At 63.0% G+C, this 56,219-nt stretch carries 52 protein-coding genes and 1 riboswitch (2 of these 53 only partly in view); of the genes, 27 read left to right on the top strand and 25 right to left on the bottom strand.

Annotated elements, in window-relative coordinates; all coding sequences use genetic code 11:
- From ACLGL5_RS25280 to folE, 4 genes are all read right to left on the bottom strand, one after another.
- Nucleotides 1-335 carry the 5' portion of a dihydrofolate reductase family protein gene (locus ACLGL5_RS25280; protein ID WP_069092277.1) on the bottom strand. 232 nt of this gene lie to the left of the window's left edge, so the window shows 335 of its 567 coding nt (coding positions 1-335); its start codon is at nucleotides 333-335; the stop codon falls past the left edge of the window.
- A 160-nt stretch (nucleotides 336-495) separates the two neighbouring features.
- A complete protein-coding gene (locus ACLGL5_RS25275) occupies nucleotides 496-1,467 on the bottom strand; it encodes a patatin family protein (protein ID WP_069093433.1) in 972 nt (323 codons plus the stop codon).
- 84 nt (nucleotides 1,468-1,551) lie between these two features.
- The gene (hisI, locus tag ACLGL5_RS25270; protein ID WP_069093432.1) at nucleotides 1,552-2,010 is read right to left on the bottom strand and encodes a phosphoribosyl-AMP cyclohydrolase; all 459 of its coding nucleotides are present in this window, start codon (nucleotides 2,008-2,010) and stop codon (nucleotides 1,552-1,554) included.
- Nucleotides 2,011-2,121: 111 nt separating this feature from the next.
- Nucleotides 2,122-2,757 carry a GTP cyclohydrolase I FolE gene (gene folE, locus ACLGL5_RS25265; protein ID WP_019858459.1) on the bottom strand — a complete coding sequence of 212 codons (636 nt, stop codon included), beginning with the start codon at nucleotides 2,755-2,757 and terminating at the stop codon, nucleotides 2,122-2,124.
- Between the two features lie 240 nt (nucleotides 2,758-2,997).
- Between folE and ACLGL5_RS25260 the strand changes: the two genes are divergently transcribed.
- Nucleotides 2,998-3,444 (top strand): iron-sulfur cluster assembly scaffold protein, encoded by a 447-nt coding sequence (locus ACLGL5_RS25260; RefSeq protein ID WP_019858458.1) that lies wholly within the window; start codon nucleotides 2,998-3,000, stop codon nucleotides 3,442-3,444.
- A gap of 305 nt (nucleotides 3,445-3,749) precedes the next feature.
- Here the strand turns inward: ACLGL5_RS25260 and ACLGL5_RS25255 are convergent, their stop codons facing one another.
- Nucleotides 3,750-4,667, bottom strand: a complete 918-nt coding sequence (locus ACLGL5_RS25255; RefSeq protein WP_019858456.1) for a LysR substrate-binding domain-containing protein — start codon at nucleotides 4,665-4,667, stop codon at nucleotides 3,750-3,752.
- A 334-nt stretch (nucleotides 4,668-5,001) separates the two neighbouring features.
- Between ACLGL5_RS25255 and yidD the strand changes: the two genes are divergently transcribed.
- Nucleotides 5,002-5,376, top strand: a complete 375-nt coding sequence (gene yidD / locus ACLGL5_RS25250) for a membrane protein insertion efficiency factor YidD (RefSeq protein WP_069092276.1) — start codon at nucleotides 5,002-5,004, stop codon at nucleotides 5,374-5,376.
- A gap of 129 nt (nucleotides 5,377-5,505) precedes the next feature.
- Here the strand turns inward: yidD and ACLGL5_RS25245 are convergent, their stop codons facing one another.
- Nucleotides 5,506-5,832: a hypothetical protein gene (locus tag ACLGL5_RS25245; protein ID WP_019858455.1), complete on the bottom strand. Its 327-nt coding sequence runs from the start codon at nucleotides 5,830-5,832 to the stop codon at nucleotides 5,506-5,508.
- 254 nt (nucleotides 5,833-6,086) lie between these two features.
- Between ACLGL5_RS25245 and blaOXA the strand changes: the two genes are divergently transcribed.
- Entirely contained in the window at nucleotides 6,087-6,914 is an 828-nt protein-coding gene (gene blaOXA, locus ACLGL5_RS25240; RefSeq protein ID WP_038647092.1) for a class D beta-lactamase, read from the top strand.
- 4 nt (nucleotides 6,915-6,918) lie between these two features.
- Here the strand turns inward: blaOXA and ACLGL5_RS25235 are convergent, their stop codons facing one another.
- Nucleotides 6,919-7,755, bottom strand: a complete 837-nt coding sequence (locus ACLGL5_RS25235) for an SAM-dependent methyltransferase (protein WP_069092275.1) — start codon at nucleotides 7,753-7,755, stop codon at nucleotides 6,919-6,921.
- Between the two features lie 267 nt (nucleotides 7,756-8,022).
- Between ACLGL5_RS25235 and thrS the strand changes: the two genes are divergently transcribed.
- Both thrS and ACLGL5_RS25225 read left to right on the top strand, forming a co-directional pair.
- A complete protein-coding gene (gene thrS / locus ACLGL5_RS25230; RefSeq protein WP_069092274.1) occupies nucleotides 8,023-9,999 on the top strand; it encodes a threonine--tRNA ligase in 1,977 nt (658 codons plus the stop codon).
- Nucleotides 10,000-10,081: 82 nt separating this feature from the next.
- The gene (locus ACLGL5_RS25225; RefSeq protein WP_019858450.1) at nucleotides 10,082-11,020 is read left to right on the top strand and encodes a lysophospholipid acyltransferase family protein; all 939 of its coding nucleotides are present in this window, start codon (nucleotides 10,082-10,084) and stop codon (nucleotides 11,018-11,020) included.
- Between the two features lie 2 nt (nucleotides 11,021-11,022).
- Here the strand turns inward: ACLGL5_RS25225 and ACLGL5_RS25220 are convergent, their stop codons facing one another.
- Nucleotides 11,023-11,985, bottom strand: a complete 963-nt coding sequence (locus ACLGL5_RS25220; RefSeq protein ID WP_019858448.1) for an RgsD C-terminal domain-containing protein — start codon at nucleotides 11,983-11,985, stop codon at nucleotides 11,023-11,025.
- Between the two features lie 155 nt (nucleotides 11,986-12,140).
- Here ACLGL5_RS25220 and ACLGL5_RS25215 point away from each other — a divergent pair, with 155 nt between their 5' ends.
- Together ACLGL5_RS25215 and ACLGL5_RS25210 are read left to right on the top strand one after the other, a co-directional pair.
- A complete protein-coding gene (locus ACLGL5_RS25215; protein ID WP_069092273.1) occupies nucleotides 12,141-12,725 on the top strand; it encodes a nitroreductase family protein in 585 nt (194 codons plus the stop codon).
- Complete coding sequence (locus tag ACLGL5_RS25210) at nucleotides 12,726-13,334, top strand: flavin reductase family protein (RefSeq protein WP_069092272.1); 609 nt, start codon at nucleotides 12,726-12,728, stop codon at nucleotides 13,332-13,334.
- Between the two features lie 17 nt (nucleotides 13,335-13,351).
- On the opposite strand, the gene ACLGL5_RS25205 is transcribed toward ACLGL5_RS25210, so the two are convergent.
- Complete coding sequence (locus ACLGL5_RS25205; RefSeq protein WP_064984222.1) at nucleotides 13,352-14,062, bottom strand: TetR/AcrR family transcriptional regulator; 711 nt, start codon at nucleotides 14,060-14,062, stop codon at nucleotides 13,352-13,354.
- 145 nt (nucleotides 14,063-14,207) lie between these two features.
- Here ACLGL5_RS25205 and ACLGL5_RS25200 point away from each other — a divergent pair, with 145 nt between their 5' ends.
- Nucleotides 14,208-14,882, top strand: coding sequence for a methyltransferase family protein (locus ACLGL5_RS25200; RefSeq protein ID WP_069092271.1), 675 nt, complete (start codon nucleotides 14,208-14,210; stop codon nucleotides 14,880-14,882).
- A gap of 168 nt (nucleotides 14,883-15,050) precedes the next feature.
- Nucleotides 15,051-16,952, top strand: a complete 1,902-nt coding sequence (locus ACLGL5_RS25195; protein WP_069092270.1) for a CASTOR/POLLUX-related putative ion channel — start codon at nucleotides 15,051-15,053, stop codon at nucleotides 16,950-16,952.
- A 19-nt stretch (nucleotides 16,953-16,971) separates the two neighbouring features.
- On the opposite strand, the gene ACLGL5_RS25190 is transcribed toward ACLGL5_RS25195, so the two are convergent.
- Entirely contained in the window at nucleotides 16,972-17,853 is an 882-nt protein-coding gene (locus ACLGL5_RS25190) for an HpcH/HpaI aldolase/citrate lyase family protein (protein WP_064984226.1), read from the bottom strand.
- A complete protein-coding gene (locus ACLGL5_RS25185; RefSeq protein WP_019858440.1) occupies nucleotides 17,853-18,305 on the bottom strand; it encodes a MaoC family dehydratase in 453 nt (150 codons plus the stop codon). Before ACLGL5_RS25185 ends, ACLGL5_RS25190 begins: the two co-directional genes overlap by 1 nt.
- Before the next feature lie 153 nt (nucleotides 18,306-18,458).
- On the opposite strand from ACLGL5_RS25185, the gene ACLGL5_RS25180 reads away from it, so the two are divergent.
- A complete protein-coding gene (locus ACLGL5_RS25180; RefSeq protein ID WP_069092269.1) occupies nucleotides 18,459-19,583 on the top strand; it encodes a DUF2336 domain-containing protein in 1,125 nt (374 codons plus the stop codon).
- Here the strand turns inward: ACLGL5_RS25180 and ACLGL5_RS25175 are convergent.
- Nucleotides 19,580-21,646 (bottom strand): FUSC family protein, encoded by a 2,067-nt coding sequence (locus ACLGL5_RS25175; protein WP_069092268.1) that lies wholly within the window; start codon nucleotides 21,644-21,646, stop codon nucleotides 19,580-19,582. The genes ACLGL5_RS25180 and ACLGL5_RS25175 overlap by 4 nt on opposite strands.
- Before the next feature lie 44 nt (nucleotides 21,647-21,690).
- A complete protein-coding gene (parE, locus tag ACLGL5_RS25170) occupies nucleotides 21,691-23,748 on the bottom strand; it encodes a DNA topoisomerase IV subunit B (RefSeq protein WP_064984353.1) in 2,058 nt (685 codons plus the stop codon).
- Nucleotides 23,749-23,985: 237 nt separating this feature from the next.
- Between parE and cpaB the strand changes: the two genes are divergently transcribed.
- The 10 genes from cpaB to ACLGL5_RS25120 all read left to right on the top strand — a co-directional run bounded on the left by cpaB (nucleotide 23,986) and on the right by ACLGL5_RS25120 (nucleotide 34,190).
- Nucleotides 23,986-24,912, top strand: a complete 927-nt coding sequence (cpaB, locus tag ACLGL5_RS25165) for a Flp pilus assembly protein CpaB (RefSeq protein WP_019858434.1) — start codon at nucleotides 23,986-23,988, stop codon at nucleotides 24,910-24,912.
- Nucleotides 24,913-24,969: 57 nt separating this feature from the next.
- Nucleotides 24,970-26,388 carry a type II and III secretion system protein family protein gene (locus ACLGL5_RS25160; RefSeq protein WP_394811855.1) on the top strand — a complete coding sequence of 473 codons (1,419 nt, stop codon included), beginning with the start codon at nucleotides 24,970-24,972 and terminating at the stop codon, nucleotides 26,386-26,388.
- A 4-nt stretch (nucleotides 26,389-26,392) separates the two neighbouring features.
- Nucleotides 26,393-26,662 carry a hypothetical protein gene (locus ACLGL5_RS25155; RefSeq protein ID WP_019858432.1) on the top strand — a complete coding sequence of 90 codons (270 nt, stop codon included), beginning with the start codon at nucleotides 26,393-26,395 and terminating at the stop codon, nucleotides 26,660-26,662.
- Nucleotides 26,663-26,697: 35 nt separating this feature from the next.
- The gene (locus tag ACLGL5_RS25150) at nucleotides 26,698-27,912 is read left to right on the top strand and encodes a CpaE/TadZ family protein (RefSeq protein WP_019858430.1); all 1,215 of its coding nucleotides are present in this window, start codon (nucleotides 26,698-26,700) and stop codon (nucleotides 27,910-27,912) included.
- Nucleotides 27,909-29,330: a TadA family conjugal transfer-associated ATPase gene (locus tag ACLGL5_RS25145; RefSeq protein ID WP_038647072.1), complete on the top strand. Its 1,422-nt coding sequence runs from the start codon at nucleotides 27,909-27,911 to the stop codon at nucleotides 29,328-29,330. Before ACLGL5_RS25150 ends, ACLGL5_RS25145 begins: the two co-directional genes overlap by 4 nt.
- 4 nt (nucleotides 29,331-29,334) lie before the next feature.
- Nucleotides 29,335-30,300: a type II secretion system F family protein gene (locus ACLGL5_RS25140; protein WP_032930462.1), complete on the top strand. Its 966-nt coding sequence runs from the start codon at nucleotides 29,335-29,337 to the stop codon at nucleotides 30,298-30,300.
- A gap of 1 nt (nucleotide 30,301) precedes the next feature.
- Nucleotides 30,302-31,267 carry a type II secretion system F family protein gene (locus ACLGL5_RS25135; RefSeq protein ID WP_069092267.1) on the top strand — a complete coding sequence of 322 codons (966 nt, stop codon included), beginning with the start codon at nucleotides 30,302-30,304 and terminating at the stop codon, nucleotides 31,265-31,267.
- 110 nt (nucleotides 31,268-31,377) lie between these two features.
- Nucleotides 31,378-32,205, top strand: a complete 828-nt coding sequence (locus ACLGL5_RS25130; RefSeq protein WP_069092266.1) for a PA3715 family protein — start codon at nucleotides 31,378-31,380, stop codon at nucleotides 32,203-32,205.
- A 162-nt stretch (nucleotides 32,206-32,367) separates the two neighbouring features.
- Nucleotides 32,368-32,841, top strand: coding sequence for a tetratricopeptide repeat protein (locus ACLGL5_RS25125; RefSeq protein ID WP_019858425.1), 474 nt, complete (start codon nucleotides 32,368-32,370; stop codon nucleotides 32,839-32,841).
- A gap of 173 nt (nucleotides 32,842-33,014) precedes the next feature.
- Nucleotides 33,015-34,190, top strand: coding sequence for a GGDEF domain-containing protein (locus tag ACLGL5_RS25120; protein WP_069092265.1), 1,176 nt, complete (start codon nucleotides 33,015-33,017; stop codon nucleotides 34,188-34,190).
- Here the strand turns inward: ACLGL5_RS25120 and gcvP are convergent, their stop codons facing one another.
- Genes gcvP through gcvT form a run of 3 tightly spaced genes read right to left on the bottom strand, consistent with a single transcriptional unit; the run spans nucleotide 34,191 to nucleotide 38,494 of the window.
- On the bottom strand, nucleotides 34,191-37,004 hold the full coding sequence (gene gcvP / locus ACLGL5_RS25115; protein ID WP_069092264.1) for an aminomethyl-transferring glycine dehydrogenase: 2,814 nt from the start codon (nucleotides 37,002-37,004) through the stop codon (nucleotides 34,191-34,193).
- A 15-nt stretch (nucleotides 37,005-37,019) separates the two neighbouring features.
- Nucleotides 37,020-37,388, bottom strand: coding sequence for a glycine cleavage system protein GcvH (gene gcvH / locus ACLGL5_RS25110; RefSeq protein ID WP_027046888.1), 369 nt, complete (start codon nucleotides 37,386-37,388; stop codon nucleotides 37,020-37,022).
- A gap of 5 nt (nucleotides 37,389-37,393) precedes the next feature.
- Entirely contained in the window at nucleotides 37,394-38,494 is a 1,101-nt protein-coding gene (gene gcvT / locus ACLGL5_RS25105) for a glycine cleavage system aminomethyltransferase GcvT (RefSeq protein WP_038647063.1), read from the bottom strand.
- A 149-nt stretch (nucleotides 38,495-38,643) separates the two neighbouring features.
- Nucleotides 38,644-38,730, bottom strand: a riboswitch (glycine riboswitch).
- 277 nt (nucleotides 38,731-39,007) lie between these two features.
- Between gcvT and ACLGL5_RS25100 the strand changes: the two genes are divergently transcribed.
- Nucleotides 39,008-40,009, top strand: a complete 1,002-nt coding sequence (locus tag ACLGL5_RS25100) for a hypothetical protein (protein ID WP_038647061.1) — start codon at nucleotides 39,008-39,010, stop codon at nucleotides 40,007-40,009.
- Here the strand turns inward: ACLGL5_RS25100 and ACLGL5_RS25095 are convergent.
- The 7 genes from ACLGL5_RS25095 to ACLGL5_RS25065 form a co-directional block, all read right to left on the bottom strand.
- The gene (locus ACLGL5_RS25095) at nucleotides 40,006-40,443 is read right to left on the bottom strand and encodes a GNAT family N-acetyltransferase (RefSeq protein ID WP_069092263.1); all 438 of its coding nucleotides are present in this window, start codon (nucleotides 40,441-40,443) and stop codon (nucleotides 40,006-40,008) included. The genes ACLGL5_RS25100 and ACLGL5_RS25095 overlap by 4 nt on opposite strands.
- Nucleotides 40,443-41,252, bottom strand: coding sequence for a molybdopterin-binding protein (locus ACLGL5_RS25090; protein ID WP_064984242.1), 810 nt, complete (start codon nucleotides 41,250-41,252; stop codon nucleotides 40,443-40,445). Before ACLGL5_RS25090 ends, ACLGL5_RS25095 begins: the two co-directional genes overlap by 1 nt.
- Nucleotide 41,253: 1 nt before the next feature.
- Nucleotides 41,254-42,135, bottom strand: coding sequence for a cytochrome b/b6 domain-containing protein (locus ACLGL5_RS25085; RefSeq protein ID WP_019858417.1), 882 nt, complete (start codon nucleotides 42,133-42,135; stop codon nucleotides 41,254-41,256).
- Between the two features lie 97 nt (nucleotides 42,136-42,232).
- Nucleotides 42,233-42,910 carry a DUF1345 domain-containing protein gene (locus ACLGL5_RS25080; protein ID WP_064984246.1) on the bottom strand — a complete coding sequence of 226 codons (678 nt, stop codon included), beginning with the start codon at nucleotides 42,908-42,910 and terminating at the stop codon, nucleotides 42,233-42,235.
- A 30-nt stretch (nucleotides 42,911-42,940) separates the two neighbouring features.
- A complete protein-coding gene (locus ACLGL5_RS25075) occupies nucleotides 42,941-43,408 on the bottom strand; it encodes a YaiI/YqxD family protein (protein WP_069092262.1) in 468 nt (155 codons plus the stop codon).
- Between the two features lie 63 nt (nucleotides 43,409-43,471).
- Nucleotides 43,472-44,041, bottom strand: coding sequence for an S-(hydroxymethyl)glutathione synthase (gfa, locus tag ACLGL5_RS25070; RefSeq protein ID WP_027046885.1), 570 nt, complete (start codon nucleotides 44,039-44,041; stop codon nucleotides 43,472-43,474).
- Nucleotides 44,042-44,108: 67 nt separating this feature from the next.
- Nucleotides 44,109-45,236: an S-(hydroxymethyl)glutathione dehydrogenase/class III alcohol dehydrogenase gene (locus tag ACLGL5_RS25065; protein ID WP_019858413.1), complete on the bottom strand. Its 1,128-nt coding sequence runs from the start codon at nucleotides 45,234-45,236 to the stop codon at nucleotides 44,109-44,111.
- 200 nt (nucleotides 45,237-45,436) lie between these two features.
- Between ACLGL5_RS25065 and ACLGL5_RS25060 the strand changes: the two genes are divergently transcribed.
- The 3 genes from ACLGL5_RS25060 to ACLGL5_RS25050 all read left to right on the top strand — a co-directional run bounded on the left by ACLGL5_RS25060 (nucleotide 45,437) and on the right by ACLGL5_RS25050 (nucleotide 52,081).
- Nucleotides 45,437-47,449 carry an acetyl-CoA carboxylase biotin carboxylase subunit gene (locus tag ACLGL5_RS25060; protein WP_069092261.1) on the top strand — a complete coding sequence of 671 codons (2,013 nt, stop codon included), beginning with the start codon at nucleotides 45,437-45,439 and terminating at the stop codon, nucleotides 47,447-47,449.
- Nucleotides 47,450-47,697: 248 nt separating this feature from the next.
- Entirely contained in the window at nucleotides 47,698-51,225 is a 3,528-nt protein-coding gene (dnaE, locus tag ACLGL5_RS25055) for a DNA polymerase III subunit alpha (RefSeq protein WP_064984250.1), read from the top strand.
- Between the two features lie 52 nt (nucleotides 51,226-51,277).
- Nucleotides 51,278-52,081, top strand: coding sequence for an ion channel (locus ACLGL5_RS25050; protein WP_069092260.1), 804 nt, complete (start codon nucleotides 51,278-51,280; stop codon nucleotides 52,079-52,081).
- Between the two features lie 11 nt (nucleotides 52,082-52,092).
- Here ACLGL5_RS25050 and ACLGL5_RS25045 read toward each other — a convergent pair whose 3' ends face one another.
- Nucleotides 52,093-52,974 carry a DMT family transporter gene (locus ACLGL5_RS25045; RefSeq protein ID WP_069092259.1) on the bottom strand — a complete coding sequence of 294 codons (882 nt, stop codon included), beginning with the start codon at nucleotides 52,972-52,974 and terminating at the stop codon, nucleotides 52,093-52,095.
- Nucleotides 52,975-53,168: 194 nt separating this feature from the next.
- On the opposite strand from ACLGL5_RS25045, the gene ACLGL5_RS25040 reads away from it, so the two are divergent.
- Nucleotides 53,169-53,675, top strand: coding sequence for a hypothetical protein (locus ACLGL5_RS25040; RefSeq protein ID WP_019858407.1), 507 nt, complete (start codon nucleotides 53,169-53,171; stop codon nucleotides 53,673-53,675).
- Between the two features lie 38 nt (nucleotides 53,676-53,713).
- Here the strand turns inward: ACLGL5_RS25040 and ACLGL5_RS25035 are convergent, their stop codons facing one another.
- Nucleotides 53,714-55,042 (bottom strand): DNA polymerase IV, encoded by a 1,329-nt coding sequence (locus ACLGL5_RS25035; RefSeq protein WP_069092258.1) that lies wholly within the window; start codon nucleotides 55,040-55,042, stop codon nucleotides 53,714-53,716.
- 66 nt (nucleotides 55,043-55,108) lie between these two features.
- On the opposite strand from ACLGL5_RS25035, the gene ACLGL5_RS25030 reads away from it, so the two are divergent.
- Both ACLGL5_RS25030 and ACLGL5_RS25025 read left to right on the top strand, forming a co-directional pair.
- Nucleotides 55,109-55,696, top strand: coding sequence for a GNAT family N-acetyltransferase (locus tag ACLGL5_RS25030; RefSeq protein WP_019858404.1), 588 nt, complete (start codon nucleotides 55,109-55,111; stop codon nucleotides 55,694-55,696).
- 85 nt (nucleotides 55,697-55,781) lie between these two features.
- On the top strand, nucleotides 55,782-56,219 hold the 5' portion of the coding sequence (locus ACLGL5_RS25025) for a hypothetical protein (protein WP_069093431.1). 1,134 nt of this gene lie beyond the right edge of the window; the window shows 438 of its 1,572 coding nt (coding positions 1-438); it begins with the start codon at nucleotides 55,782-55,784; its stop codon lies off the right edge, out of view.

Below are 56,219 nucleotides of genomic sequence, written 5' to 3'. Positions count from 1 at the left end.
AGCGATCTTACTGCGGTCTCGGCATCGCCATTCACCAGCCGGGCATTGGACCCGACCTGCCGAAGCGTGGTCGAGAACACGATCTTCGGTGTATCCCGCCAGGCGTCGGCAAAATCCCGTTCGACCTCGGTGGCGCCGGTCTCGCGGTCAGGGCTGTCCCAGAAGCGCATCGTCTCGTACATCCGCCGGCCGGCAAGGACTGCCGACGCTTGCCTCATCATGTCGTTGAAGTGCTGGTGCAATTCCGTTTCGGGCACCGGCAGGCCAATGTCCCCGTCCGGCCCGGCGATGTAGCCGTCCAAAGAGGTGAGCATGGAATAGACGATTTTGGCCATCAGTGTGCCTCCGTATAGTGGGCACAGACCAGCATAACCAATTGCATTTTGCAATCAGTTATCGCGAGCACGGCAAAACGGAATTGCCGCACGCTTCAAGGGTGCGGCGTCTTCCGTCGATGGGACGCAACGCACGGTGTTTTTCAGGGGATGGCTGGCCTCAGGCGAGAACGGTCTGCAGCCGGGTCAGTTCGCCGATCTGCGCCATCGTTGCCTGGTAACCGATCTGGATCGCCTCGTCGGCGCGATGGAACTCGGTGAGGCCGATATGGCTGAGTTTGGGCTGCAGCGACATGTCGGGCGGATCGCCGGCAAGCCTGGCGCGCGAGATGCGGTCCTGGATGATGTTGAAGGCCTCGACCATGACGCCGGTGATGCCGAGGCGTGTCTGATGTGACTGGTACTCGGCGCCAACATGGCCGGGGCGCGGCGCATCCTTTTCGACAACCAGTTCGCCGGCGCTGTGTTTGATCACGGCCGCGCGGCCGAACAGGTCGTAATGAAGGTTGACCGCCACGACGAGCGGCTGCTCGTAGGCGCGGCAGACGGACACCGGAACCGGATTGACCAGCGCGCCGTCGACCAGCATGCGGCCGTTGCAGTTCACCGGCTCGAACACGCCAGGCAATGCGTAGGACGCGCGCATGGCTGTGATCAGCGAGCCGTTCGACAGCCAGATCTCGTGGCCGGTGCGGATTTCCGATGCGACGCTGACGAAGGGTTTTGGCAGGTCCTCGAAACGGACGCCCGCCACATGCTCGCGCAGACGGGCATCGAGTTTCATGCCGCCGAACAGGCCGCTGCCGCGCAGATTGAGATCGAGCAGGCCAAAAATGCGCCGCTTGGTGAGGCTGCGGGCGAACTCTTCCAGCTCATCCAGTTTGCCGGCGAGATAACAGCCGCCGACTAGCGCGCCGATAGAGGTGCCAGCGATCATCGAGACTTCGATGCCGGCTTCATCGAGCGCGCGCAGCACGCCGATATGAGCCCAGCCTCTGGCGCAACCGCCGCCCAAAGCGAGCGAAATGCCTGTTTTCTTGGGAGATTTCGTTTCGGACGCGCCGCCGGAAGAGGTCAGGCCGTTGGCCTCCCTGACATCTGGTCTGCTACGCAATGACGCCCACTCGAGCATCATGATCTCCCTTGTCCCACATCATTCGTATCAGAAGGATGTTTGAGAATAGTGAACATGAGTGGTTTGTGAATATGGAATGGTTCACAGAGGCTTCCGATACGTGACTTCCGCATCGAACAGCGGCTTGCTGCCGTCGTCAACAAGCGTTCCCTTGCCGTCGACAAGCCCCACCGTCCGATAAAAGCATGAACGCCGGCCGGTGTGACAGGTTGCGTCGTGGCCCAACACTTTGACGCGCAGCCACAATGCATCCTGATCGCAGTCGGTGCGCATCTCGACGACATGTTGGAAATTGCCGGAGGTTTCGCCCTTCTTCCAAAGCGCGTTGCGCGAGCGCGACCAGTAGTGGGCGATGCCGGTTTCCAGTGTCAGCGCCAAGGCCTGCGCATTCATATACGCGACCATCAGCAGCATGCCGTCTTCGGCATCGGTGACGACGACGGTGACAAGGCCGGCGGCGTCGAAGCGCGGCGAGAACACCGCGCCTTCCTCCAAGGCCCTCTTGTCTGATGGAGTTCTGGGAAATTCCAGTGCCGACATCGCCGGTGTATCTTCCTGTTTGACCATAATCTCTGGACAAACGTTTTCGTTTGTCCGCGAAAACCGATCCGCGTTTGTCGGGATCATGGCCTAGCGATATCGGCCTAGACGTTATGCCCCGCCGCCGCGAACCATGGTGACGAAACGAACCTGCTCCTCGGGCGTGTCCTTGAAAACGCCGGTGAAGGTGGAAGTGAGGGTGGTGGAGCCCTGCTTGCGGATGCCGCGCATGGCCATGCACATGTGCTCGGCCTCGATCATGACGGCGACGCCGCGAGGGTTGAGCACATCCTGGATGACGCCGGCGATCTGCGCGGTCAGTGCTTCCTGCGTCTGCAGGCGATGGGCGAAGATATCGACGACGCGCGCGATCTTGGACAGGCCGACGACCTTGCCATCCGGCAGGTAGCCGACATGTGCCTTACCGATGATCGGCACCATGTGGTGCTCGCAATGCGAATGGAACTGGATGTCCTTGACGATGACGAGATCGTCGTAGCCGGCGACCTCCTCGAAGGTGCGGCCGAGTTCCTCTGCCGGGCACATGTCGTAGCCGCCGAACATTTCGCGGTAGGCCTTGGCCACGCGCTTGGGTGTGTCGATCAGCCCCTCGCGGTCGGGATTGTCGCCGGTCCAGCGCAGCAATGTGCGCACGGCGGCCTCGACCTCGGCTTCGCTCGGCCGGTCGGTGACCGGCTTTTCCATGTAGGCGGCCTGGGGCATGAGTTTCTTGATGACGGCATCCATAAAAGGCGTCTCCCGTAGTTCCTCTCCAAGGAGGAACGAGTTGAACGGACCACGACCTTTCGGTGTCGGAAACTCGCCCCGTTTCCAGCCCCGTAAGCGGCGTGAACTTCCCGGCCAGGACAGTGGCGCTCATCGCCTTGTCGTTACCGGACTGCCAGCATTATATAAGGTCGTAGCGAGCGAAAGGAAGACGCAGCAGCGGCAATCGCTGTTCGCTTGGCGGCGACGGATTGGAAAATAATGATCAACGATGTCTACAACGCGAAAATTCTCGGTTTTGCCGGAAACATCGCCCGCATCGGCCGGCTCGATCATCCGGACGCGACCGCCAAGGCGCATTCCAAGCTGTGCGGTTCGACCGTTACCGTCGATCTCAAGATGGCGGACGGGGTGGTCACCGACTTTGCCCATGACGTGAAGGCCTGCGCGCTCGGCCAGGCTTCATCCTCGATCATGGCGCAGCATGTCGTTGGCGCGAGCGCCGAGGAATTGCGCATGGTGCGCGACACCATGCTGAAGATGCTGAAAGAGAATGGCGCGCCGCCGGAAGGGCGCTTCGCCGACCTCAAATATTTGGAGCCGGTGCGCGACTACAAGGCACGGCATGCCTCGACCATGCTGACCTTTGACGCCGTGGTAGACGCCATCAGCCAGATCGAGAAGAAGCGCGCCGAACAAGCGGCCTGATCTTGCCATTTTCCGTTCTCGCGATGCGCGGACTTCGCGGCAGCCCGCGACACCGACCCTTCCGTGGCGTGGTGTTCGTCTGGTGCCTTGCCGGCGCACTCATGTCGGGCTGCGGCGCGAGCCGGGCCGACGTGGCAGTCGCGCGGGATATCAACGACTATCTCATGAAGGCCATCCAGGCCTGTTGGGCCACCCGGCACAGGACACAACGGGCGGGCCACCGGCAGTCGGGATAAAACGACATCGACAAGTTTCTCGAAAAACACAAGCAGGCAAAGTAGCGGGGGCCTCGGCCCGGGACCGGCCTAGACCTTTGCTTCCAATGTCTGTCTGCTTTCAGCAAATTCACTTCGGACCCAGTCGGCGAACGCGGCGGCCGGCTCGGAAAGCTCCTCCAAGCTCCTGGCAACAAGCCAGTAGCCGCCGGATGCAACGTCGATGTCGAACGGCTTGATCAGTGCGCCGGTTTCGAGCTCGTTGCCGATCTGCAAGAGATCGCCCAGCGCGACGCCGTGTCCGAGCAGGGCGGCCTGCTTTGAGAGCGATATATCCGCCAGCAGCGGCCCCCGCGCGGGCACGGCATCGGCCGGCACGCCGGCGGCTTCGAACCAGCGCGTCCAGCCCTGGCGATTTTCCTCATGCAAAAGTGTGTAGCGGGCAAGGTCGATTGGCTTCTCGAGGGGAGGGCCCGAGGCGAGCAGCGCCGGCGACAAAACCGGTGAATCGACTGTGGAGGCAAGCCGCTCTGCCTGGCTGCGGGGCCAGGAGGTTGCGTTGGCGCTGAAGCGCAAGGCAAGCTCAGGTTGATCGCTGCGGAATTCGATCAGCCTGGCATCGACTTCGAGGGACACGTCGATATCGGGCCGCAGCTGGCGAAACCGGTTGAGCCGAGGCACCAGCCAGACGGAGGCAAGCGACGGCTCGACGCTGACACGAACCACGGACTGCGCCGGCGCTGCCACCAATTCGCCGAGCAGCCGATCGATGGCGTCGAAACTTGTGACAAGCTGATCAAGCAGCCGGCGGCCGGTGTCGGTCAGTTCGACGCGGCGATGGTGACGTTCGAACAAGGGCTGGCGCAGGAAGGTTTCAAGTTCGCGGATCTGGCGGCTGATCGCCGCCTGGGAAACGAAAAGCTCCTCGGCGGCCTTGCTGAAGCTAAGGTGCCGGCCCGCCGCCTCGAAACTCCTCAATGCCGTCAAAGGCAGCCGCCCGCGCTTCATTCGCATAACCCAGGATTATCCGAAGTGGAAATTATACTCGTTTGAAGGCCAAGGCCAGCGGCGGTCTAATCGCGTCAAAGGAGACCGACCATGATCCAGTTCCTGAGCATCTTTGGCGATGTGATGCGGGTCGCAACGTTCCAATGGCGTGACGAAAGACACCACGCAAAGTGTGGCGAAGAGCCTGTCCGCCACGGCCGCTGGGCGCCTCCGGTTGACAGGCTGCCGTCTCGTCGCTGCCGCCCATGACGGCGCAGGGGACACGGGGCGGGGATTGCGTTCTCCCGACGAAGCTCACATCTATCGCGGAGAAGCACGCGATACGGAGACTGCGGTGCACGACCCGCATGGGCAGGCCCATACTGTCAGACCGCCAGGGCGCGGGCGCAATTGGCCCGGCCCGTGGCGCAAGACGCCCGGCCGTGTCCTCGGCACGTCTTTCGTGCGGCTTTACCAGCTGACGCTTTCCGGTTTTGTCGGCAATTCCTGCCGGCATGTGCCGACCTGTTCGGAATACGCGCATGAGGCGATTGCCCGCCATGGCCTGTGGGCCGGCTGCTGGATGGGGTTTTTCCGCGTGCTGCGTTGCGGGCCGTTCGGCACGCATGGCATCGATTTGGTACCGGAAGTGCTGGCGGACCGTTATGTCTGGTTCATGCCCTGGCGGTACTGGCGGATCGGTCGGAAACGCGGCAAAGCCCAGGCCTGACGGTGGCCTAACTTCAAAGTCGGACTATTTCGTACCATTCAGCATCATGCTGGGTCGCCGTTTTGATACATGGAATCCTCCAACCACGACGCGACTTCTGTCCAAAACCAGTTGCCGATAAAGCGATCGTCACAGGCGAGGCCCAGTCATTTTTTTATATTCTCTCCAGATTCTGATTGCCATATATACTATGTAGCGCTCATGATGGTATATCAGATACATAATAATAAACAAAACAACAGTGAAGGCGACTGTTCCAACTAAAGATAGTATGAATTCTATCGGGTGTTTTTCGAATTTAATCCAGCTGAATTTATCTCTTATTTCTCCAGATGCCAGCGCTGATGCTGATATGCCGATCGTGTACCCGATCAGGCTCGTTAACGCGATATAGGCTATAACTTTTTTCCAAACACTCATGGAGAGCAAGGCCATAATTTCATTTCTGATCGGCATTCGAGCAGTCGACGCAGACATTGTCCAGACGGGTTAACCGGCGACGATATGAGCTCCTCAGATTTGAAGTGCAACACGCGTTGAATTAACGCGTGTTTGATGGGCCAGCATTATACGGATATCGATTTGAGGGCAGATTTTTAGAATTCGGTAGGGTTAACGCAAGCCTGCACAAAGACTGCGCATTTGAGACAAAATCGAGACAAGAGACCTCGCTAAGTCCGCTGGCGAACACCCTACTGGAGCGAGCATCAATGCGTAACATCGACCGTCTTCCCTTTATCCTGGCTGGAGTCCTCTTCCTGCTCGCCTGGCTGCTGGGGTTCCCGATGCGCGCGCAATCTGCGCCGCTTGGGGATGTGCAGTGCACACTGATCGCCGAAGCGGCGAGCGGCAAGGTTCTTTATCAGGACGGCACCTGCGACCAGCGGTTCAGCCCGGCCTCGACGTTCAAGGTGCCGCTTTCGCTGATCGGCTATGACGCCGGTATCCTGAGCGACGAGCACACGCCGAGCTGGGACTACAAACCCGAGTTCGCGGCGGTGAAGCGGGACCAGAAGACAGTCGACCCGACGATCTGGGAAAAGGATTCGATCCTCTGGTATTCGCGTGAACTCACCCGCAAGCTTGGACCGCAGAGCTTTGCCGGCTATGTCTCGAAACTCGACTACGGCAACAAAGACGTTTCCGGTAATCCCGGCAAGAATGACGGGCTTACCCATTCCTGGGTCAACTCCTCGCTCAAGATCACGCCGGTCGAGCAGGTCGATTTCCTGCGCAAGCTTCTGGCGCACAAATTGCCGGTCTCGGCCAAGGCCTACGACATGACGTCAGCCATCATCCCGACATTCCAGGCCGGAGGCTGGACGGTGCAAGGCAAGACCGGCAGCACGAGGCTGGCCAATGATGCCGACAAGATCAGGGATAAGCGTTCGCTCGGCTGGTTCGTCGGCTGGGCGAAAAAGGACGGACAGCAGATTGTCTTTGCCCGCCTGGTCGTCGATGCCACCCGCACTGATATGCCAAAAGGTCTCAAGACGCGCGCGACGTTCCTGAAAGACCTGCCGCTGCTGGTGAAGTAACCCGTCAGGCGGTTCGGCGCGCGCGGATGATGTGGCCGCCGGAAGTGTTCGTCATTCCCTTCGGGGCTTTGGAAAAGCGAGCGGCGAGATCGCCGCTCTCGATATCCTCGATCTCGTCGAAGCCGAGCTCGCCCAGGGATTTCGCCAGTTCGGCCGGAACGAAGAAGCTGATCCATGGCTCCCCGACAGATGCGACGCGGGCCGCATGGAAGGCCAGCGCGGCCTGTCCCGCCGCGTCACGGTTCTCGGCCGGTTCGCTGTAGTCGAACACGACCTCCGAGCCGGGAAAGCCTGCGATCCAGGACAATGTGTTGAAGATCGCTTCCTTCGTCAGGTAGGGCACGACCCCCAGCCAGACGAAGAAACTCGGCTCGCTCGACCGCAAACCGGCGGCAGCCAGTTCGGCGGAGAGACTCTGCCGCTCGAAATCGACCGGCACGAATCTGGTGGCGGTTGGCTCGGCAAGTCCGCTATCGGCAATGCATTTGCGTTTCCAGGCTTGCGTGGCCGGGTGATCGACTTCGAACACGCTGAGGTCGGGATACGGATTGCGCAGCGAAAACGTATCGAGGCCGGCGCCAAGCACGACGAGTTGGCGGACACCGCGACGCACCGCGGCCGCCAGCCAGTCCTCGGCGAAGCGGGCGCGCGCTGCCACGAACAGACGCATGCGCCGGCGGCGCTCCTCTTCCTGCTCAAGCTCGCGCGCCGCGGGAGCGGCTTCACCCAGAATCGCGATCGCGTAGGGATCGCGAAACAGCCCCGCCTGCGGTGAAAATTGATGCAGGGCCCTCATGCGGGCGACGCCAAGGGCGGTTCGGCTGGGTGTTGCGTTTTCCATATCGACAATTCCAGACGTTGCGGGGATGTTCGCAAGCCTGAGCGGTGGGCTGCGACATCTCTGCCGACATTTCCTGACGGCCGGCCAGCCAGCACTCTTTACCTGGCCCGGCACTGCCTCTAAAACCCGCGCGCTGCCGTTTGTCCATGTGATTGGCGCATCCGGCTCTATCTTGTGCATGTCGTAACCCCAGGACTGTCATACACTTTTGGGCGACATGCATTTCAACCACCCGCGCTCGTTTGCGGGACTGGATAGGAGAACCATATGCTGAATTCCGTTTCCCTGACATTTCCCGACGGCTCCGTCCGCGACTACGACGCGGCGATGACCGGCGCCGGCCTTGCCGAATCGATCTCGAAGTCGCTGGCCAAGAAGGCCGTCGCCTACGCCATTGACGGCACCGTGCGCGACCTCTCCGACCCGCTCGGCAAATCCGGCAAGGTCGAGATCATCACCCGCGACGATGCGCGCGCGCTTGAGCTTATCCGTCACGACACCGCGCACGTGCTGGCGGAGGCCGTGCAGGAATTGTGGCCGGGGACGCAAGTGACCATCGGACCGGTGATCGAGAACGGTTTCTATTACGACTTCGCCCGCAACGAGCCGTTCACCCCGGACGATTTCCCGGTGATCGAGAAGAAGATGCGCGAGATCATCGCGCGCAACAAGCCGTTCACCAAGGAAGTCTGGTCGCGCGACAAGGCGAAAAAGGTGTTCGCCGACAAGGGCGAGAGCTACAAGCTCGAACTGATCGACGCCATTCCCGAGGATCAGGACCTCAAGATCTACGCACAAGGCGACTGGTTCGATCTCTGCCGTGGCCCGCACATGGCCTCGACCGGCCAGATCGGCAACGCCTTCAAGCTGATGAAGGTGGCCGGTGCCTATTGGCGCGGCGATTCGAACAACCCGATGCTGACACGCATCTATGGCACGGCCTGGGCCGACCAGGCGCAGCTCGAATCCTACCAGACGATGCTGGAGGAGGCCGAGAAGCGCGACCACCGCAAGCTCGGGCGGGAGATGGACCTCTTCCATTTCCAGGAAGAGGGGCCGGGTGTCGTCTTCTGGCACGCCAAGGGCTGGAAGATGTTCCAGAACCTGGTCAACTACATGCGCCGCCGCCTCGACGAGCAGGGCTACCAGGAGGTCAACGCGCCGCAGGTGCTCGACAAGAGCCTGTGGGAAACGTCAGGCCATTGGGGCTGGTATCGCGACGCCATGTTCAAGGTGACGGTCGCCGGCGACGATACCGACGACGACCGCGTCTTCGCGCTGAAGCCGATGAACTGCCCGGGCCACGTACAGATTTTCAAGCATGGGTTGAAGTCTTATCGCGATCTGCCCGTAAAACTTGCGGAATTCGGCAATGTGCATCGCTACGAACCGTCGGGCGCGCTTCACGGTCTCATGCGCGTGCGCGGCTTCACGCAGGATGATGCGCATATCTTCTGCACCGAGGAGCAGCTGGCGTCGGAATGCCTGCGCATCAACGATCTGATCCTGTCGACCTATGCCGATTTCGGCTTCGACGAAATCAGCGTCAAGCTGTCGACGCGGCCCGACAAGCGTGTCGGCACCGACGAGGCCTGGGATCATGCCGAGGCGATCATGGGCAGCGTGCTGGAGACGATCAGGACGCGGTCCGGCAACCGGATCAAGACCTCGATCAATCCGGGCGAGGGCGCCTTCTACGGGCCGAAGTTCGAATATGTGTTGAAGGATGCCATCGGCCGCGAATGGCAATGCGGTACCACGCAGGTCGATTTCAACCTGCCGGAACGCTTTGGCGCCTTCTATATCGGCTCGGATTCGGAGAAGAAGCAGCCCGTCATGGTACACCGCGCCATCTGCGGTTCGATGGAGCGTTTCCTCGGCATCCTGATCGAGAATTATTCCGGCCATTTCCCGCTGTGGTTCGCGCCGCTGCAGGTGGTGGTGGCAACGATCACCTCGGAGGCGGACAACTACGCGACCGAGGTGGTGGCAAAGCTGAAGGCAGCCGGGCTGCTGGCGGAAGCCGATCTGCGCAACGAGAAGATCAACTACAAGGTCCGCGAACACTCGCTGGCCAAGGTGCCGGTCATCCTCGTCTGCGGCAAGCGCGAGGCGGAGGAACAGACGGTCAACATCCGCCGGCTCGGCTCGCGCGACCAGGAATCGCTTGGCCTTGCCGAGGCGATCGCGCGACTGACCGAAGAGGCCGTTACACCGGACCGCAGGCGCAAACGCGCGGCCTGATCCGATAGTTCCCAGGAATGGCGGTGGAGCGATCCACCGCCATTTTCATATCCCTGTCACGCCAACCTTGTAACGAGCCCTCATGCTCAAGCTGAAGACGCGCGAAAAACCGTTTCCCGAGCTTTCCTATGCCAATCCGCGACAGCCGGCGCTGACGCGCTGGGTCATCCATTCCATTGAAGGCCTGTCGGGGCGCGACCGCTATGCCGCGCTCTATGATTTTTGGCGCCGCCAGGTGGTGCCATCAGGCGAGCGCGTGTTCAGCCGCATGCTCGACTTGATCGATGTGCGGATACGCACCGCCGACCAATGGCCGCCCGCGCCATTGCCGGACACACCGCTGGTGATCGTGGCCAACCATCCGTTCGGCATTGGCGACGGCATTGCCGTGCTGTCGCTGGCGGAGCAGTTGGGGCGGCCGTTCCGGGTGATGATCCACAAGGATCTGCTCAAGATCCGCGAGATGGAGCCCTATTCGCTGCCGATCGACTTTTCCGAGACCAAGGAAGCGCTGAAGAACAACATGGCCGTGCGTCACGAGGCGGTGCGGCTGCTGAAGGAGGGTGTCACCATCGTGGTATTCCCCGCCGGTGGCGTCGCCACCGCGCCGAAAGGCTTTGGCCGGGCGCGCGACCTGCCATGGAAGATGTTCCCGGCGCGTCTGGTGCAGGATGCCAAGGCATCCGTCATTCCGATGCATTTTTCCGGACAGAATGGCAGGCTGTTCCATTTGGTCAGCGGGCCGATGAACATGGCCGAGCGCGATGGCCGCGTGGCCAAATTCGTCGGCAAGGCTTCGCTGACGCTGCGGCTTTCGATGCTCATCCACGAATTCGCGCGGCTTTCCGGCAAGGCGATCGACGTGCGCGTCGGCGATGTGCTGAGCTGGAGCGAGTTGGAGCCGCTGCGCGATCGCAAGGCATTGCTCGAGCGTCTTTACCGCGGTGTGTTCGACCTGGCGCCGCAAGTGCCGCGCCGCCGGATTCCGTTCCTGCCGGCGCGGACGAAACTGGCCGCCTAAGGCTAGTCCGCGCCTTCTTCGGGGTCCATGGCCGCGGCTTCGGATGCCAGAACCTCGATTTCCTGGTTCTGCCCGGCCACGACCGTGAAATCCTTCTGGTAGATTCGGTCGCGGTTCTTGGCGATGATGGTGTAGTCGCCCTCGGCAAGCACCATCGAGGCGAAGGCGCCGACGGTCTCCTTGATCGGATCGCCGGATTCGTTGAGCAGCGACCATGACGTGTCGGCGATGGCTTCGCCACCGGCTTCGCGCACCAGCTTCATGGTGATCTCGGCGGCGTGATGCTCGACGGTGGCTTCGGTCAGCTTGCCGGCCTCGACGCGGATGTCGGAGCGGATCACCGCGTTGACCGCACCGTAGGTCGAGACGACATGGTAGATGCCGGCATTGAGCCGCACGACGCTGTTGGGCTCGACATCGGGAATGATCAGCGCGCGGTCGCCATTGGCCTCGGCGGTGCCCTCATAGATCGAGAAGCGCAGTTTTTTCGGCGGAATGCGCACGCCGCCGGACAGGACCGCGTCGAGCTTCAGGCCGCCGGCATCGAGTACCAGGCTTTCCCGCTTGGCTTCCTTGCCGACAGTGATGCGCTTGGTGGCGCCGGCGCGGCCATAGGAGGCATGGACCAGATAGCTGCCGGGCTCGAGCTGGAAGACGGCGCTGCCGCCATGCGCGGAGGCGACCATCGGCAATTTGCCGTTGACGGGCTCAGGCTTGAAGACACGCCAGACGAGGCCGCGGGTGATGTCGGTGCCCTTGTCGGTCAGCTGCGCCGACAAAGTGATGGCGCCACCGCCGCCAAGCGCCAGCGGGGCTTCGCTCTTGGGCGTCGCATAGCTCGATATTCCGGGGAGTTTCAGGTCGCCCACGCCATCCTTTTGCTGCGCAGCAGCCAGGGAGACCGGCAGCAGGAACAGCGCGGCGCAGAGCCAAACCAGGAAAAGACGCAGTCGCCCCTCAAACATGCCTTGCGTTGAAGCCCATGGCGGTGGCAATTTCAAGGCTTAAGAGTCCGATCCATGGACTCTTCAGCCCGGCGCTCGCGCGCCTTTGCCCGAGCCGCCCGAATTCCCGATGGTGCGCTTCAGCTCAAAACAGAGTGTTCAGGAGACTTGCGCCCATGGCGTCGCCGATCATCGACTTCCTGCTGACCCGAAATTCCGCGCCGATTCTGGACCTCAAGGAGCCGGCGCCCAGCGACGCCGATATCGCGACGATGATCGCCGCCGCCACGCGCGTGCCTGACCATGGCCGGCTCGAACCCTGGCGCTTCATCCTTTATCGCGGCGATACTCGCATCGAGATCGGCAAAAAGCTGGCGGCGCTTGCCGAACAGCGGGAAGGGCCGCTGCCCGAGGGCCGCCGCAACCAGGAACTGGCGCGCTTTTCCCGTGCGCCGCTGGTGATCGGCGTGGTGTCGGTGCCGAAAGAGAACCCCAAGATCCCGCAATGGGAGATGTTCCTGTCCGGCGGCATGGCGGCGATGAACCTGATGATATCAGCCAATGCGCTGGGCTATGGCACAAACATGATCAGCAACTGGTATTCCGACGTTCCGGAGGGCAGGGCGATCCTTGGACTGGCGCCGCAGGAGCGCGTCGTCGGTTTCATCCATATCGGCTCCTACGCCGGCCCGGCGCCGGAGCGGCCACGGCCCGATCCGGCAAAGCTCTATGCCGACTACTCGGGACCCTGGGCAGGCTGAATGTTCTACGAACCGTCCAAGGGGCACGGGCTGCCGCATGATCCGTCGAAGGCGATCGTGGCGCCGCGGCCGATCGGCTGGATATCGACGCTGAATGGGGCAGGCGAGATCAACCTGGCGCCATACTCCTTCTTCAATGCCGTTTCGACGCGGCCCTTCATCGTCTGGTTCTCCTCGGAGGGCGAGAAGGACAGTGCTTCCTTTGCCCAAGAGACCGGCGAGTTCGTTGCCAATCTGGTCAGCCGCGATCTCGCGGAGAAGATGAATTATACGTCCGTCAACGCGCCGCGCGGCGTCAACGAGTTCGTCTATGCCGATCTCGCCATGGCGCCTTCGCGTCTCGTGAAGCCGCCGCGCGTCGCGGCCGCGCCTGCCGCGCTGGAATGCCGGGTGACGGAGGTGTTTCGCCCGAAGGCGCTGGACGGAACGCCGACGAGCGCCGTCGTTGTCGCCGGCGAAGTGGTCGGCGTGCACATTGACGACGCCTTCCTGAAAGACGGCCTGTTCGACACCACCAAGGCTGGCAATGTGGCTCGGCTTGGCTACATGGACTATGCCAGCGTCGACGAAGTCTTTTCGATGCGCCGGCCACGCTGGGGCAAGGATTAGGTTTCAGACCTGGCAGATCACCGCGCCTTGTCGGCTTTCCGTCGGGCCGTCATGACGGCTCTGATATAGCCGGGCTCCCCGATCCGGATGCTGCCGTCGGGAAGGCCGAGAATGCGGTCGAGAGCGATTTCGTAGAGCCTGACGCGTTTTTCCAGCACCTCGATCGCGACCTCCATATCGGCGTCGCTGCCGCCGGCGATCGCCTTGGCGACGACATCATGCGTGGCCAAGCCGAACTGCATGACGATGTCGGCGACACCTTCCGGATCGAAAGTCCTGAAGGTGCCGTCTTCGACACCTTGCCGGATGACCTTGACCAGCAGGGGCGAAAAAGACGCGTGAGCCGCCAGGTTGATGCGGTGGAAAAGAACCAGATTCTCCGGCCGAAACATCGTTTCGAAAAGAGCCCAGGCCTCCGCTGCGGTCTCGATCTTGGCCTGTCGCGACTGGCTGAGCAAGCTGTTCAGCCGTCCAAGCGGGTCGAGGTCGGGATCGTCGAGTACACTCTGAACCGCAGCCAGCGCCTGCCGCGCGAAACGGTCGGCCAAGGCTTCCAGAAGAGCCTCCTTGGAGGGGAAGTAGTGATAGAAGGCGCCCTTCGAGATGCCGGCTGAGGCAATCACGTCGTTGAGGCTCGCTCTGTCGTAACCCTGCGTCAGGAACAGGGCCTGGGCATGGTCCAGAATGTCTTCTCGCCTGATCTCTGGATGCTTGATGACACGGGGCATGACGAAACCTTCTGCACGCGGCGGCCGCTCCCGTCCAGCACGGATATCAGACAGTCCGCTTGAAACACAGACCACTGGTCGGTATGATAGACCATTGGTCTGTTTCAGCCAATGCAGGCGAGGGGCATAATGTGGAAGGTCGGTCATGATCGCGAAATTGCTTCTTCAGACATTCATCTGGTTCGGCGTCATGGGCGCCTTGCTCTTCCTGTCGGCGGGCACCTTTGCTTGGCCAGCAGCCTGGGTCTATCTGGTGGTGATGGTGGGGCTGAGCCTCACCATGGGCGTGGCGCTGGCGCGACGCGATCCGGGCCTGATAAATGAGCGGCTGAGCCCTCCGATCCAGAAAAGTCAAACTCCGGCCGACAAGGTCCTGCTCTCCATACTTCTCATCGGCATCTTCGGCTGGCTGAGCTTCATGGGGTTCGACTTCCGTTTCGGCTGGTCGGCGGTCCCCTTCTGGGCGCAGGCGGTCGGCGCGCTGGTCCTGCTGGTCGGAATCTGGATCTGCTACCTAACCATGCTGGAGAACAGTTTCGCCGCACCCGTGGTAAAGATCCAGGATGAGCGCGGACAGCGCGTGATCACCACGGGCCCCTACAGCTACGTTCGCCACCCGATGTATGCCGGCGCCATCCTCTTTTTCGCCGGCACCGCACTCCTGCTTGGCTCTTGGTGGGGGCTGGTATCGGTGCTCGTGTTCATCGTTCTCCTGGCCATCCGCACCTTCATCGAGGAGAAAACCCTGCGCACCGGCCTGCGCGGCTATAACGACTACGCAACCCGGGTCCGCTATCGCCTGATCCCGATGGTCTGGTAGCCGCCGCACCAGACGCGCGCGGCAGCTTCGCCATCACGGAAGGAATCCTTCACCGTGACCACGCGAAAAGCGATTCCCCTTCCTCTGAACACACGCTAAGAGAGCGGCTTCGGCGATGCGTTGGGGTTAGCGTATCGACCTTGGGGATAGTGCGGGGGCACCACTGGCATGAAAAAACGCGACTCGCTGGGAGCCCGGCTGCGCTACGGCTTCGACAAGAGCATGGCCGCCGGCCCGATCGCCCTGATCGGCTGGCTTGCCGTCGTTTCCCTGCTGATCATCATCGCCGCCGCCGCTTTCCTTGCCGTGACCCGCATCGCGCCGGAAGGCGGCGAGCCGCTGAACTTTTTCGAAGCGTTCTGGGAATCGCTGATGCGCACGCTCGATTCCGGGACGATGGGCGGCGACACCGGCTGGGCCTTCCGCATCGTCATGCTGGTCGTCACGCTTGCCGGCATCTTCGTCGTGTCGGCCCTCATCGGCGTGCTCAGCGCCGGCGTGGACGGCAAGCTCGATGAATTGCGCAAGGGCCGTTCTCGGGTGCTGGAGAGCGACCACACCATCATCCTCAACTGGTCGCCGTCGATCTTCGACGTGATATCCGAACTCGTCATCGCCAATGCCAGCCGTCGCCGTCCGCGCATCGTCGTCATGGCCAATATGGACAAGGTCGCGATGGAGGACGAGATCGCGGCCAAGGTCGGCAAACTGGGCAACACGCGCATCATCTGCCGCAGCGGCGATCCGACCGATCTCTATGATCTCGCCATCGTCAATCCGCAGACCTCGCGGTCGGTGATCGTGCTTTCGCCGGACGGCGACGATCCGGATTCGCAGGTCATCAAGACGGTGCTGGCGCTGGTCAACGACCCGAGCCGGCGCACCGACCCCTATAACATCGCCGCCGAGATCCGCGACGGCAAGAATGCCGAGGTCGCCCGCGTCGTCGGCGGGGCCGAGGTGCAGCTCGTGCTGGCCGACCAGCTGATCTCGCGCATCGTCGTGCATTCGAGCCGGCAGTCGGGTCTCAGCGGCGTCTATTCGGAACTGCTCGATTTCGACGGCTGCGAGATCTACACGACAGCGCAGCCAGGGCTCGCCGGCAAGACCTTCGGCGAGGCGGTGATGGCCTATGAGCATTGCGCGCTGATCGGGCTTTGTGACCAGGACGGGCGTGTCAATCTCAACCCGCCGTCAGATACTGTGGTCGGTGCGGATATGCGCGCCATCATCATCGCCGAGGACGATGCCGCGATCAGGCTCGGAAGCACCACGATCAAGATCGATACGGCGGCGATCCTCGGCCCGCGGTCCGTCGAGGCGAAGCCGGAGCGAACACTGATTCTCGGCTGGAACCGGCGCGGTCCGATCATCACCTATGAACTGTCGCGCTACGTCGCGCCTGGTTCGATCCTGACCGTCGCCGCTGATACGCCTGGCCTCGAGCAGGAAGTTGCCGGACTGCCGGTTGCCGGCGACAATCTGTCGGTTTCCTGCCGCATCACCGACACCTCGAGCAGCACGGCGCTGGCGAGCCTGGACGTGCCTTCCTACGACCACGTGCTCGTCCTCGGCTACAGCGAAGCCATGGCTGCGCAGCCGGCCGACACGCGCACACTGGTGACGCTGCTGCATCTGCGCAAGATCGCCGATGATGCCGGCCTGCACATCTCCATCGTCAGCGAGATGATCGACGTGCGCAACCGCGAGCTTGCGGCGGTGACCAAGGCCGATGATTTCGTCGTCAGCAACCGGCTGGTCAGCCTGATGCTGGCGCAGGCCTCCGAGAACCAATATCTCGCCGCGATCTTCGATGATTTGCTCGACGAGCAAGGCTCCGAAATCTACATGCGCCCGGTCGCCGACTATGTCGCCATCGACCAGCCATTGACCTTCTGGACGATCGCGCAATCGGCGCGGCTGCGCGGCGAGATCGCCATAGGCTACCGGCGAATCCGCGCCGGAGATGCCGACCAGCGGGCGCTGGGCGGCGTTACCGTCAATCCTCCGAAGTCGGAAGCGCTGACCTATCTGCCGGAGGACCGGATCATCGTGCTGGCGCGGGACTGACGAGCAAAGGCTCGCCAGACTAAACGGAGATCCCGGCTGCCTTGGCGCGGGCCAGCAGCCGTTCGGCCAGCCGCAGATGCGGGCGGTCGAACATCTTGCCGTCAATGCCGACGACGCCGGGATTCCCCGCCGCCTCGAACGCCGCGACGATCGCCGCCGACTGTTTCACCGCCTCGGCCGAGGGCGTGAAGGCGGCGTTGATGACGGACACCTGGTCGGGGTGGATCGCCATCTTGCCGGTGAAGCCGTCGCGCTCGGCCTCCGCGCATTCCGCGGTGAAGGCCGCCATGTCGCGAAAGTTCGGGAACACGGTGTCGATCGCCGCGACCTCCGCGGCTGTGGCCGCAAGGATGGTCGTCAGGCGAGCGTGGCGGAACAGGTCGGTGTAGCGGCCGTGCTCGTCGCGTGCCGCGCGTGCGCCGATCGCCGCAGACAAATCCTCTGCGCCCCAGGTCAGGCCGGCGAGCCGCGCGCTTGCGCCGGCATAGGTCGCGGCGGCGAGCACACCCGCCGGGGTTTCGGTGATGATCGGCAGGATTTTGATCGAGCCGTCGGGCAGGTCGTTCTCGGCCTCCCAGACCCTGAGCTTTGCCGAGAGCTGCTGTACATCCTGGCCGCTGTTGGACTTAGGCAGCATGATGCCGACCGGCTTTGCCGAAACGAGCGCGGCAAGATCGTCATCCGTCAACCCGGTCGAGAGGTCGTTGACCCTGATGTAGATGGCCGAGCTGGTTAGCCCCCTGCGTTCGGCAATAAAGCGTGCCGCAATGTCTCGCGCGGCTGCCTTGTTCTGCGGCGCCACGGAATCCTCGAGATCGACGATCACCACGTCGGCGCCCGCGCCAAAACCTTTTTCAAGCTTGCGCTCGGAATCGCCGGGGACGAACAGCAGCGAGCGCATCAGGCGGCCTTCTTCAGCATCATCGCTTGCCTGACGCATTTGGCGACGAGGTCGCCATGCTGGTTGTAGGCGCGGTGTTCGAATTCGACGATGCCGCGATCGGGCTTCGATTTCGATTCCCGCACCGAGATGACAGTGGTCTCGACGCGGATGGTGTCGCCATGGAAGACCGGGTGTGGAAAGGTGGTTTCCTTCATGCCGAGATTGGCGACCGTCGTGCCGACCGTGATGTCGTTGACCGAAATGCCGATCATCAGGCCGAGCGTGAACAGCGAGTTGACCAGCGGTTTGCCCCATTCGCTCCTGGCGGCGAAATCGAAGTCGATATGAAGCGGCTGCGGGTTCAGCGTCATCACCGAAAACAGCATGTTGTCGCTCTCGGTCACGGTCTTGCGAAGCGTGTGCTGGAAGACATGACCGACGACAAACTCCTCGAGATATAGGCCGGCCATTTTCAGTCTCCTGCACTGATTGACGGTTGATAGGCGCTGCATTCAGCGGTCGCAAGCCAGTTAATGAACATGGTGAACCGTTCGTAAACCATTTATGCCTACCGTCTCCAGCGGGGTCGGAAACCTTCCGGCATGGGGCGTAAGCAGACGGGCATGGTTGTTGTTTCGCATTTCCTGAAATGGATCTACACGGCAAGAGTGTCCGAGCGCGCCGCCGCGGCCAATGCGCTGGCCCGCGCCTATGTCAATTCCGAATTGCCGTTCGAGGACCGATGCGCCGCCGAGGCAGCGCTGACGCTGCTGCTCGACGATGCATCGTCGAAAGTGCGGCTGGCGATGGCCGAAGCGCTCTCGATGAGCCACCACGCGCCGCTGCAGATCATCAGTGCGCTGGCGTCTGACCAGCCGGAAGTCGCCGGTGTGGTGCTGGCGCGTTCGCCGCTGCTCACCGATGCCGATCTGATCAACCGCGTGGCTGCGAGCCAGAAGGCAACGCAGAAGCTGATCGCCGACCGTCCTGTCGTCTCGATGGCGCTGTCGGCGGCCATCGCCGAGATCGGTGAGGCGGAAGCCTGCGCCGTCCTGCTCGCCAATAGCGGCGCCAGCATTGCTTCGCTGAGCTTCCGCCGCATGGCCGAACGCCATGGGCACCTGCCGCAGGTGCGCGAGGCGCTGATATCGGACATCAGGCTGCCGGCCGACTGCCGGCACATGCTTCTGATCAAGCTCGGCGAGACATTGAAGACATCGCCGCTGGTCATGGCACTGATGGGCGCCGCGCGGGCCGATCGTGTCCTGCGAGACGCCTGCGTCAAGGCCTCTGTGACGCTGATTGAGGGCACGCGCCAGGAAGAACACGCCGCGCTGATCGAACATCTCAGGCTGCGCGGCGATCTCACCGCGAGCTTCCTCATCCGCACCATCGCGCATGGCAAGGTCGATTTCTTCGGCTCCACGCTGGTGGCACTCGGCCAGCAATCCGAGCCACGGGTGAGGGCGCTGCTGGCAGGCGGCCACGACGTGGCCTTGCAGGCATTGTTCCGCAGCGCCGGCCTGGCTGCCGCCACGCATGCCATCATCTTGCGTGCGCTGAAGATCTGGCGCGAGGTTGCCAATGGCAAGCGTGTTGCCGGCGTGCAGGAAGTCAGCTGGCTGATGCTCAAGGAGTTGGGCGGGCAATCCGCGGAAGGCGATCTCGCGGCCTTGGTCAAGTCGATCCATCTCGACGCGCTGCGCGAGAACGCGCGGGGTCACGCGCTGGCGATTGCAGCGGCCTAGCCTCGGTCTTTCGCGAAAAAGTCCGGAAAGTCCTCCATCGCGGCGGCAATGATGCGCAGGGATGCCGCGATCTGCAGCATGTCGCCGGTGGCGTTTCGCTGGGCGATACCAGCCGCATACTGCCGGGCGACAGCGACGGTCGCTGTCTGCGGATCGCCGGGGGAGCGGAACAGCAGTTCGCGCGCCAGCCCTCTCAGGAAATTGGCGATCGAAACCGTGGTTTCCGATGGGATGGCATGGTTTTGGCTCGCGCCGCGCAGCCTGAGGATCTCCAGGCCGACCGTCGCGGCGGCGACGCTCCCGCCCAGCACCGCCTCGCCCTTCCTGCCGGAGTTCTGCACCAACGGCATCAGCTGGTTGATGCGGTCATAGGCGAGGCTTTCGAAGGCCGAACGCCTCGGCACGCGCTCGTGCAGGCAAAGCCGTGCCAAATCCTCGCGCATGGCCCGCACGATCCGGTTTGCCGCGAGCCACGGATCGGCGGGCAGCACGGCAATGAAGACGCCGATCGCCAGCAGAATGCCGACCAGCACCGATGCCGAGCCAGCAAAGAACGGGCCAGGATCGTAGGTCATCGCTTGATGCGGGCTGAGGAAAGCGAGGAAGTTGATGGCGAAGGCCGTGGCGACGCCGACATAGCGCGGATTGGCCATGCCCAGCGCGGTCGGCACCAGGATCGGCACGACAAACAGGACGAACCAGCCGAAGCCGGGCAAAGCAGGCAATGCGATCTGGCCGACGAGGAAGGCAAAGGGCAAAGCTAGCAGCGTGCCCTTGAAGAAGCCCCAGGACACCTGCACCGGATCGGGGCGAGCGGCGAAAAGGCTGGATACGACGGCGACGAGAATGACCGTGCCCGCCGCCTCGGACCATTTCGTCGTCAGCCAGAAGGCCGCGACCAGCAAGGTGGCAAGGGCCGCACGCACGGCATTGCGCGATGCGCCAGGGTAGTCGCGGTGCACCACCAGGGCAGGCTGCCTGCTGGCGCGGCCCGTGCGGGTGACCGGTGAACGCAAGGCATCGAGCCCGCGCAGCACCTGCTTGAGCGCCTCGGCGAAATCGGCGGCGATGGTGAGGCGGGTGATGGTGCCGACCCTGTCGTCACCCTGGTCGACCGAGGCATCGGGCAGTTGCCGGGCCTTGGCCGAGATCGCGTCGAGCTGTTTAACCCAGGGTGCGGTATCGTCCAGTGCGCCGGGCTTTGCCGCCAAATCGCCGACAAGGGCCTGCAATTGCGAACGCACCGGGATGAGGGCGGCGTTTTTCGGGGCGGCGTGCGAATGCAGCGCGCGTGCCGCCGACAGGGCCGAGAGCAATTGTCCGATGGTGCGCCGCACCGGGTGGGCACGCGGCGCGAAGCTCGGCGCTTCCAGCCTGGCATAGGCGCGCATTTCGCCGAGTGTCTGGGTGTCCGCGACGAGTTTGCGATGCAGTGCGGAAAGTGTCGCTGTGTCACCGCCCGAGAAGGCGCCCGCGGCATAGGTGGCAAGGTCGAGAATGCAGCGCTTCAGCCGCGAGATGATGGCATCGCTGGCCAGTTTCGGCAGGATCAGCCGGCTGGTCACGCCGGCGCAGACGATGCCAAGCACGATTTCCGCGCAACGCGCGACAGCAAGATCGACGATCAGATGCGGCTGTCCGAAGGCAGGCAGGCCGATGATCATCGCCGTGTAACCGGCAAGTGCCGCACCATAGGCTTCGGGATTGCGCAGCAATGATGAAACGAAGGTGCAGATGCCGATCCAGACGGCGAGCACGGTCACCAGAACCCATGGGTTGGTGCCGAAGACAGTGGTGATGCCGATCGCCGCCAGCCCGCCGGCCAGCGTGCCGAGCAACCGGTAGAAGCCCTTGGCCAGCACCATGCCCGCGACCGGCTGGGCAACGATAAACACCGTCATCATCGCCCATTGCGGGTGGTCGAGCTTGAGGGCATAGGCGGCGAGCAGCGCGATCAGGCCGGCCGAAACGGTGCGCAGGGCGAAAATCCAGTCCGAGCGCGTCGGCTGCGTCAAACCGGCCAGGCTCGTCTCGAAATACGCTTTCAGCCGCGCCCAGGTCACATGCCGGTCTCCATATCGGAAGCGCAAGCTAAACTGGCCAGCGGCTAGATATCCAGCACTTCCGTCTCGGCGAATTCGGCACGTTCCTGGATGAAGCGGAAGCGGGCTTCCGGCTTGGTGCCCATCAGCGCGTCGACCGCGTCCTTGGTCGCTGCCTCGGCGTCGATCACATCGACCCGCAGAAGCGTGCGCTTCCTCGGATCCATTGTGGTCTCCTTGAGCTGAGAGGCCATCATCTCGCCCAGGCCCTTGAAGCGGCCAAGCTCGACCTTGCCGCGCCCGGTGAATTCGGTGCGCAGGAGCTCGTCCTTGTGCGCGTCGTCGCGGGCATACGCAACCTTGCCGCCTTGCCGGATCGAATAAAGCGGCGGCACCGCCAGGTAGAGATGGCCGCCACGCACTAGCGCCGGCATTTCCTGGTAGAAGAAGGTGATCAGCAGCGAGGCGATATGGGCGCCGTCGACGTCGGCGTCGGTCATGATGATCACGCGGTCGTAGCGCAAATCCTCATCGCGGTATTTTGAGCGCGTGCCGCAACCGAGCGCCTGGATCAGGTCCGATATCTGCTGGTTGGCGGCCAGCTTGTCATTGCCGGCACTGGCGACGTTGAGGATTTTTCCGCGCAATGGCAGTACGGCCTGACTGGCGCGGTCGCGCGCCTGCTTGGCCGAGCCGCCGGCGGAGTCACCTTCGACGATGAACAGTTCGGCACCGGCCGCCGCATTCTGCGTGCAGTCGGCGAGCTTGCCCGGCAGGCGCAATTTGCGCACCGCGCTCTTGCGCGACACTTCCTTTTCCTGACGCCGGCGCACCCGCTCGTCGGCGCGCGCGATCACCCATTCCAGCAGCTTCGAGGCTTCCTGCGGATTGTCGGCCAGCCAATGGTCGAACGGATCGCGGATCGCGGTCTCGACAATTCGAATTGCCTCGATCGTCGCCAGCCTGTCCTTGGTCTGGCCAACGAATTCAGGCTCGCGGATGAACACGGACAGCATGCCGGCCGCCGAGATCATGACGTCTTCGGAGGTGACGATCGAGGCGCGCTTGTTGCCGACCAGATCGGCATAGGCGCGCAAGCCGCGCGTCAGCACGTTGCGGAAGCCGGCCTCATGCGTGCCGCCTTCGCCGGTCGGAATGGTGTTGCAGTAGGAATTGATGAAGCCGTCGCCGCCAAACCAGGTCACCGCCCATTCGAGCGAGCCATGGCCGCCTTGCTTTTCGCTTTTTCCCGCGAAGATTTCCCGCGTCACCTGAAAGTCGTCGCCGAGCGATGCCTTGAGATAGTCCTTCAGGCCGCCGGGAAAATGGAACTCCGCCTTGGCCGGGGTCTGGTCCTTTTCCTTGATCAGCGAGGGATCACAGGTCCAGCGGATTTCGACGCCGCCGAACAGATAGGCCTTCGAGCGCGTCATGCGGTAGAGCCGCGCCGGTTCGAAGGCCGCGCCCTTGCCGAAGATCTGCTCGTCGGGATGGAAGCGGATTTTCGTTCCGCGCCGGTTGTGGACCTCGCCAAGCTGCTCCAGGCCGCTTACCGGAATGCCGCGCGAAAAGCGCTGGCGATAAAGCTGGCGGCCACGCGCGACCTCGACCTCGAGATGGTCCGACAGTGCGTTGACCACGGAAACGCCGACGCCGTGCAGGCCGCCGGAGGTTTCATAGACCTTGGAGTCGAATTTGCCGCCCGAATGCAGCGTCGTCATGATGACTTCGAGCGCCGGCTTCTTGAATTTCGGATGCGGATCGACCGGGATGCCGCGGCCATTGTCGGTAACGGTCAGAAACCCGTCGGCCGAAAGCTCGACATCGATGAAGGTGGCATGGCCGGCAACCGCCTCGTCCATCGAATTGTCGATGACCTCGGCGAACAGATGGTGCATCGCCTTGTCGTCGGTGCCGCCAATATACATGCCTGGCCGGCGGCGCACCGGCTCCAAGCCTTCGAGCACCTCAATGTCGGCGGCGCTATAGCCCTCGCTGCCATCCTTGGTCGCGGCTGGGCGCTTGGCTGCTGCCTGCACAAGCGGGTCGGCCGGGCGCGCCGGTGAGCGAACCGGCTGCGGCTGCTTGTCCATATTGCCGAAGAGATCGTTGTTGTCGTCCATGCCTGCCATAGGGTCCGGTGCTGCGAATCACTCGCCGATACTGCCACGCTTTTCAGCGCCAAGCGACGGAGGTTCCTGTTACGTTCGGGGATTTGACCCGTCTTATCCTAAAACCATTCGATAACCAAGCGGGCGGAAATAGGTCCAATACCACCGTTCTACATTCCTGATTCTTTAACAAAGCGGCCTAGCGTGAGCCCAACATAACAAGAAACGACGGCATCAGGGGTTTTCGGCGTGAGGGGCAAGGCCATAACGATGATCGGTATCGCCGCCGTTTTCGGCGCGATCTCGATCTTTGCCGCGGATTTCTGGGTCAAGAGCCAGGCCAAAGCCGATGCCGAGGAGAAGACGGCGTCGATCGCCGCTCCCGCCCCGCCCAGGATCGAGTTCAAGACCATCGTGGTGGCGAACGCGCCGCTGCGCTACGGCCAGGAACTTGACCGCGCCAAGCTGATCGAAATCCCCTGGCCACAAGATTCCCTGCCGCAAGGTGCCTTTGCCACCATCGACGGATTGCTCGGCGAGGGCAATCGCATCGTGTTGTCGCCGATCGAGGTCAACGAACCGGTGCTGCTGAACAAGCTGTCGGGGCCGAACGGCCGCGCTACGCTCTCCAACATGCTTACGCCCGGAATGCGAGCGGTGACCATCCGCACTGACGAGATCGCCGGCGTCGGCGGCTTCGTCACGCCGGGCGACCGCGTGGATGTCGTGCTGACGCGCGATGCCGGCGAAATCCAGGAGGTCGCCAAGAACGCGCAAGGTGCTGCCGGTTCAACCGTCACCTCCGAGATCGTCGTTGCCGACGCCAAGGTGCTGAGTGTCGGCCAGGGTGCCGACGAGCGCCAGACGACGCCGCAGATCACGAATTCCGTGACCATTGAAGTGACGACCGAAGGCGCGCAGAAAGTGGCGCTTGCCCGCACCGTCGGCACGCTGTCGCTGTCGCTGCGCTCAGCCTCCGAAGGCGGCGACGGCAAGAACGGCGTCACCACCATCTCGTCTTTTGGCGGATCGGTGGCGGCCAAGGCTCAGGCCGCGGCCGGCTCGCTTTTCGATGCGATAACCAAGGAGCCGGAGAAGCCGAAATTCAAGACGGTCATCGTGACGCGCGGCACGAAGGCCGAGGAATATCAGGTTCCTGCGCCGGACCAGAAGTAAAGGCCGGTGGGGACCGGACGGGACAGGGCAATTGTGATGCGTACCCTATATCGAATGATGGATCGATCGCGCTTTGCGCGCGCTCTGGCGATGGCTGCTGCGCTGGTTGCGGGCGGAATGCTCGCCTTGCCCGGCGTGGCCAAGGCGGACAATGACATCGTCTATGTCTCGGCGGCCAAGAATGCGTCGATCAAGGTCGCCAAGGGCAAGCCCAAGACGATCGTGACGAGTGCCGCCTTCTACCAGATCGTCATCGGCGATCCTGAGATCGCCAACGTCAATCCATTGACCGACAAATCCTTCTATGTGCTCGGCAACAATCTCGGCACCACCGGCGTTGCGCTGTTCGACGAGAAAAAGCAGCTCGTCGGCACCGTCGACATCGAGGTGACGCTCGACACGGATCAACTGGCCAGCACCATCCGCGCCAGCGTGCCGGACGCCAAGATCAAGGTCGGGTCGGCCAATGGCCGTGTCGTGCTGTCGGGCGAGGCCGACGACGCGGTCGCCGCCGACAAGGCAAGCAAGATCGCCAGCCGCTTTTCTGGCAATGAGGAGGTGATCAATTCGGTCAACATCTCGTCGTCGCAGCAGGTTCAGCTCAATGTCCGCTTCGTCGAGATCAATCGCCAGGCGGGGCAGGATCTGGGCGCCAAATACAGTGCCAATTTTGCCTACGGTTTCGGCGGGCGCGATGTTTCGCTCGACCCCGGCACGGTGCCGGCAGCGGGAACCGGTGAAATCATCGGCCGGCTGCTGTCGAACGGCGTGTCGATCGACATCGCCATCAAGGCGCTGGAAGAGCGCGGCCTCGCCCGCCGTCTGGCGGAACCGAACCTCATCGCCCGCTCGGGCGAGACGGCGAGCTTCCTCGCCGGCGGCGAATTCCCGATCCCGGTCTCGGAGGACAACGGCAAGATCTCCGTCAGCTATAAGAAATACGGCGTCAGCCTGGACTTCACGCCGACCGTGCTCAAGGACGGGCTGGTGAGCCTCGACATCGCGCCGGAAGTCTCTTCGATCGATGCGTCGTCCTCCTACAACATCGGCACTATCTCCGTGCCGGGATTCATCGTGCGCCGCGCCAAGACCTCGGTCGATCTCAAGAACGGCCAGAGCTTCATGATCGCGGGACTGCTGCAGTCGCAAAACGACATCACCACGTCGCGCATTCCCGGCCTCGGCAAGATGCCGGTGCTCGGGGCGCTGTTCTCGTCGAAATCCTATCAGCGGCGCGAGACCGATCTGGTCATCATCGTCACGCCCTACCTGGTCAAGCCGGTCGATCCGTCGAAGAAAATGCTCGAGCCGACCGATGGCACGCGGCCGGCCAGCAATGTCGACTATTTCCTCAACAACACCGAGGAAGTGAAGGCATCGGACACCGGCCGGGCGCTGGCGCTGGCCGATGGCAGCGCCGCACGGACCGCTCCCGCCACCACGGTCGGGCACTTCCTCGACCTGCCGAAGGACTGAAACCATGCGTCTGGTCCTGACATCAAGTGTCGCCTTGCTTCTTGCCGGTTTGGCCGGCGGCTGCACCAGCGACGATTACATACGCACAGAAGGGGTGACGCCGGGCTCCGGCGACGCCCAGGCCGCCAACACCGTCATGCAGATGGTCGATCCCTGGAAATACGGCGTCCAGAACACAAGGCTTCTCGTGCCTGCCAAGCGTGGCGATGCCGGGCCGGTCACGCCGGATCAGGCCGCCGCTTCGAAGGCATCGCAGACGACCACGGGCAACTGACCCCAAAGGGCGATCGCGCTAACAGGCTGACAAAAATGGCAAACGGCATCAAGACCAAGAAGATCCTGCTCGTATCTACGGACAGGACCTTCGTGCAGGACACGCGGACCGCATTCGCCGCCTCCGAGATCATCCAGCTCTCGACGGTGGAAAAGAATGTCACCGAACTGCGCGGCGAGATCCAGGAGGCGGACTTCGGCGCCATCATCGTCGACATGGACGCGGCGAGACTGGAGGAAGTCGAGTCGCTGCAGCGCGTCATGCGCCGTCTGGAGGGCAAGGCGCCGGTGGTTGTCGTCACCCAGGAATTCAACGCCGCCGCGGTGCGCATCCTGGTGCAGCTCAAAGTCGCAGACTTCCTGGTCAAGCCGATCACCACGGCCGATCTGGTGCGCTCGGTGGTGCGGGCCCTGCAAGGGCCGGGGCGCGAGGAAAACACCGAATCGCAGATCTACACCTTCATGCCGGCCGCCGGCGGCGTCGGCACCACGACGCTGGCGCTGCAGACCGCATTCCAACTGCATCACTCGGTGACGCGCGGCGCCTCGACCTGTGTGGTCGACCTCAATTTCCAGCAGGGCGCCTGTGCCGAATATCTCGACCTCGAGCCGCGTTTCGACATCACCGAGATCGAAAACCAGCCCGAACGCCTCGACCGGCAATTGCTCGACGTGATGCTGTCCAAGCATGCCAGCGGGCTTTGCGTGCTGGCGGCACCGACGCATCCGTCGGAGATGCGCTCGTTCAAGACCGATGTCGTGGTTCGCATGCTGGACCTCGTCTCGGCCTATTTCGACAATGTCGTCATCGACATGCCGCGCACCTGGTTTCCCTGGACGGAGACCGTGCTGCTGGGCTCCAACAAGCTCTATATCGTCGCCGAAATGACGGTGCCGTGCCTGCGCCACACGCAAAGGCTGATCCAGGCGGTCTACGAGACCGCCGGCAAGGAAGTGAAGCCGAACGTCATCGTCAACCGTTTCGAGCAGAAGATGTTCGACAACGGAATCAAGCAGGCGGATGTCCAGGAGATCCTTGGCGAGCATTTCGTCGGCGGTATTGCCAACAATTACCGGCTGGTGCGCGAGGCGGTCGACCGCGGCGTGCCGCTGCACGAGATCGATCCCAATGCCAATGTCGTCAACGATCTGAAGAAGATCATCCTGCCGGAGGAGGCGGTCGCGACCGGAGCCAAATCGAAGTCGCTGTTCGGTCTCGGCAAGGGCTTCTTGAAGAGGAAGGCCGGATGACCAGCCGTTTTTCCACCCTGCAGAACCGCGATGCGCGTCCGCAGCGCCCGGCTGATACAACGCCGGTCGCGCATCATGCGGTCGTCATCCCGACCAGCCGGAAGGCTTTGCCGGCAAAGCCGGATGTCGCGCCGGCAAAGAACGCCAACAAGGTGCTCGATGCGCGCGTGCGCATTCACCGCATGCTGCTCGAGGAAATCAACCTGGTGGCGCTGGAGCGTTTGCCCAAGGAGGAGATGCGCCGGCAGGTGCATGATTTCGTCTCGGAAAAAACCCGCCAGGAGCGGATGGCGATCAACACCGCCGAACTTGAAGCGCTGGTCGACGATATTGTCGACGAGATGGTCGGCCTTGGTCCGCTCGAGCCGTTGCTCAAGGATCCCGACATCAACGACATCCTGATCAACGGCCACCAGAACTGCTTCATCGAAAAGAAGGGCAAGCTGCAGCAGGTTCATATCCCGTTCAAGGACGAGGCGCATCTGCTTAGAATCATTAACAAAATCGTCGCCGCGGTTGGCCGCAGGGTCGACGAATCGCAGCCAATGGTCGATGCCCGCATGCTGGACGGCTCGCGCTTCAACGCGGCCATCCGCCCGGTCGGCGTCGACGGGCCGCTGGTGTCGATCCGCAAATTCTCCAAGAACAAGCTCGGCCTGCACAAGCTGGTCGAATTCGGCGCCATCACGCAGAACATGGCCGAAGTGCTGGCGGCGGCCGTGCACGCCCGCAAGACGACGATCATTTCGGGCGGCACCGGCACCGGCAAGACGACGATGCTCAACGCACTGTCGGCCTTCATTCCCGAAGACGAGCGGCTGATCACCATCGAGGACGCGGCCGAACTTCAGCTGCAGCAGCCGCATGTCGCGCGCATGGAGACGCGTCCCGCCAACATCGAGGGCCATGGCGAACTCAAACAGCGCGATCTCGTCAAGAACGCACTGCGCATGCGCCCCGACCGCGTCATCCTCGGCGAGTGCCGCGGCGAGGAGGCCTTCGACATGCTGCAGGCGATGAACACCGGCCATGAAGGGTCGATGGCGACCATCCACGCCAACACGCCGCGCGATGCCATTTCGCGCCTCGAACAGATGTTGGGCATGACCGGCATGCCGATGACGGTGCAGTCGATCCGCAGCCAGATCGCCAGCGCCATCGACATCATCGTGCAACTGACCCGGCTTTCCGATGGCAAGCGCAAGGTGACAAGCGTTGCCGAGGTGACCGGCATGGAAGGCGACGTCATCCAGATGCAGGAGATCTTCCGCTTCGTGCGCACCGGCATGGACGCCGATGGCGGCATCCTCGGCTATTTCGAGGCAACCGGCATTAGGCCGCGCTTCCTGGAGGATCTGCGTGCCATGGGCATCGAGTTTCCCGGACGGTACTTTGAACCCGGCCGGCCGCAGGAGTAGCCGGGTGTTCGACGGGCTGAGCGCAATCTATGTCGTCTATGCCGGGGCAGCACTGACCGGCATCATGATCGCCGAGGCCTGCTATCTCCTCTATGCCGGCCGCAGCGACAAGCGCACCGCCATCAACCGGCGCATGAAGCTGCAGGAAAGCAAGATCAGCCAGGAGCAGGTGCTGATCCAGCTGCGCAAGGAGCGCGGCCTCGACGCGGGCACCTCGCTGTTCTCGCCAGACCGGTTCCGCGCGCTGCGTACGCAGTCGGGCATGATCATGCCGCTGTCGAAATTTCTGATGATCACCTCGGGTGTGGCGATGGCCATGACCCTGGTCGCCATCTGGTACGGCTTGCCACTGCTGATGGGGCTTCTCCTGTTCGTCGTGCTGTTGCCGCTGGTGCCGGTGATGGTGATGCGCTCCATGCGCAAGCGTCGGCTTAAGCGCTTTGGCATGCAGCTGCCCGAGGCACTGGAACTGATCACGCGCGGCCTCAAGGCCGGTCACCCCGTGCCGGTGGCCATCGCCATGGTGTCGCGCGAAATGCCCGATCCGATCGGCACCGAGTTCGGCGTCATCGCCGATGAGGTGACCTATGGTTCCGACCTGGTCTCGGCTTTGAATTCGCTGTTCGACAGGGTCGGCCATGAGGATCTGCCGCTGTTCATCACCGCCGTCTCCATCCAGTCCAGTTCGGGGGGCAATCTGCGCGAAATCCTCGACGGCCTGGCGCTGACGATCCGCGAGCGCGGCAAGCTGCGTCGCAAGGTGCGCGCCATCTCGACCGAAGGCCGCATGTCGGCCTACATCCTGACGGCGATACCGGCGCTGCTGTTTGCCGCCATCATGGCGCTGATGCCGGGCTTCTACCGTGATGTCTGGGACGAGCCAAAGACCTGGTACCTGATCGGCGGGTCCGTGACCTGGCTGATGCTGGGCAATCTGATGATGTTCAAAATGTCGAATTTCAGGTTCTGACATGCAGGGCTTCATCGAATTCCTAGCCTCGCTCGCACCGACCTCCCTGATGCCGGTGGCGATCCTGCTTCTGGCCCTGGGCAGCGTCGCCGTCGCCTGGCCGATGGTGGCGGCGAAGGGCGACCGCAACGACGTGAAGCGCCGGCTCAAGGTCGACCATGGCGCGGTGGCCGCGAAGCCCGAGCCGCTGCAGAAGAAGAACGCCAATGTCGTGCGCGAAAAGGCGGTGAAGCGGGCGCAGGAATTCTACGCCAGGAGCGATCCGGAAAATGTCGCCCGGTTGCGCATGAAGCTGATCCAGGCCGGCTATATGGAGCCGCGCGCCGTCGGCACGTTCTTCATCATACGCTTTTCCGCGCTGGTCGGCGGCGCGATCGGCGCCTTTGTCCTCAACCAGTGGCTGGCCAGCGCCGAAGCGACGATGACCAGCCGCTGGGCGTTCGTCATCCTGTCGGGCGTGGCCGGTTATTTCCTGCCCGGCCTGGTGCTGACCCAGCAGGTGCGGGAGAAGATGCGCGAGTACCGCAACGGCTTTCCCGACTTCATGGATCTGATGATCGTCTGTTCGGATGCCGGCATGAGCATGGAAGCCGGTATCGAGCGCGTCTCGAAGGAGCTCGCCAAGACCTATCCGGCGCTCAGCCAGAATTTGCAGCTGGTGTCGCTGGAACTGAGGGCAGGGCGCAGCCTCGACGATGCGCTGAAGGCACTCGCCGACCGCCTCAGCCTGGACGAGGTTCGCTCCTTCGCCACGCTCTTACAGCAGTCGAAGGAACTCGGCACCAGCCTGTCAGGCGCGCTGCGCGTCTTCTCCGACGAAATGCGCCACAAGCGCATGTCGCTGGCCGAGGAAAAGGCACATGCCTTGCCGGCCAAGATGTCGATACCGGTGACGGTGTGCATCCTGCCGGTGGTGCTGATGATCGCGATCATCCCGATCATCGTCAAAATGACGGGTAACCACTAGGCGACATCGATGTTCAGTGGCAAGCCTGCGCATCGCGGCTTGCCGAGCTTGATACGGAGCTTGGCCAACAAGTTGCTGCCCGAACTCGGCCCTGCGACATGAGGATCCCCATGCGAATATTGTTGTGTGCCGCCGCTCTTGCCGCGGCCAGTCTGTGGCCCGCCCTGGCCGCGGCCGATGATTGCGGCGATGCCGCCGCGCTGTTGCGGCAGGCTTATCCCAAGATTCAAAAGAGCGCCGACGGCCGCTCGTTCACGCTCGAACCGCATACCAGCATCCCGCTTGCGGTCCCGCAGGACGGTATGCCTGGCCTGCTCTGCAAGGTCTGGCCTGCCCATGACGATCTGTTGCTGGTCGCGGTGCCGCTGATCGACAGCGTCCAATCCGCCGACGGCCAGCATGTTGGCGACATCGAGCTTCTGGTCGTCGACAGGAAGACCCTGCAGGTACGCCAGCGCCTGCTCCAGCCCAGGCTGATGAACGACGATGCCGTCGCCATCCGGGGAATCGAATTCGATACCGCCCGTTATGGGCTGGCGCCGGGTGTCACCGCCTTCGGCCTGCGCATCGACATGGCCAATCATTCACAGCCCAATCCCTTCAACGAAACCGACCTGCGGCTCTACGCCATATCAGGCAATGCGCTGCAGGCGGTGCTCGACGGGCTTGCCGTAGCCGGCCATGGCGGCGAAGGCGACACCAGTTGCGCGGGATCCTTTCATTCCAGCCAGGTCAGCCTGGCGATGAGCCCGAGGATCCATCGCGGCTACCATGACATCATCGCGGTAGAGCGGAAGGATACCGACGAGCCGCTCCCCGACAAGGATGGCGAGTGCCAGTCCCACCCCGGCAAGTCGGTGAGCCGGACCTACCGGCTGCGCTATGACGGCCACCGCTATCCGGTTCCGGCCGAGCTCAAGGCAATGGATCCGCCGTGAGACCGTCCCCCCGCGTCGGCTTGAGGCGTTGGGGTCCGGTGGTTAATGGCTGGTAATTGCGGAAACCAAATCTTAGCTGCATTTCGGTACCGAAGCTTAATCGCTTTGCTCTAATGTCTTTACCTGAAGAACGACCCGGCAAATCGGGCGACGGGGCAGGGCATGCGTCAGACACAATTTGCGGCGATGGCCACGATGGCGGCCGTCCTGATGATCACCGGGTGCACGACGAACAACAACGTCGACACGACCAAGACGACCGCGATCCAGCCGGCGGCCAAGGATGTCGACACATCCGACCTGGCACAAGGCAAGGCGCAGTTTCGCGACGCCAATTATGGTCTCGCCGAACAGCATTTCCGCAAGGCCGTCGAGCTGAAGGCCGACAATGCGGAGGCCTGGATGGGGCTGGCCGCCTCCTATGACGAGCTCGGCCGCTTCGACTTCGCCGACCGCGCCTATGGCCAGCTGTTGAAGGTCGCCGGCCGCAAACCGCAGATCGTCAACAATATGGGCTATTCGCAACTGCTGCGCGGCAACAAGAAGAAGGCCAGGGCGCTGCTGCTCGAGGCGAAGGCCGGCATGGCCGACCCGACGGTCGTCAACGCCAATCTCGCCTTACTGAACAAGGGCTGATGCGCGTTTGATCCTCGCGCTGCCCAAGGGCCGATTTCCGCACGGGCACTGTCGACGCTTTGTAAACCCTAAACGCAGCCTGGGTCGAAAGATCGGCTGAAAACCATGTTCGAGGGCTGCCGCTGACCTAGAATGCCGCGTAACCGCCGACGCTCGAGAGGCCCCCGCCAGATATGCTGGATTTCAGTTCGCTCCTGCTCGCGGCCGCGCTGTCGGGCACATGCCTTGCCGTCACCATGTTTGCCATCTGGCTCACCGCGCCGCGGGCGCGTTTCGTGCTGACGGTGGCGTGCGGCATTATCGTGCTTGTCGCGCATGTGATCCTGTTCTGGCGCTACACCAAGGAGCCTGATCCGCTGCTTTGCCAGATTGCGCTGGCGCTGCTCAGCCTGGGCTTCCTGATCATCTGCCTTTCGGCCATGCAGTATCTCGGCGTGCCGAACCACAGGCGTGCGATCATGCCGACACTTGCCGCCATGGCTGTCTGCGCGGCCTTCACCTTCCTCGGCCTTGACGGTGTCGGCTTCATCGTCACCTACGCGACGGTGACCGTGCTGCTGTCGACGATCGGAGCCATGTTCTGGGTCAATGGCAGCCACGATCGCCGGATCCTGCTGGTGGTTTCGTTCCTGAGTGGCACCTGCGCGGTGTCGTTTGCCCTTTGCGGCGTGGTTCTGATGGCCAAGGGGCAATGGACGCTCGGGGCAGCGCCTGACAACTGGGCCGAACGTCTGAATTCCGTCGTGGCGGTGGCCTGCATGACGGGTCTGGGCGCCTTGACGCTCTCGCTTCATCATCTGCAGGCGCAGATCGAGCTGAAGGCCGAGACCATGACCGATCCATTGACCGGGCTGATGAACCGTCGCGGGTTGATGTCCCTCCACGGCGAGCGGCCCTTCGGTCCCTTCATGGCGGTCGTCATGTTCGACCTCGATCACTTCAAGAGGACGAATGACATCTACGGTCACCCGGTCGGAGACCAGGTCCTGTGCCGCTTCGCCGCCGTCATCCGGAAATATGCCAGGACCGGCGTCGACGCCTTTCGCCTGGGTGGCGAGGAGTTCGCCATCGTCATGTCGCGGATGACGGAAGAGCGAGCCCATGATCTCGCCAGCAAGATCGGCGTCGCCTTCGGCACCGAAATCGTTCCTACCCCGCTCGGTCCGTTGCGCAGCACGGTCAGCGGCGGCATCGGCTTCGGCGGCGCCGACGGCAGCAGCCTCGACGAGGTGCTGGCCGAGGCGGATGCCGCGCTCTACGCGGCCAAGCGCGCCGGCCGAAACTGCGTCATCAGCGGCAAAAGAATGGGCCAGGCCGAACCGGTCAAGCCGGCCTTGCGCTCAGCCTAGTTATTCAGCCGCGCCCAGGTAATCCGACAGCGGCGGGCAGGAGCAGACCAGATTGCGGTCGCCGGCGACATTGTCGATGCGCGACACCGGCGGCCAGTACTTGGCCGCCGTATCGGCGTCGCCCGCGGGATAGGCCGCTTCCAGGCGCGAGTAGGGGTGGGTCCACTGGCCTGCCAGCGTCTCGGCGGCGGTGTGCGGCGCGTTGACCAGCGGGTTGTCGGCCAAGGGCCAGTCGCCCCTGGCGACTTTCGCCGCTTCGCCGGCAATGGCGATCATCGCCTCGCAGAAGCGGTCGAGTTCGCGCTTCGGCTCGGATTCCGTCGGCTCGACCATCAGCGTGCCGGCGACCGGAAACGACATGGTCGGCGCGTGGAAGCCATAGTCGATCAGGCGCTTGGCGATGTCATCGACACTGATGCCGGCGCTGTCCTTGAGCACGCGGGTATCGAGGATGCACTCATGCGCGATGCGATCGTGCCGGCCCTTGTAGAGCAGCGGGAAGTGCGGCGCGAGCCGTGTCGCCACATAGTTGGCCGAGATGATGGCGGTCTCCGTGGCCTGCTTCAATCCGGCGGCGCCCATCATGCGGATATACATCCAGGTGATCGGCAGGATGGAAGCGCTGCCGAAGGGTGCCGCCGACACGGCATGCGCCGAGCCTTCGGTGACATGGCCCGGCAGATAGGGCTTCAGATGCGCCTTGACGCCGATCGGGCCGATGCCGGGGCCGCCGCCGCCATGCGGGATGCAGAAGGTCTTGTGCAGGTTCATATGGCAGACATCGGCGCCGATATCGGCGGGCCGGGCGAGCGCGACCAGCGCGTTGAGGTTGGCGCCGTCGAAATAGACCTGGCCGCCATGCTCGTGGATGAGGGCGCAGAGGTGGCGCGCGCCTTCTTCATAGACGCCATGCGTCGAGGGATAGGTGAACATCAGCGCCGCGAGATTCTTGGAATGCTCGTTGGCCTTGGCCCGCATATCGTCCATGTCGATATTGCCGTCTTCCAGGCAGCGCACGACGACGACGCTCATGCCGGCCATCGCCGCACTCGCCGGATTGGTGCCATGCGCGGAAGAGGGGATCAGGCAGACCGTGCGATGGCCTTCGCCGCGCGAGCGGTGATAGGCGCGGATGGCGAGCAGGCCGGCATATTCGCCCTGGCTGCCGGCATTGGGCTGCAGGCTGACCGCGTCGAAGCCGGTGATTTCGGACAGCCAGCCTTCCAGCTCGCCGATCATGGCGCGATAGCCGGCCGAATGGCTGGCCGGTGCGAAGGGATGCAGATTGGCGATGCTTGGCCAACTCACCGGCATCATTTCGGCCGCCGCGTTGAGCTTCATGGTGCAGGATCCGAGCGGGATCATGGAGCGGTCGAGCGCCAGATCCTTGTCGGCCAACCGGCGCAGCAGGCGCATCATGTCGGTCTCCGACTTGTTCTCGTTGAAGACCGGCTGGGTCAGAAACTCCTTTCCACGCGGCTTGCCGGGAACGGTGCTGTCGGCCGAGGAGGCAGCCTTGGCGCCGAACAGGGAAGCGATCGCGTCGAGATCGGCGTCTGTCGAGGTCTCGTCGAAGGCGATGCCGACATGGTCGGTGTCGAGGACGCGCAGCAGCCGGCCGGTCTTTTCGGCAGCGTCGGCGATTTGCGCGGCCTTGCCTTTCGCCTCCACCGTCACCGTGTCGAAGCGGCTGGCGCCGAGCACCGAAACGCCCGCCGCCTTGAGGCCGCTCGCCAGACGGTTTGCCAGAGCGTGGATGCGTCCGGCGATCGCCTGCAGCCCGGCGGGGCCGTGCCAGATGGCATAGGCCGTCGCCATGTTGGCGAGCAGCGCCTGCGCGGTGCAGATGTTGGAGGTCGCCTTGTCGCGGCGGATATGCTGTTCGCGCGTTTGCAAGGCAAGGCGGTATCCGGGCCGGCCCTTGCTGTCGGTCGATTGGCCGACGAGGCGGCCGGGCATCAGACGCGTCAGCTTATCGGAGACGGCGCAGTAAGCGGCATGTGGGCCGCCAAAGCCCATCGGCACGCCAAACCGCTGCATCGGGCCGACGGCGATGTCGGCGCCGAGTTTCGCCGGCGCATCGGTCAGCGTCAGGCCCAGCGGATCGGCGATGAAGACGACGATGGTACCGGTGGCGCGGGCCTTGTCGATCGCGGCCTTGTGGTCGCCATAGACGCCAAAGGTGTCGGGCCAGGAGACGAGCAGGGCAGCGGTGTTGTCGTCGATGGTCTCGCCGTCGATCTCGATGCCGAGCGGTTCGGCGCGGGTGCGCACCACATCCAGCGTCTGCGGATGCGGCGTGCCGGCGAACGCAACCTTGCTGCGCTTGTCGCGGTGGTGGCGCAGCGCAATGCCGACCGCTTCGGCGACAGCGGTTGCTTCATCGAGCAGCGAGGCGGATGCCACCGGCAGTCCGGTCAATTCGGTGACCAAGGTCTGGAAATTGAACAGCATTTCCAGACGGCCCTGGCTGATCTCGGCCTGATAGGGCGTGTAGGCCGTGTACCAGGCCGGATTCTCGAACAGATTGCGCTGGATGACCGGCGGCACGTGGACGCCGTGATAGCCGGCGCCGATGAAGCTCTTCAGCACGGTGTTCTTCGCCATGGTGGCCGACAATTCGGCCAGCGCTTCGGCCTCGCTGGCCGGCGCGGGCAAGGTCAGCGGCAGGTCGAGGCGAATCGACTGCGGCACGGCCTGGCTGATCAGCGTCTCGACGGAAGGGACGCCGATCACCGCAAGCATGGCTCTGACATCGTTCACGCCAGGACCGATATGACGGGCCGAGAAGGGGGTAAGTGCTGTGGTCATCATCTCTAAGTCCTGATTTCAGGCGATATGGGCTTTGTAGGCGGCCTCGTCCATGAGGCCGGCGAGCTGGCTTTCGTCGGCAAGCTTCATCTTCCACAGCCAGCCTGCGCCGGTTGCCGCGGAGTTGACCAGCGACGGGTCGGAAGACAGCGTGCCGTTGGCCTCGGTGATCTCGCCGTCAACCGGCGCGTAAACGTCGGAGGCCGCCTTGACGGATTCGACCACGACGGCGGTGTCGCCCTTGGTCAGCTTCTTTCCGATCTCCGGCAGTTCGACGAAAACGAGGTCGCCGAGCTGCTCCTGCGCGTAGTCGGTGATGCCGACCGTGGCGATACCGCCTTCGACGCGGAGCCATTCGTGATCTGATGTGAAATAGGTCGTTGCCATGGAGTTCATCCTTTGCGGTAGCGATGAGGGGTGAAGGGCAGGGAGCTGATATCGACGGGGATCTTCGTGCCGCGTACGTCGGCGAACAACCGTGTGCCGGGCTTTGCCAGCGCTGCGGCGACATAGCCCATGGCGACCGGATGGCCGGCCGAGGGGCCAAAGCCGCCTGACGTGACATGGCCGGCGTGATTGCCGTCGGCATCGAACAGGGCGGCACCGGCGCGCACCGGCTGGCGGCCTTCCGGCTTCAGGCCGACGCGCTTTTGCGCCGGGCCGCGTTCGACGGCGGCGCGCAAGGCGTCGGCGCCGATAAAGGCGCCGGAAGCTCTGATGTCCTTGGGAATTGCCCACATCAGCGCGGCGGCGGCCGGGTCGGTCTCCGGCGTGATGTCCTGGCCATGCAGGCAGAGGCCGGCCTCAAGCCGCAGGCTGTCGCGCGCGGCAAGGCCGATCCACAGAACGCGTTCATCCTCGAGCAGCTTCGTGACCAAATCACGCGCGTCCGCCTCCGGCAGGCCGATCTCGAAACCGTCCTCGCCGGTGTAACCCGACCGGCTCATGAACCAGTCTTTCCGCGGCTCGACCCCGTGCATGAACAGCAGCGAGCCGGTCTCGATGCCGGCACGGGACAGGACTGCCCAGGCCTCGGGTCCCTGGATGGCCAGGAAGACGCGGTCGAGCGGCTCGACCTTCACATCGAAATTCGCGGCCAGTTCACGCAGATGCTTCTCGTCGGCGGCGGCGTTGCCGGCATTGGCGACCACCATGAACCTTGTATCGCCGAGCCGGGTGACGATCAGGTCGTCGAGGATGCCGCCGGCCTCATTGAGGAAGAAGGACAGTTTCGACTGCGAGATTTCGAGCGCGCCGGCATCCAAGGGGCAAGCGCGGTCGAGCAGCGCAACCGCTTGCGGCCCGCTGACCTCGAACAGTTTCATATGCGAGATATCGAAGAGACCGGCATGCTCGCGGGTGTGCAGGTGCTCCTTCATAACGCCGGCCGGATAGGTCAGCGGCATCGACCAGCCGGCGAAGGCGCCGAAGCGCGCACCGGCGGCTGTGTGGATATCTTCGAGGGGAAGGTGTTTGCTATCGTCGCCCGTCATGTCGTCTCCAGAGTCGCACGCAATCGGCCGCGAATGGCGACCAGTCCGTGCCCCTCTGTCTGAAGCCTGAGAGACTCGCGCAGCCGGAACTCTGTCAGCGGCGCTTACACCTTCGGCGCGGGGGCAAGCCCCGACTTTCCAGAGTGTCTTTCCCGTCTACGGTTCTTTTGCCTGAGAGATTTCGGGCGATTTCCCCTTCGGCGGCAGCTCTCGCTGCTCTCTCCCGCAAACAGGTAGGACTCAGAATCCCGAGCCCTCGACGTGCCATCCATAGCCCGTCGGCGACACCTTGTCACCTCCCAGCGACATCTAAAGGTGCGTCGCGATGAAACGGATTCAGGTGATGCGCTTTAGCTCTTTGTTTGATGCATGTCGTTTTCCCAAAACCGCTGCGCACTTTTGGGCGACATGCACTGGCCGGCAAGTCTTCGCTAACCACGCCGTTTGCCGGTTTTTCAAGACACTCCTGATATAGCGGGCCGATGTAACGCTTTGGGGCGGACGGGGACGACAATGGGCGAATTGATCATGAGCGCGCCGGTGGCGGGGCTGACCTCGAAGAATCGCATTGCCCCGGAGGATGTGGTGATGCTGCGCCGCGACGTGTTCGCCGATGGCGTGGTGACGCGAGGCGAGGCCGAGGCGCTGTTCGCTCTCGACCAGACGGCCCAGGACAAATGCGCGGAGTGGGCACCTTTCTTCGTCGAGGCGGTGACCGACTACATCGTCCACCAGGAGAAGCCGTCCGGCTATATTTCGCAGGACAATGCCGATTGGCTGGTCCGCACTATTTCGCGCGACGGCATGGTCGACAGCCGCACCGAACTCGAATTGCTGGTCCATGTGCTGGAAAAGGCGAGATCCTCGCCGAGCAAGCTTTGCGTCTATGCGCTGGAGCAGGTCGCGCATGCCGTTATCGACGGCAAGGGGCCGCTGATGCTGGGCGGCGTGTTGGTGCCCGGACTGATCGCCAAGGCGGAAGTCGAGCTGCTGCGCCGCATCCTCTACGCCCATGGCGGCGACGGCAACATCGCCATCACCCGCGGCGAGGCCGAGGTGCTGTTCAGGATCAACGAGCACACCGCCCAGGCCAAGAACGATCCGTCCTGGAACGACCTTTTCGTCAAGGCGATCGCCAATTTCGTCATGTGTTCGGCCGGCTATGAGGCGCCGACCCGCGACGTGGCGCTGCGCCAGGAGAGCTTCCTCGAACATGCCGAGCCGGCAATCGGCGGGTTCTTCAGCCGCATGGTCTCCGGCAGCCTTGCTGGCATCATCGAGGCCTATCGGTCCCCCGATGACATCGAGGCCGAATGGGAGGCCAAGAACAGGGCGGCCGAGGCCCTGGCCCGCCGTGCCGAGACGATCGATGCCGGCGAAGCCAAATGGCTGGTCGAGCATATCGGCGTGGATAGGCCTCTGTACGAGAACGAGCGCGCGCTGCTGACCCTGATCAAGCATGCCTCGCCGGAGATACATCCGGCATTGAGGCCGCTGCTTGAGAAGGTTGCCTAAAGTGCACCGTCCGCTGCTGTCGTTTTACAAAGGATGATGTTGGAGTGGCCTTCGGGCCATTCCGCGAGTTCGGCGATGCGCCGGAAGCCAGCCTTCTCGTAGAGGCCCGGTGCCTGGAAGTCGTGGCTGGAGACCCAAATTCTCCTGACTCCTCGAACCGTTGCCTCAGCGACAAAAGCGCTGAGCAACTGCCTTGCATAGCCGCGACCGCGATAGGCCTCGTCAATCCACATCAATGTCAGCTCGGACGTGCTCGCCCAAGAGTAGCCGGCGGCAACGCCGATCGCATGTCCTGCACAGTCACGAATAACGAAAGCCAGTCCCCGGTAATCGGCGCAGCCCGTCGCGCGTCGGTTGTCGTTGTGGAGGCGTTCCTCGAGTGAACTCAACTCGATCGGCGAAAGATCGTGCTCGGCCTGTATGCGGGTGGTCATCAAATCCCGCCATACCAGTCATAGCCATTGTCTTCCCAATAGCCGCCGCGGCCGCCGCCGACATTGGCGAAGCCGTCGACCAACTCGATCTTGTAGAGATATTTCGGCATCTTATAGCCGAGTTGGCGTTCGACGCGGACGCGCAACGGGGCGCCGTTTTCGACCGGGAGCGGTTTGCCGTTCAGGCCGTAGGCGAGGATCGTCTGCGGATGGCGGGCGTCGATCAGGTCGATCGTGCCGTAATATTTGATGTCGCCGGATAGGCTGCGGTCGATCGTGTCGAGGCAGTGGAACATGACGTAACGCGCCTGCGGCTTGACCACCGCCTGGTCGAGCACCTGCGACAACGGCGTGCCGGTCCATTTGGCGATGCAGCTCCAGCCCTCGACGCAGTCGTGGCGGGTGATCTGCGTGCGGCTCGGCATGTTCTGAAGCTGCTCGCGGCTGAGCGACAGCGGCTTTTCGACGAGGCCCGAGACTTCCAGCCGCCAGTCGGCGAAATTGTTGGCGAGCAGGCCCTTGTAGGTGTCGTCGTCAGGGGCGGTAACGCCGTTCGGCCGCTGCGGCTGGCGGATATCGGCCTCGGTGAATTCCGGTGCCAGCGCGTCACGGCCGGCAAGCAGGCGTTGCGCGCGATATGTCAGCCCATTGGCGTTTTCGAGGAAACTGCGCAGGCCGCTGCCGATGCTCAACTGGCTGTCGAAAGCGTCGCAGCCCGACAGCATGATACCCGAGGCGCCAAGGCTGGCGGCAGTCAGGAATTTCCTTCGACTGATCTGAAAATTGGGGCTGATCTCAAACTTCGCCATGTCAGGCACTCCTCTCGGTCGTCTTGTCGTCATGCGCGGGAGGGTCGGTGCGGTACCAGCCGGTGATGATCGAGCGCAATTCGTTGATCGGGCCGGCGGCCAGGATCATCAGAATGTGGATGATGAAGAAGCCGACCAGCAGCAGCATGACGGTGAAATGAATGGTGCGCGCCGTCTGCCGGCCGCCGAGCACTTCGTTGAGGAAAGGCAGCACCGAATTCATGCTGGGCGACATGGCAAGGCCGGTGATGATCATCAGCGGCAACAGCACGAACAGCACACCGCCATAGGCCATCTTCTGCAGTGTGTTGTATTCACGTGTGTGATGGAATTTCAGCTTCGCGTGGTCGACTATGTCCCGCGGCAGCCGCTTGAGGTCGTCGAGGCGCGGGGCGAGATCGCGCCTGATATGGCCGTTGACCAGGCTGGCGACCAGCCAGACGATCAAGGTCGTCGTCAGGATCCAGGCGAAGAAGAAATGCACGACGCGGGCGGTGCCGAGGTCATAATAGGACGGGATGGTCGCCCAGGACGGGAAGCCACGCGCCGTCTCGTTGCCTGGCGGACCCGACCAGCCGAGCACGCCCGTCGTGTCGAAGCGGTGCCCGAAGATCTCGGTGAAGCCGCGCGGCCCGGCGCTCGTGTTTTCGGCGCCGATTTCGAAAATGGTGTTGTTGTAGCCGAAGCCGGATTGCTTGCCGATATAGAGCTGCGGCCGGGCGTTGAAGATCTGCAGGCCGGAAAGCAGCATGAAGAACAGCGAAATGGCCCAGATCCAGTGTGTCAGCCGCGTCCACCGCGACTGCCGGTAGATCAGCGTGCTGTCGCTCGACACGGGAGCGTCCGGTCCGGTGGCGGATTGGCTTCTGGCAACGGATTCCATTTTGTCTCGTCTCCCGGCCTCGCGGCGTGACCTGCGCGTTCATTGTCCTCCTGATACGTCGCGATCCAAACCGATGTTTCACCCGATCACGGATTTATTACGGGCCACCCAGGCTGACGGCGAGATTGACGGCCGCGGCGACGATGACCGTGTTGAAGAAAAACGACAGGATCGAGTGGACGAGGACGACACAGCGCATATGCGTGGTCGAGATGTTGGTGTCGGCGGTTTGCGCCGTCATGCCGATGACTGCCGAGAAATAGAGGAAATCCCAACCTTCCGGGCGCTTGTCGCCTGGGAACAGCAATCCGCCGACCGGGATTTTCTTCTTGGTTTCAGCGTCCACCGCATCGCCGTCCATCCAGTAGACATGCGCATAGTGAAGTGCGGCCATGGCATGGATGGTGAACCAGCCAAGCGGGATCGACAGCAGCGCGAAACCGAGTTCGACGGAATTGCCTCTGTTCTTCTGGTTGATAAGCAGGAACAACGAGACAACGGCGACGACAACGACGACGAGCGTCACGGCGAAGATGACCAGCACCGGCTGGTCGGTGGCGCGCGCATTCTTGCTCAGATATTTGCCGCTGAATTTGGGCATCTGGCTGACGACGAGAATGACGTAGGCGGCGAAAAAGGCATTGGCGCCGATCGAATAGGCGAGCGGGGCGTGCAGCAGCAACGCCACGAGCAGCGCAAACGCGCCGAAACACGCCGACATTGCGAACAGCATATGGCGCTGCATAGGTTTCTGGATCGGGGCTTCGATGGCCATGACGTCTCCACCCTGGATCGCGCTCGGTTTCTAGCCGGGTGTGGCGGATTTCAGCGCGCGCCGCAAGATGCGGTCGAGTTCACCAAGAAACCGCGAACGGTCCTGCGGCGCAAAGGAGGCATTGTAGCCCTTGCTCTCACCGGTCTCGCGCAAATGCTGCTTGAGGTCGCGCATGGCCACCGCCATGCCGATGGTTTCGGGCGTGAACGGCCGCCCGGTTGGCCCAAGCACATGCGCCCCGAGCGCCACCGTGCGGGCGGCAAGCGGAATGTCCGCCGTGATCACGATGTCGTTGGATTTGGCATTCTCGACGATCCAGTCGTCGGCGGCGTCGGCGCCCTTGGAGACCACGACATTGCGGATCATTGGATCGCGCGATGGCCGCAAGCCGCCATTGGAGACGTAGGTGACGACGACGCCGAGGCGCTCGGCGACCTTTTCCACCTCGGCCTTGACCGGGCAGGCGTCGGCATCGACGTAGATGGCGGGTGCGGGCATAATCCCTCCGAAACGGACAGGGGCCGGAAACGTGTCCGGCCCCTGCCTGAAATCTTACAGTGTTCAGGCCGGCAAGGCGCCGGACTTCTTCGCGGTCCAGGTGGCCATATAGTCCATCAGGCCAGGGTTGAGACAGTCATAGGGTTCGAGCCCGATTGTCCTTAGCTGCGCGCGAATACCGTCCATCCGTTTTGGATCGACGCCGGATTCGATGATTGACGAGACGAAGGCTGCAAACCCCGGCGGCGACCAGCCATCCTCGACGAAGCGCTCGGGATGGATGAAGGTCAGGCCCTTGAAGGGATGGTCGCGCTCGACCGGGCCGTGCATATGGACACCGCAGCCGGTGCAGGCATGGCGCTGGATCAGCGCCGCGGAATCGACCACTTTCAGCTTGTCGCCGTTCTCGCTGACGGTGACGTCGCCCGTGCCGGCCACGGCAACCACCGAGAATACCGCGCCTTCCGGCTTCCAGCATTTGGTGCAGCCGCAGGCATGGTTGTGGGCGATCTGCCCCTTGACCTTCACCTTGACCGGCTTGCTGGTGCAGGCGCAGACCAGCGTGCCGCCGGCAAAGCTCGCGCTCTCCTTTGGCAGGCCATTGTCGATTTTCGGATGCAGTTTCTCCGCCATTCTTTTCTCCTCCCAGTTGTGAACCACAGAGGTCGCTGGCCGGTCGGTCGGCGGCGTGTGGCTTGCTTCAGTAAACGACGACGCTTCGGATCGACTTGCCCTCGTGCATGAGGTCGAACCCCTTGTTGATCTCGTCCAGTTTCAGCAAATGGGTAATCATCGGATCGATCTGGATCTTGCCGTCCATGTACCAGTCGACGATGCGCGGCACGTCGGTGCGGCCGCGCGCGCCGCCGAAGGCGGTGCCCATCCAGGTGCGGCCGGTGACCAGCTGGAACGGCCGCGTCGAGATTTCCTGGCCGGCGCCGGCGACGCCGATGATGACCGACTTGCCCCAGCCGCGGTGCGAGGCTTCCAGCGCCTGGCGCATCACCTTGGTGTTGCCGGTGCAGTCGAACGTGTAGTCGGCGCCGCCGATCTGGTCGGCGCCGCGCTTGGTCATGTTGACGAGGTAAGGCACGATGTCGCCGTCGATCTCCTTCGGATTGACGAAATGCGTCATGCCGAACCGCTCGCCCCATGCCTTCTTGTCGTTGTTCAAATCGACGCCGATGATCATGTCGGCGCCGGCAAGCTTCAGGCCCTGAATGACGTTCAGGCCGATACCGCCGAGGCCGAAGACCACGGCGGTCGCGCCTTGCTCGACCTTGGCGGTGTTGATGACGGCGCCGATGCCGGTGGTGACACCGCAGCCGATGTAGCAGATCTTGTCGAAGGGAGCGTCCGGATTGACCTTGGCCACCGCGATCTCGGGCAGCACGGTGAAGTTGGAGAAGGTCGAGCAGCCCATATAGTGGAAGATCTTGTCCTTGCCGATCGAGAAGCGCGACGAGCCGTCGGGCATCAAGCCCTGGCCCTGCGTGGCGCGGATCGCCGTGCACAGATTGGTCTTTCTCGACAGGCAGGACGGGCACTGCCGGCATTCCGGCGTGTAGAGCGGAATGACGTGGTCGCCCTTCTTGACCGAGGTGACGCCCTTGCCGACATCGACCACCACGCCAGCGCCCTCATGGCCGAGAATGGCTGGGAACAGGCCTTCGGGATCGGCGCCCGACAGCGTGAACTCGTCGGTGTGGCAAATGCCGGTCGCCTTGATCTCGACCAGCACCTCGCCTTCGCGCGGACCGTCGAGGTCGACCTCCATGATCTCCAGCGGCTTTCCGGCGGCGACAGCGACAGCGGCGCGGGTTTTCATAGGGCGTCCTCCAAATGCGAATTTTTTTCCAAGGTTTCAGGTTTTTTCGACACGATCAACTAGAAGCTGGCGCCGAGACTGCGCCACAGCGATGAATTGGAATCGCAAATCGATTGAAAGGCAGTGATTTGCATGGTCGGCTTGACCCTGCAAGCACAGGTCATAAAAGGAACGACCGACCGGAGGGGAATGACCTCAGCATGTTCACGAAAATCCTGATCGCCAACCGTGGCGAGATCGCCTGTCGCGTCATCAAGACGGCGCGCAAGATGGGGATTGCCACGGTCGCCGTCTATTCCGATGCCGATCGCGATGCCGTGCATGTCGAGATGGCCGACGAGGCGGTGCATATCGGGCCTTCGCCCGCCGCGCAAAGTTATCTTGTCCCTGAAAAGATCATCGCCGCCTGCAAGGAAACCGGGGCTCAGGCCGTGCATCCCGGCTATGGCTTCCTGTCCGAGCGCGCCGCCTTCTGCGAAACGCTGGAGAAGGAAGGCATCGTCTTCATCGGCCCGAAGCCCAAGGCGATCAAGGCCATGGGCGACAAGATCGAATCGAAGAAATTCGCCAACGCCGCCAAGGTTTCGACCGTGCCCGGCTGGCTTGGCGTCATCGAGAATGCCGACCACGCCGAACAGATCGCCGGCGAGATCGGCTATCCCGTGATGATCAAGGCCTCCGCCGGCGGCGGCGGCAAGGGCATGCGCATTGCCTGGAACCAGTCGGAAGTGCGCGACGGTTTCGACCGGGCGCGCTCGGAAGCCAAGAGCTCGTTCGGCGACGACCGCGTGTTCATTGAGAAATTCGTCGTCGATCCGCGCCATATCGAGATCCAGGTGCTGGCCGATGCGCATGGCAATGCGCTCTATCTCGGCGAGCGTGAATGCTCGATCCAGCGCCGCAACCAGAAGGTGGCGGAAGAGGCGCCGTCGCCCTTCCTCGATGCCAAGACGCGCAAGGCCATGGGCGAGCAGTCGGTGGCGCTGGCCAGGGCGGTCGACTACCAGAGCGCCGGCACGGTCGAGTTCATCGTCGACAAGGACAAGAACTTCTATTTCCTTGAAATGAATACACGATTGCAGGTCGAGCATCCGGTGACCGAACTCGTCACCGGCATAGATCTGGTCGAGCAGATGATCCGCGTCGCCGCCGGTGAGAAGCTCGCCTTGAAGCAAAGCGACATCAAGCTGAATGGCTGGGCGGTGGAAAGCCGGCTCTATGCCGAGGACCCGCATCGCAATTTCCTGCCGTCGATCGGCCGGCTGACGCGCTACCGGCCGCCGGAGGAAGGGCAATTCGGCGATGTGATCATCCGCAACGACACCGGCGTCACCGAAGGCTCCGAGATTTCGATGTTCTATGACCCGATGCTCGCCAAATTGTGCACCTGGGCGCCGACGCGCATCGAAGCGATCGATGCCATGTCGGAAGCGCTCGACAGTTTTGTGGTCGACGGTATCGAGCACAACATTCCGTTCCTGGCGGCGCTGATGCAGCATCCGCGCTGGCGGGAAGGGGCGATATCGACCGGCTTCATAGCCGAGGAATATCCCGACGGTTTTGCGCCCGTCGTGCCGAACAGCGGAGAAAAAGCAGTTCTCACCTCGATCGTGACCGCGGTGGAATTGCTGCGCCGCGACCGGCTCGACCGGCTGGGCGGGCGGTTGGCGCCGCATTCGGGTGCGCTCAAGCGCGATTGGGTGGTGAAGCTCGGCGACGACTACCTCCAGGCGTCCATCCTCGAAGGCATGATATCCATTCCGATGGAGATCGACCTGTCGATCGGCGGCGGCAAGGCGCTGACCGTTTCATCCGACTGGCGGCCGGGCGACCTGATCTGGCGCGGCACGGTCGGCAAGCGCTCCGTTGTCGCCCAGATCCGGCCTGTCGCCAACGGTCTTCGCATCGCCTGGAAAGGCATGTCGGTGACCGCGCGCGCCATGCTGCCGCGCATCGCCGAGCTGGAACGGCTGATGCCGGAGAAGGTGGCGCCGGACACGTCGAAACTGCTGCTTTGCCCGATGCCCGGCCTCGTCGTGTCGATCGCTGTCACCGAGGGCCAGGAGGTCAAGGCCGGCGAGACCTTGGCCGTGGTCGAGGCGATGAAGATGGAAAACGTGCTGCGCGCCGAACGCGACCTCATCGTATCGAAACTCAACGCCAAGCCCGGCGACAGCCTGGCTGTGGACGCGGTGATCATGGAATTCGCCTAGAGATTGTTTGGAAATTCTACTTCGGCCGCCATCTGAAGGCGTTTTCTGCGCTTCCCGTTCTACTTGCGCTCCGGTTCTCGAAACCACCATCATATGACTCGCCGGAGCGAACGTCGAAACAATCTCTGAGGTGAGGCGCCGTGCATTCGGCAAGCCTGTGATTGGCGGTCGTTTGTGCTGGACTGGTATCGCCCTGTCCCGGACAATACATCTCCATCGACTCAAGGCCTTCGACAGCGCGAGAAATCATGGCGGATGACAAACTCCCACGCGACCCCCTGAAGCGCGAAGCCGCGATAGCGGCGGCGCGGCCGGAGGTGCCGGCGCGGCCGTTCGTGCATCTGCGCGTGCATTCGGCCTATTCGCTGCTCGAGGGCGCGCTCCAACTCGGCAAGATCGTCGGCCATGCCGTGAAGGACGAGGCGCCGGCGATCGCCGTCACCGACACCAACAATCTGTTCGGCGCGCTCGAATTCGCGCAGAAGGCGGTGAAGGAGGGCATCCAACCGATCATCGGCTGCCAGATCGCGCTCGCCTTTTCCGGCGAAAACAGCGACGGCCAGCGGGATCGCCGGCGGCAAGGCCCGGAAATGCGGCCGGTCGTTCTGCTCGCCGCGACCGAAGCCGGTTATTCCAACCTGGTCAGGCTGGTCAGCCGCGTCTATCTGGAAACACCGCCCGGCGAGGCGGTGCATCTGACGACCGAGATGCTGGAGGGAAAGGCCGATGGGCTGATCTGCCTCAGCGGCGGGCCACGCGGCCCGATCGGCAACGCCTTGAAGGAGGATCGCCGCGATCTGGCCGAGGTTCGGCTTTTGACGCTCAAGGCGATGTTCGGCGACCGGCTCTATGTCGAATTGGACCGGGTCGCGGGCTATGACCGGGTCATCGAACATCAGACGATCGATCTCGCCTATGCGCACGAACTTCCGCTTGTCGCCACCAACGAGGCGTTTTTCTCTTCACGCGACGATTATGAGGCGCATGACGCGCTGATCGCCATCGCCGAGGGCTCCGTCGTCGCTGTCGATACCCGCCGCCGGTTGTCGCCGGACAATTTCCTGCGCAGCCAGGCCGACATGGCAAAGCTGTTCGCCGACCTGCCGGAAGCGATCGACAACACGGTCGAGATCGCCCAGCGCTGTTCCTATTATCCGAAAACCCGCAGCCCGATCCTGCCACGCTTCACTGGCGGCGATGCCTCCGACAAGGATGCGGCCGAAAAGGCCGAGGCCGCGGAGCTCGCCCGCCAGGCGCGTGAGGGGCTCGACGCACGGCTCGCCCTGCACGGACCGACTCCGGGCTACACGGTCGAGCAGTATCGCGAACGGCTGGAATTCGAGCTCGGCATCATCGAGAAGATGAAATTCCCCGGCTACTTCCTGATCGTTGCCGACTTCATCAAATGGGCCAAGGCGCAAGGCATTCCGGTTGGACCGGGCCGTGGTTCGGGCGCCGGGTCGCTGGTCGCCTATTCGACGACCATCACCGACATCGATCCGCTGCGCTTCTCGCTGCTGTTCGAGCGCTTCCTCAATCCCGACCGCGTGTCGATGCCCGACTTCGACATCGACTTCTGCCAGGATCGCCGCGAAGAGGTGATCCGCTACGTCCAGCAGAAATACGGCCGCGACCAGGTCGGCCAGATCATCACCTTCGGTACACTGCAGGCCCGCGCCGTGCTGCGCGATGTCGGCCGCGTGCTGCAGATGCCCTATGGCCAGGTCGACAAGCTGTCCAAAATGGTGCCGCAGAACCCTGCCAATCCGGTCAAGCTGGCGGACGCCATTGCCAATGAGCCCCGCTTTGCCGAAGAGGCCGAGAAGGAGCCGATCGTCCAGACGCTGCTCGACATGGCTCAGAAGCTGGAAGGTCTTTACCGCCACGCTTCTACGCACGCCGCCGGCATCGTCATCGGCGACCGGCCTTTGTCGGAACTGGTGCCGATGTACCGCGATCCGCGCTCGGACATGCCGGTCACCCAGTTCAACATGAAATATGTCGAGCAGGCCGGGCTGGTGAAGTTCGACTTCCTCGGCCTGAAGACGCTGACCGTGCTGGAGACGGCGGTCAAGCTGATCCGCCGGCGCGGTATCGACATCGACCTGGCGACGATCCCGCTCGACGACCCCGAGACCTACGCCATGCTGTCGCGCGGCGAGGTGGTCGGCGTGTTCCAGGTGGAAAGTGCCGGCATGCGCAAGGCGCTGATCGGCATGCGGCCCGACTGCATCGAGGACATCATCGCGCTCGTCGCCCTCTACCGGCCAGGCCCGATGGAGAACATCCCGACCTACAATGCCAGAAAGCATGGCGAGGAGGAGATGGCCTCGATCCATCCCAAGATCGACCATCTGGTGAAGGAGACGCAAGGCGTCATCGTCTACCAGGAACAGGTGATGCAGATTGCGCAGGAGCTGTCCGGCTATTCGCTCGGCGAGGCCGACCTTCTGCGCCGCGCCATGGGCAAGAAGATCCGCGCCGAGATGGACAAGCAGCGCGAGCGCTTTGTCTCGGGTGCGGTCGAGCGCGGTGTCAGCAAGCCGCAAGCCGACTTTATTTTCGACCTGCTGGCCAAGTTCGCCGACTACGGTTTCAACAAGTCGCACGCAGCCGCCTACGCCGTGGTCTCGTACCAGACCGCCTATCTCAAGGCGCATTATCCGGTCGAGTTCCTGGCCGCGTCGATGACGCTCGATATGGGCAATACCGACAAGCTCGCCGACTTCCGCCAGGACGCGCTGCGCCTCGGCATCGAGGTTCTGGCGCCGTCGGTGATGACGAGTTTTCGGCCTTTCGAGGTCGGCGAGAACCGCATCTATTATTCGATGGCCGCACTCAAGGGCGTCGGCGACGCGGCGGTCGAGCACATCGTTGCCGTGCGGGGCGAAAAACCGTTCAAGAATCTCGCGGATTTCTGCGAGCGGGTCGATCCCAAGATCGTCGGCAAGCGCGTCTTCGAAAGCCTGATCATGGCCGGCGCGCTCGACTGCTTCGGCCATGACCGCGCCCAGATGATGGCTGGCGTCGAACGGATGATGGGATTGGCGTCACTTGCCCAGCAGAACGCCGTTTCCGGCCAGGCCGATATTTTCGGCGCCTCACTCGGCGCTCAGTCGCAGGCGTTGAACCTGCCGGCGACGGACCCATGGCTCGCCGCCGACCGGCTGCACCGCGAATTCCAGGTCGTCGGTTTCTATCTCTCGGCCCATCCGCTCGACGAATACAAGGCGGCCTTGCAGAAGATGCGGGTGCAGAACTGGGCGGAGTTCTCGGCCGCCGTCAAGCGCGGCGCTTCTGCCGGCCGCCTGGCAGGCACGGTGACCAGCAAACAGGAGCGCAAGACGCGCACCGGCAACAAGATGGGCGTTGTGGCCTTTTCCGATACTTCCGGCCAGTACGAGGCCGTGCTGTTTTCCGAAGCGTTGGCGCAGTACCGTGACTTGCTGGAAGCCGGCCGCTCCGTCGTGATCACCGTCGCGGCCGAGGACCGGCCCGAGGGCGTCAATTTGCGCATCAACTCCGTGCAATCGCTGGAGGAGGAGGCAAGCCGTATCCAGAAGGCGCTGCGCATATTCGTCAGGAACGATGGACCCGCCTCGATAATCCAGTCCCAGCTCACCCAGCGCGGTGAAAGCCAGGTGAGCATCATCGTAATCAAGGAAGAGGCCCAGGGCGAGGTCGAGATCGCTTTGCAGGGCGGCTACCGCGTCTCGCCGCAGATCGCCTCGGCGATGCGCGCCGTGCCCGGCGTGGTCGAAGTGGAACTGGTGTGATCGCCGCGCTTGGCAGGCATCGGCGCATGCCGCCCATGTCATCGCGATCGGCATGAAGGCCGCTGACAGGCGAGCATCACAGGATCGTTCCGCGATGGCGCGGCTGCGCGACATGCTGCGCAGGCTCTATCATGGGCGCACGCCGGCCGCCTTCCGCTTTCAGGTTGCGGCAATCGTCATCGATCTCGCCATCATCGCTTTCTTCATCGCGACACCCGTCATCCAGCATTCGGCCTCGTTCCTGTGGCTGGATTATGCGGTGGCGGCGCTGGTCGGCGCCGATCTGATTGCCAGGCTGCTGGCTTCCAACGACATGCTGCGCCTGATGAAGCAGCCGACCTCCTGGGTGAATGTCTTCATCCTGTTGACGCTGCTGATGCCGACGGCGCTCGCCAATCTCGGTTTCCTGCGCATCCTGCGGCTGTGGTCGCTGTCGCGCAGCGGTTCGATCTGGCGGCATTTCGAGATGCGTGGGCTGAGGCCCTGGCGCGAGGCAAGCAATGCGGTCATTAACCTCTTGACGTTTCTGTTCGTCATCACCGGCTTCGTCTACACCTTCTTCTTCCGAAACGGCGCCGGGCTGGAAAACTACATCGATGCGCTTTATTTCACCGTCGCCACGGTGACGACGACCGGCTTCGGCGACATCGTGCTGCCGGGAATGGCCGGCAAGCTGACGGCGATCGTCACCATGATCATCGGCATATCGCTGTTTGTCAGGCTGGCGCAGGCGATCTTCCGGCCGGCCAAGGTGTTCTTTCCCTGTCCGCAATGCGGGCTGCAGCGGCATGAGCCGGATGCCGTGCACTGCAAGGCCTGCGGGCACGTCCTCAACATACCGAACGAAGGCGACTGACTGGCTGACTGCTACGATGCCGCCACTTCAGCCGGCTGCACCGGTTTGCGCTGCAGGTTGAGCAGATTGCCCATCAGGATCAGGAGAGCGCCACCGGCGGTGAAGGCGTCGATCTGCTCCTTGTAAAGCAGCCAGCCGACCAGCGCCGAGAAGGGCACCCGCAGAAAATCCATTGGCGAAATGACGGTGGCGTCGGCATAGGTGAGCGCGCGGGCCATGCAGAAATGTGACGACATGCCGGTGAAGGCGATCAGCAGGATCCAGGGCCACAGTTCAAGCGATGGCGTGCGCCACACGTAGACGGCGGGGATGAGGCCGAGCGCCGACTGGATGATCAGCATCCAGAAAATGATGCGCACGACGCTGTCGGTGCGCGTCAGCGATTTGACCAGGACCAGCGATATGCCGAAACAGACCGCGGCGCCCAGCACGACCAGATGTCCGGGATCAACCGCGTTGACGCCTGGACGGACGATGACCACCACGCCGATCAGGCCTAGCACGACCGCCGCCAGTTTCGGCCGGCTCAGCCTTTCGCCGAGAAACGTCACCGCCAGGATCGCCGTCCAGATCGGCGTGGTGAATTCGATCGAGATCAGCACCGCCAGCGGGATCAGGGTCAAGGCGTAGAGCCATGCCGCCTGGCCGGTATAGTGGACGACGTTGCGCGCGATATGGGCGAGGGGACGCTGCGTGCGCATTGCCGCGAAGCCGCCGCTCGCCAGCACCAGCGGCAAGAGGATGAAGAAGCCGATCACCGAGCGCAGTTCCAGCACCTGGAAGACGTTGAGTTCGGCCGTGGTGGCGCGGCCGGCGACCGACATAGCCAGGAAAGAGCTGATCGACAGCGCCATCCAGAACGCGGCCTTGGGGATCGAGGGGGTGGGTGCCATGGCAGCTATCTCGCAGGCCGGGGCTTTTGCCGCAACCGCTAGCCGCTCCAATCTTCTGGGCCAGTTGCAGCGGCGTGATGTTGCAAAACAGGCATGTTGCGAGCGGAACCCGATAGGCCAGTGGGCGTTGAGTCCCGATATTCAGCCGAGCTTCGCAGGGCATCTTGCCTTTCAGCATCGACAGGAGAGTTTCGATGAGACCATTCGCGCAATTTGCGCTTGCTGGCTGTCTATTGGTCGCGGCAGGCACGGCACACGCCGATGAGACCAAGTTTCTCCAGTCGTTCAAGGGTAATTTTGCCGGCAAGGGCACTGTACAGGTCACCACGGATGTGCCGAACGTCAGTGTTTCCTGCAGCTTCAAGTCGAACGCGACCTCAACCTCGCTCTCGCTGGATGGCAGTTGCCGCGGGCTCGTCTTGGTGACACGTGCCATCAGCGCCAAGTTGAACGTCACCGGCGCGAAATACAGCGGCGTCTATGTTGGGTCGCGCACCGGCCCGGCACAGCTGAACGGCAGCCGTTCGGGCAACGCGATCAATCTTGGCATCCGCTGGGCCCAGGAGGTCAATGGCGATCGCAAGGCGCGGATGACGGTCGAGAAGCGAGGCGAGAATGGCATCCGGCTGACGGTCACCGACACCGATCCGACAACCGGCAAGAACGTGGTGACGAGCAGGATCGATCTGACGCGCACCTGACGGTCTGACCTGAATCGCAACACATCCGGTATCCAGGCTCAGTCTTCAAGCGGCTCCGGCGGATGGGCATCGCGTCCTTTGCCGAACGTATAGCCGGTTTCCACCGCCTTGCGGCCGAACTTGTCGCGCAGCGCATCGATGGCGCCCTCCGCCATGGCGCGCTTGCGCGACTGGACGTCGACCAGATCCGGTGGGTCGGCCTTGTCGTCGTCGGAGAGGTCGCTGACGCCGATGCCGAGCAATCGAAATTTCGTTCCGTCCGTTTCCTTGCGAAGAAGCTCCACCCCGGTCTGAAAGATACGGTCGGCGAGCCGGGTCGGGTCGCCGAGCTGGCGGTTGCGCGTGCGCAGCTTGAAATCCTGCGTCTTCAGCTTCAGCACCACGGTGCGTCCGGCAATGCCTGACTTTTTCAACCGCGCCGAGACCTTTTCCGAAAGCCCTCTCAGCACCGAGATCAGTTCGTCCAGCGACGCGATGTCGGTGTCGAAGGTGGTTTCGGCCGATACGCTCTTGGCGTCCTGGTCGGGGTCGACGCGGCGAACGTCCTCGCCACGCGAAAGCCGGTAAAGCCGGTCGCCCATCACGCCGTAGCGGTGCATCAGGTCGCCACGCTCCATCGTCTGAAGCTGGCCGATGGTGCGGATGCCGTCGCGTTCCAGCGTGGCGTTGAACGCCTTGCCGACGCCCCAGATCATGGTCACCGGCTGCGTCGCCAGGAAGCCGACTGCCTCGGCCTCGCCGATGACCGAAAAGCCGCGCGGCTTGCGGAAGTCCGACGCTATCTTGGCGAGGAACTTGCAATAGGATAGGCCCGCGGAAACGGTGATGCCGATCTCCTTCTCGACGGCCAGTGCGAAGCGCGCCAGCACCACGGCCGGCGGCAGGCCGTGCAGCCGTTCGGTGCCGGCGAGGTCGAGAAACGCCTCGTCGATCGAAAGCGGCTCGACCAGCGGCGTCAGCGCCTGCATCATGGCGCGCACCTCGCGGCCGACACGTACATATTTTTCCATGTTGGGCGGGATCACGACCGCCTCGGGGCAGGCCTCGAGCGCCTTGAACATCGGCATGGCGGAGCGCACGCCCCGGATGCGGGCGATGTAGCAAGCGGTGGAGACGACCCCGCGCTTGCCGCCGCCAATGATCAGCGGCTTGTCCTTGAGCGGCGGGTTGTCGCGCTTTTCGATCGCCGCATAGAAGGCGTCGCAATCGATATGTGCGAGATGCAGCCGGTAAAGCTCGGGATGACGGGCAAGGCGAGGGCTGCCGCAGCGCTCGCAGCGGCGCGTTTCACCGCGCTGAAACGTCAGGCAGTCACGGCAAAAACCGTAATCGGGATTGTTGACAGGGGCCGCCATCACTGCGAACATAAAGAGAACAGAGGCAATGGTACGACAGTGCAGGGTCAGCGACAAGCTTGGCCTGGGGAGAACCGTATGAGCACGACCATAGTACCGCTGGCGCCTGAGCTCTGGCCTGATTTCGAGGACCTTTTCGGCAAACAGGGCGCCTGTTACGGCTGCTGGTGCACGCATTTCCGGCTGGCGCCGGCGGCGCGGCGCGAGAGCAGCCGCGAACGCAACAAGGACCACATCAAGGCGCGCATCGAAGCCGGCCCGCCGCCCGGCCTGCTGGCCTTCGAGGATGGGAAGGCGGTTGGCTGGATGCAGATCGGACCGCGCGCCGACGTGCCCGAATGGAACAACAAGGGCAGGGGCTCGGCGCCGATTGATCCCGCCGACGCTTCCGATCCGGCGGTCTGGGCGATCTCCTGCTTTTTCATCCGCGCCAAGGCGCGGGGCCGGGGCATCACGCATCGCCTCGTCGAAGGCGGCATCGATTTCGCCCGCAGCAACGGAGCACGGCTTGTCGAGGCCTGCCCGATCGACCTGTCGCGCGATTCGCGATCGATCGGCCTGTTCGTGGGCTCGTCGGGGGTGTTCGAGAAAGCAGGGTTCGAGAGGCTGGTGGAACGCAAGGCGGGCCGCCCGCTGATGCGGCTGGTGCTGAAGCCGATTGCCTGACCGTCATCATCTTGCAGTTGTGATGGTATTTCCCTACCAGAAGCACGAAACGATTTTTGTCTTTTCGATCGAACGGAGACTTCCCGTGAACCGTATGTTGCCAATTGCCTTTACCGCGCTTCTGCTCAGCGCGCCCGCCTTCGGCCAGACCGTCGACAGCAAGGGCGCGAAGCAATTGTCCGATGACCTGTCCCGCTATGTCGGCAAACAGGCGCTCGACAAGGGCATCCTGAAGGTTTCGGTCGAAGGCGACGCCTACAAGGTCACGTTGGACATCAAGGCGCTTGCCGCGACGTTTCCCGAGCAGGGAAAGGTGAAATTGGACTTCGCGCCCTACGCCGTGCTGGTGAAGCCGCGCAGCGACGGGACCTGGGATGTCTCGATGGATTTTTCGCAAAGCGGATCTTTCGAGTTCAACGGGCCCGAGGGGCTGCAAAGCACGCAGTTTTCGATCAAGGACGGCAAGGGTTCCGGTGTCTATGATCCCAATATGGCGGCCTTCATCAGCGGCGCCAGTTCGTTG

This window comes from Mesorhizobium sp. U510 (genome assembly GCF_059180695.1).
The sequence above is the reverse complement of the archived record's forward strand: the minus strand, read 5'-3'. Positions and strand labels throughout refer to the sequence as shown.

Bases quoted from the DNA above. Each gene is read 5' to 3' on its own strand.
- ACLGL5_RS25275 (WP_069093433.1), bottom strand. From the start codon at position 1,467: ATGCTCGAGTGGGCGTCATTGCGTAGCAGACCAGATGTCAGGGAGGCC.
- hisI (WP_069093432.1), bottom strand. From the start codon at position 2,010: ATGTCGGCACTGGAATTTCCCAGAACTCCATCAGACAAGAGGGCCTTG.
- folE (WP_019858459.1), bottom strand. From the start codon at position 2,757: ATGGATGCCGTCATCAAGAAACTCATGCCCCAGGCCGCCTACATGGAA.
- ACLGL5_RS25260 (WP_019858458.1), top strand. From the start codon at position 2,998: ATGATCAACGATGTCTACAACGCGAAAATTCTCGGTTTTGCCGGAAAC.
- ACLGL5_RS25255 (WP_019858456.1), bottom strand. From the start codon at position 4,667: ATGAAGCGCGGGCGGCTGCCTTTGACGGCATTGAGGAGTTTCGAGGCG.
- ACLGL5_RS25245 (WP_019858455.1), bottom strand. From the start codon at position 5,832: ATGCCGATCAGAAATGAAATTATGGCCTTGCTCTCCATGAGTGTTTGG.
- blaOXA (WP_038647092.1), top strand. From the start codon at position 6,087: ATGCGTAACATCGACCGTCTTCCCTTTATCCTGGCTGGAGTCCTCTTC.
- ACLGL5_RS25235 (WP_069092275.1), bottom strand. From the start codon at position 7,755: ATGGAAAACGCAACACCCAGCCGAACCGCCCTTGGCGTCGCCCGCATG.
- thrS (WP_069092274.1), top strand. From the start codon at position 8,023: ATGCTGAATTCCGTTTCCCTGACATTTCCCGACGGCTCCGTCCGCGAC.
- ACLGL5_RS25225 (WP_019858450.1), top strand. From the start codon at position 10,082: ATGCTCAAGCTGAAGACGCGCGAAAAACCGTTTCCCGAGCTTTCCTAT.
- ACLGL5_RS25220 (WP_019858448.1), bottom strand. From the start codon at position 11,985: ATGTTTGAGGGGCGACTGCGTCTTTTCCTGGTTTGGCTCTGCGCCGCG.
- ACLGL5_RS25215 (WP_069092273.1), top strand. From the start codon at position 12,141: ATGGCGTCGCCGATCATCGACTTCCTGCTGACCCGAAATTCCGCGCCG.
- ACLGL5_RS25210 (WP_069092272.1), top strand. From the start codon at position 12,726: ATGTTCTACGAACCGTCCAAGGGGCACGGGCTGCCGCATGATCCGTCG.
- ACLGL5_RS25205 (WP_064984222.1), bottom strand. From the start codon at position 14,062: ATGCCCCGTGTCATCAAGCATCCAGAGATCAGGCGAGAAGACATTCTG.
- ACLGL5_RS25200 (WP_069092271.1), top strand. From the start codon at position 14,208: ATGATCGCGAAATTGCTTCTTCAGACATTCATCTGGTTCGGCGTCATG.
- ACLGL5_RS25195 (WP_069092270.1), top strand. From the start codon at position 15,051: ATGAAAAAACGCGACTCGCTGGGAGCCCGGCTGCGCTACGGCTTCGAC.
- ACLGL5_RS25190 (WP_064984226.1), bottom strand. From the start codon at position 17,853: ATGCGCTCGCTGCTGTTCGTCCCCGGCGATTCCGAGCGCAAGCTTGAA.
- ACLGL5_RS25185 (WP_019858440.1), bottom strand. From the start codon at position 18,305: ATGGCCGGCCTATATCTCGAGGAGTTTGTCGTCGGTCATGTCTTCCAG.
- ACLGL5_RS25180 (WP_069092269.1), top strand. From the start codon at position 18,459: ATGGTTGTTGTTTCGCATTTCCTGAAATGGATCTACACGGCAAGAGTG.
- parE (WP_064984353.1), bottom strand. From the start codon at position 23,748: ATGGACGACAACAACGATCTCTTCGGCAATATGGACAAGCAGCCGCAG.
- ACLGL5_RS25160 (WP_394811855.1), top strand. From the start codon at position 24,970: ATGGATCGATCGCGCTTTGCGCGCGCTCTGGCGATGGCTGCTGCGCTG.
- ACLGL5_RS25155 (WP_019858432.1), top strand. From the start codon at position 26,393: ATGCGTCTGGTCCTGACATCAAGTGTCGCCTTGCTTCTTGCCGGTTTG.
- ACLGL5_RS25150 (WP_019858430.1), top strand. From the start codon at position 26,698: ATGGCAAACGGCATCAAGACCAAGAAGATCCTGCTCGTATCTACGGAC.
- ACLGL5_RS25145 (WP_038647072.1), top strand. From the start codon at position 27,909: ATGACCAGCCGTTTTTCCACCCTGCAGAACCGCGATGCGCGTCCGCAG.
- ACLGL5_RS25135 (WP_069092267.1), top strand. From the start codon at position 30,302: ATGCAGGGCTTCATCGAATTCCTAGCCTCGCTCGCACCGACCTCCCTG.
- ACLGL5_RS25130 (WP_069092266.1), top strand. From the start codon at position 31,378: ATGCGAATATTGTTGTGTGCCGCCGCTCTTGCCGCGGCCAGTCTGTGG.
- ACLGL5_RS25125 (WP_019858425.1), top strand. From the start codon at position 32,368: ATGCGTCAGACACAATTTGCGGCGATGGCCACGATGGCGGCCGTCCTG.
- ACLGL5_RS25120 (WP_069092265.1), top strand. From the start codon at position 33,015: ATGCTGGATTTCAGTTCGCTCCTGCTCGCGGCCGCGCTGTCGGGCACA.
- gcvP (WP_069092264.1), bottom strand. From the start codon at position 37,004: ATGATGACCACAGCACTTACCCCCTTCTCGGCCCGTCATATCGGTCCT.
- gcvH (WP_027046888.1), bottom strand. From the start codon at position 37,388: ATGGCAACGACCTATTTCACATCAGATCACGAATGGCTCCGCGTCGAA.
- gcvT (WP_038647063.1), bottom strand. From the start codon at position 38,494: ATGACGGGCGACGATAGCAAACACCTTCCCCTCGAAGATATCCACACA.
- ACLGL5_RS25100 (WP_038647061.1), top strand. From the start codon at position 39,008: ATGGGCGAATTGATCATGAGCGCGCCGGTGGCGGGGCTGACCTCGAAG.
- ACLGL5_RS25095 (WP_069092263.1), bottom strand. From the start codon at position 40,443: ATGACCACCCGCATACAGGCCGAGCACGATCTTTCGCCGATCGAGTTG.
- ACLGL5_RS25090 (WP_064984242.1), bottom strand. From the start codon at position 41,252: ATGGCGAAGTTTGAGATCAGCCCCAATTTTCAGATCAGTCGAAGGAAA.
- ACLGL5_RS25085 (WP_019858417.1), bottom strand. From the start codon at position 42,135: ATGGAATCCGTTGCCAGAAGCCAATCCGCCACCGGACCGGACGCTCCC.
- ACLGL5_RS25080 (WP_064984246.1), bottom strand. From the start codon at position 42,910: ATGGCCATCGAAGCCCCGATCCAGAAACCTATGCAGCGCCATATGCTG.
- ACLGL5_RS25075 (WP_069092262.1), bottom strand. From the start codon at position 43,408: ATGCCCGCACCCGCCATCTACGTCGATGCCGACGCCTGCCCGGTCAAG.
- gfa (WP_027046885.1), bottom strand. From the start codon at position 44,041: ATGGCGGAGAAACTGCATCCGAAAATCGACAATGGCCTGCCAAAGGAG.
- ACLGL5_RS25065 (WP_019858413.1), bottom strand. From the start codon at position 45,236: ATGAAAACCCGCGCCGCTGTCGCTGTCGCCGCCGGAAAGCCGCTGGAG.
- ACLGL5_RS25060 (WP_069092261.1), top strand. From the start codon at position 45,437: ATGTTCACGAAAATCCTGATCGCCAACCGTGGCGAGATCGCCTGTCGC.
- dnaE (WP_064984250.1), top strand. From the start codon at position 47,698: ATGGCGGATGACAAACTCCCACGCGACCCCCTGAAGCGCGAAGCCGCG.
- ACLGL5_RS25050 (WP_069092260.1), top strand. From the start codon at position 51,278: ATGAAGGCCGCTGACAGGCGAGCATCACAGGATCGTTCCGCGATGGCG.
- ACLGL5_RS25045 (WP_069092259.1), bottom strand. From the start codon at position 52,974: ATGGCACCCACCCCCTCGATCCCCAAGGCCGCGTTCTGGATGGCGCTG.
- ACLGL5_RS25040 (WP_019858407.1), top strand. From the start codon at position 53,169: ATGAGACCATTCGCGCAATTTGCGCTTGCTGGCTGTCTATTGGTCGCG.
- ACLGL5_RS25035 (WP_069092258.1), bottom strand. From the start codon at position 55,042: ATGTTCGCAGTGATGGCGGCCCCTGTCAACAATCCCGATTACGGTTTT.
- ACLGL5_RS25030 (WP_019858404.1), top strand. From the start codon at position 55,109: ATGAGCACGACCATAGTACCGCTGGCGCCTGAGCTCTGGCCTGATTTC.